Here is a 55,980-nt window from a genome sequence, read left to right on the forward strand (position 1 = left end):
AGGATGGTGCCGCTGCCCATCAGCTGCACGCGCAGCCCGCCCTTGCCGGCCTTGCCGCCGTCCTTGAGCAGGTACAGGCCCTTGAGAATGCCTTCCTCGGTGCTGGCGCCGGCGCCCGCTTCGGCCAGCCCCGGGTGCGTGTAGTTCTCGTTCATCAGGGTGATGTAGTAGTACACATCCTCCTGCTGCTCGTACATGCGGCGCATGCCCTCGCGCACGATGGTCACCACTTCATAGGCGAAGGTGGGGTCGTAGGAGACACAGTTCGGGATGGTGCCGGCGATGATGTGGCTATGGCCGTCCTCGTGCTGCAAGCCTTCCCCGTTGAGCGTCGTGCGCCCGGCGGTGCCGCCCAGCAAGAAGCCGCGCGCGCGGATATCGCCCGCCAGCCACGCCAGGTCGCCCACCCGCTGCAGCCCGAACATCGAGTAGTAGATGTAGAACGGGATCATCGGCACGTTGCTCGTGCTGTACGAGGTCGCGGCCACGATCCAGCTGGACATCGCGCCGCCCTCGTTGATCCCTTCCTGCAGCACCTGGCCGTCCTTGGACTCGCGGTAGTACATCAGCTGGTCGGCATCCTGCGGCTTGTAGAGCTGGCCGACCGACGAATAGATGCCCAGCTGGCGGAACATGCCTTCCATGCCGAAGGTGCGCGATTCGTCAGGCACGATGGGCACCACGTGCTTGCCAATGGCCTTGTCCCTGACCAGCGTGCCCAACATCTGCACGAAGGCCATGGTGGTGGAGATCTCGCGCTCGCCGGTGCTGTCCAGCAGGCGCTGGAAGTTGGACAGCGGCGGGATCTCCAGCGAGGTCGACTTGCTGCGGCGTGCCGGCAGGTAGCCGCCCAGCGCCGCGCGCCGGGCGCGCAGGTACTGCATCTCCGAGCTGTCCTCGGCCGGCTTGATAAAGGGCACGTCGGCCAGTTGCTCGTCGCTGACCGGAATCTGGAAGCGGTCGCGGAAGCCGCGCAGGGCGTCCTGCGTCATCTTCTTGGCCTGGTGGGCGATCATCTGGCCTTCGCCGGATTCGCCCATGCCATAGCCCTTGACCGTCTTGGCCAGGATCAGCGTCGGCTCGCCGGTGTGCTTCACGGCCGCCGCGTAGGCGGCAAACACCTTCTCGGGATCGTGGCCGCCGCGCGTGAGGCCCCAGATTTCCTCATCGCTCATGTCGGCGACCAATGCCTTGAGTTCCTCGTATTTGCCAAAGAAGTGCTCGCGCACATAAGCGCCGCTCTTGCTCTTGAAATCCTGGTACTCGCCGTCGACGCATTCCTCCATGCGCTTTAGCAGCAGGCCGCTCTTGTCCTTGGCCAGCAGCTTGTCCCAGCCGCCGCCCCAGACCACCTTGATCACGTTCCAGCCGGCGCCGCGGAAGACCGATTCGAGCTCCTGGATGATCTTGCCGTTGCCCCGCACCGGGCCGTCCAGCCGCTGCAGGTTGCAGTTGATGACGAAGATCAGGTTGTCCAGCCGCTCGCGGCCGGCCAGCGAGATCGCGCCCAGCGATTCGGGCTCGTCCATCTCGCCGTCGCCCATGAAGGCCCAGACCTTGCGCGCCGCCGTGTCCGCCAGGCCACGGCCTTGCAGGTACTTGAGGAAGCGCGCCTGGTAGATCGACATCAGCGGCCCCAGGCCCATCGACACGGTGGGGAACTGCCAGAAATCCGGCATCAGCCAGGGGTGCGGGTAGGAGGACAGCCCGGTGCCCCCGGTCTCTTGCCGGTAGCCCAGCAACTGCTGCTCGGTGAGCCGCCCTTCGACAAAGGCGCGGGCATAGATGCCGGGCGCGCTGTGGCCCTGGATGTAGAGCAGGTCGCCGCCGTGGGTGTCGGTGGGCGCATGCCAGAAGTGGCCAAAGCCGATGTCGTAGAGCGTGGCGGCCGACTGGAAGCTGGCGATGTGGCCACCCAGCTCCGACGATTCCTTGTTGGCGCGCAGGATGATCGCCATGGCGTTCCAGCGGATGATCGAGCGCAGGCGATGCTCGATGGCGCGGTCGCCGGTCGATTGCGCTTCGTCCTTGGGGGCGATGGTGTTGCGGTAGCCCGTGGTCAGGGAGCGCGGCACATAGAGGCCATCGCGCCGCGCCTCGTCCACCAGCGTATTGACCAGCTGGTTAGCGCGCTCGGCTCCGCGATGTTGCGTCACCGCTTGCAAGGACTCCAGCCATTCCGCGGTCTCGATAGGATCGAGATCGCCCGCTTCTCGTGCGCTCATAGTGTCTCCACGTGTTCTGTTTTGGTTGTGTCGGGTGCTGCAGTGGCAGATCTGTTCAGCAAGAGACATGCCACTGCAAACGCAGTCATGCGGGTTGTGCAAGTCATTGATTGGAAAGGAAACCCGCCCTGGCCGGCCGGCTGCCCGGTCGGGAATCCATATTCAGGCGGGGTCATCGTTATGAGTTTTCATGCGAGGCCGTCAGGGAATACCCGCGCCTAGCCGGCCCGGGGTTGTTGCGACGGCGCTTGCGCAATGTCCTCGGACTCCAGGGCAGCCACGGTATCGGGGTCCTGCGTGGCGCCAAGCTCGCCTTCCCATTTGGCAACGACGGCCGTGGCGATGCTGTTGCCGATGACGTTGGTGGCGGTGCGGCCCATGTCGAGGAACTGGTCGATGCCCAGGATCAGCAGCAGGCCAGCTTCCGGCAGGTTGAACATCGGCAGGGTTGCCGCCACTACCACGATGGAGGCACGGGGCACGCCGGCGATGCCTTTGCTGGTGACCATCAGCACCAGCAGCATGGTGATCTGCTGGGTCAGGCTCATCTCGATGTTGTAGGCCTGGGCGATGAACAGCGCGGCAAATGCCTGGTACATCATCGAGCCGTCGAGGTTGAACGAGTAGCCCAGCGGCAGCACGAAGCCGGTCACCTTGTTGGGCACCCCGAACTTCTCCATCTGCTCCATGGTCTTGGGGTAGGCCGCCTCGCTGCTGGCGGTGGAGAACGCCAGGATCGTCGGCTCGCGGATCAGCTTGAGCAGCGTAAACACCCGCCCACCCAGGAACAGGTAGCCCGCCGCGGTCAGCACCAGCCACAGCACCAGCAAGCCCAGGTAGAAGCCGCCGATGAACTTGCCGTAGGTAAACAGCACGCCAATGCCCTGCACCGTGATGGCGGCGGCTACGGCGGCAAACACGCCGAGCGGCGCGAAGCGCATCACAAAGTCGGTGACGCGCAGCATGATCGCCACCAGTTCCTCGATCGACGCCACCAGGTGATGGCCCACCTTGCCCTTGAACGACGCAATGGCAAAGCCAAAGAACAGCGAGAACACCAGGATCTGCAGGATCTCGTTCTGCGCCATCGCCTCGAACACGCTCTTGGGGAAGACGTGCGTGATGAAGTCCTTCAGGTTCAGCGTGGAGGTCTTGAGGTTGGTGGCCGTGCCGATTTCGGGCAGTGGCAGGTTCAGTGCATGCCCGGGCTGCAGCAGGTCCACGAAGAACATGCCGAGCAGCAGCGATATCAGCGACGCGGTGATGAACCAGCCGAGCGCCTTGATGCCGATGCGGCCCACGGCGCTGGCGTCTTTCATGCCCGCGATGCCCGCCACCAGCGTGCCGAACACCAGCGGCGCGATGATCATCTTGATCAGCCGCAGGAAGACGTCAGTGACAATGGAGAAGTAGCCGGCGATCTCCTTGGCCATTGCCGCATCGGGCACGAAGCGGTTGCAGAGGTAGCCGGTGACGATGCCCAGGACCATGGCGATCATGATCCGGGTTGTGAGCTTGTTTGCCTTCATGATGCGTTGTCTCCAGGGGTTGCGGCCAGATCCTGGTCTGACCGTCGGTATCGGGGCAGGGCGGGGCCGGTGGCGCCGTGCCTGGCGCCGGACGCGCCTTGCCCCCCGGATCAGCGTGCGCGGGGCGCCAAGCTCAGCGGGGTTGGCTGCGTCAGCACTTCCGGGCGCAGGATCTGGTCCAGTTCCTCCCGGGTCAGCAAGCCCTTTTGCAGCACGATCTCGTACACGCTGCCGCCGGTGGCATGAGCCTCCTGCGCCACGGCGGTGGCGTTGGCATAGCCGATGTACGGGTTCAGGGCCGTCACGATGCCGATGGAGTTCTCGACCGTGGCCCGCAGGCGCTCTTCGTTGGCGGTGATGCCGTTGACGCAGCGCTCGGCCAGCGTCAGGCAGCCGTTGCGCAGATGGCTCACGCTCTTGAACAGGCTGTGCGCGATGATCGGCTCGAAGGCATTGAGTTGCAGCTGGCCGGCTTCGGCCGCGAAGCTGACCGTGATGTCGTTGCCGATGACCTCGAACGCGATCTGGTTGACCACCTCCGGGATGACGGGATTCACCTTGCCGGGCATGATGCTGGACCCTGCCTGCATGGCCGGCAGGTTGATCTCGCCCAGCCCGGCGCGCGGGCCGCTGGACAGCAGCCGCAGGTCGTTGCAGGTCTTGGAGAGCTTGACCGCCACGCGCTTGAGCACGCCGGAGAGCTGCACAAAGGCGCCGCAATCCTGCGTGGCCTCGATCAGGTTCGGCGCGGTCATCAGCGGAATGCCGGTGATCTCCTTGAGCCGCTTGAGGATCAGCGGCGCGTAGTCCGGGTGCGCGGTGATGCCGGTGCCGATGGCGGTGGCGCCCATGTTGATCTCGCAGATCAGCAGGGCGGCCTCGCGCAGCCGCTCCTCGTCCTCGCCGAGCATCACGGCGTAGGTGCTGAACTCCTGGCCCAGCGTCATGGGCACGGCGTCCTGCAACTGGGTGCGGCCCATCTTCAGGACATGCCTGAACTCTTCGGCCTTGCGCTCGAAGGCGCGCCGCAGCACGCCCATGGCATCCACCAGGCCCAGGATGCCGAACCAGGTGGCGATCTTGAGGGCGGACGGGTAGACGTCGTTGGTGCTCTGGCCAATGTTGACCTGCTCGTTCGGGTGCAGGTACTGGTACTCGCCCTTGTTGTGCCCCATCAGTTCGAGCGCGCGGTTGGCGATGACCTCGTTGGCGTTCATGTTGGTCGAGGTGCCGGCGCCGCCCTGGATCACGTCGACGACAAACTGATCGTGCAGCTTGCCGCCAAGCAGTTCCGCGCAGGCGGCGACGATGGCGTCGCAGCGGGGCTCGTCGAGCAGGCCCAGTTCGTGGTTGGCCAGCGCGGCTGCCTGCTTGATGTACGCCAGGGCCCTGATGAGCTCAGGGTAGATGGAGATGGGGGTGCCGGTGATCGGGAAGTTCTCTACCGCGCGCAGGGTGTGCACACCGTAGTAGACATCGGCCGGGACCTCGCGATCGCCCAGGAGGTCATGTTCGGTTCTAAAGGTGCCAGCGGTCATTGCATTGCTCCTCGCAAATTGTCATCAGGGAGGAGTTGACTCTAGGTAATCCGCCGGCAGGTAGCGACCATGATGCGAATTTCTCATGGCGCGGCGCGAAATACTCATGCGGCACCGGCGCTATCGGCAAGGCGCCAGGGGCGGCTGGAGCGCGGCGGGCGCAGGCCTCGCGGGGTGATGATTTTTCCGCATACTTCGCCGCGAATTTTGCATCGCCCTATCAGGGCTTATACGGATACGGGCGCTTTTTGGTTGCCGTATCATCGCCCGCTCATCACCTGTCATCACCATTTGGCGGGCACTTACCCAGCGCCTGATATCCAACGCATGGAGAACACCATGAAGCGTTTTGCACGTCTTAATACCCTCAGCGCCTTGCTGCTTGCCGCCAGCCTGACCACCGGCGTTGCCCATGCCCAGCTTGCTCCCTCCGCCCCTGCCGCCGGCGCGCCGACACAGGCCAGCGAAGCCCGCAAGGCCAATATCGTGATCATCGGCACCGGTGGCACCATTGCCGGCGCGGGCGCCGCCGCCACCAATACCGCCGCCTACCAGTCGGCCGTGGTGCCGGTGGACAAGATCATCGCCTCGGTGCCGGAGATCTCCAAGATCGCCAACGTCAAGGGCGAGCAGGTTTTCCAGATCGGCTCGGAGAGCTTCAACAACGAGCGCCTGCTCAAGCTTGGCAAGCGCGTCTCGGAACTGCTCAAGCAGCCGGACGTGGACGGCATCGTGATCACCCACGGCACCGACACCATCGAGGAAACCACCTACTTCCTCAACCTCACGCTCAAGAGCGACAAGCCGGTCGTGGTGGTGGGATCGATGCGTCCGGGCACGGCGCTGGGCGCGGACGGCGCGCTTAACCTGTACGACGCGGTGCTGGTGGCGTCCAGCCCGGAGTCCAGAGGCAAGGGCACGCTGGCGGTGCTGAACGACGAGATCCACACTGGGCGCGACGTCACCAAGTCCAACACCTTCAAGATCGAGACCTTCCGCTCGCCGTTTGGCCCGCTGGGCTACGTGGTGGAGGGCCGCACGCTGTACTACCGCCTGCCGGCGCGCCCGCATACCCTGCAAACCGAATGGGACATCGACAAGATCGACAAGCTGCCTGAAGTGGCCGTGGTGTACGCCTACGGCAACGTCAATCCGGCCAGCATCGATGCCGCGGTGAAGAACGGCGCCAAGGCGATCGTCTACGCCGCCACCGGCAATGGCAGCGTGGGCGACTACATGGTCGAGCCGCTCAAGGCCGCCCGCGCCAAGGGCGTGCAGATCGTGCGTGCCTCGCGCACCGGCAGCGGCGTGGTGGTCCGCAACGCCGAGCAGCCAGACGACAAGTACGACTGGCTGGTGACCGACGACCAGCTGCCGCAGAAGGCCCGCATCCTGATGGCGCTGGCACTGACCAAGACCAACGACACCAAGGAACTGCAGAAGATCTTCTGGAAGTACTGAGCGAGCACTGAGCGAGCACCAGTCGAGTACTCGGCGCCTTGCGCTTGTCCGCGCGAGGCCGGGGAGGGATGTTGCAATTTCGGAATAATGTGGCGCAAAATTTGCATGGTGCTATCGGGCTTCCACCGATTTGTGCAGCACCGCGCTGCCGTATGATGTGCCATAGACAGCGCGTCCCCCCCTGATGTTGAGTACATTCCATTATGGAAACCAAGTGGCTTGAAGACTTCCTGTGCTTGGCTGAAACGCGCAGTTTTTCGCGCGCGGCTGCCGACCGGCATATCACCCAGTCGGCGTTCAGCCGGCGCATCATGGCCCTTGAGGAGTGGCTTGGCGTCAGCCTGGTTGACCGCAGCGTGCATCCGGCAACGCTGACCACGGCAGGCTGGCTGTTCCGCCGGCTGGCCGCCGACCTGTTGCGTGACGCTTACGCCGCACGCGCGCTGCTGAGCAGCCGCCAGCCCCTTGCCGAGAGCGACAAGGTCATCCGCTTCTCGGTGGCGCACACCCTGGTCTTTACCTTCTTCCCGTCCTGGCTCAAGTACCTGCACGGGCGTTTCGGCTCGTTGAGCGCCTGCGTGCATGCGGTGAATGTGCCGGAGGGCGTGCAGCAACTGGTGGATGACGATTGCGACATCCTGCTGGGCTACCATCATCAGCAACTGCCGATCCTGCTTGACCCGAACGGCTTCCCGTTCCTGATGCTGGGCGTCGAGCGGATCCTGCCGTTCTCGGCGCCGGACAAGCACGGGCAGCCGATCTTCCGGCTGCCGGGCACGAGCGCCAAGCCCTTGCCCTTCATGGCCTATTCATCCGGCGCGTTCCTTGGCAACGTGGTCGAGATGATCCTGCTCAATGCGCCGGAGCCCTACGGGCTGCAGCGCTGCTTCGAGACCCATATGTCGGAGGCCCTGAAGGCCATGGTCGTGGCCGGGCACGGGGTGGGCTGGTTGCCGGAGAGCTGCGTCAGCGACGAGCTGAAAGAGGGCAAGCTGGTGGTGGCGGGGCCGGCCTCGTGGGCAACCAGCCTCGATATCCGCCTGTACCGCTCGGCGGCCAGCCCGAAGCCGCTGGTCGATGAGCTGTGGTCCTTTATCAGCCATGTGCGGGACCCGCAATTGATGCTGATGGGCAAGGCCGCTGAATCGAGCGACTGCGGGATGCTGTAAGGCTGGGTCCCGGGCCGCGGTGGTTGGCGGCCCGGGCGGATACGTTGGCGATTGGCCGGGGGATCTATCGTCGGTCGATCAGCCAGCCGATCAGCACGCCGACAGCAGCGGCCACGCCGATGGCCGTCCACGGGCTTTCATGCACATAGTCGTCCGCGACGCGCGCCGTGTGGCGGCTCTTTTCCACGACGACGTATTGCACATCGGCGATTTTCTTCTTTGCCTTCTTCAGGCGTTCCTGCACCTTGCCCGGCGCATCCGCGGCCGGCGTGCCGGGGGCATGGGTGGCATTGGTGGCAGGCACCAACAGGCTATCGACTTCGCGCAGGGCGCTACCGGTATTCGACATTTCCTTCTCCTCGTTGAATGGCTAACGCAATGAAAGACCTGATGGCGTAAATAGGTCCGGCTCATTGGGTTTAGCTAGCATAAGGAACATCCGGTGCGTAAATAAGAGCCAATCAGGATTAGTTGATGGAACCGCCTCCCGGCGGTCCACGCAGGCCTGTGCGCTGCTCGCGCCCGTAGATCAGCCGAGATCCAGGCAGAGGTATTTCATCTCCAGGTACTCGTCGATGCCGTAGCTGGAGCCTTCGCGGCCGAGGCCGGATTGCTTGACGCCGCCGAACGGCGCCACCTCATTGGAGATCAGCCCCGTATTGATGCCGACCATGCCGTACTCCAGCGCCTCGGCCACGCGCCACACACGGGCCATGTCTTTGGAGAAGAAGTAAGCGGCAAGACCGGACTCGGTGTCGTTGGCCATGGCGATGACTTCCTGGTCGTCCTTGAAGCGGAACAACGGTGCCAACGGGCCGAACGTTTCCTCGCGCGCGACGCGCATGGCAGCGGTGACGTCAGCCACCACCGTGGGCTCGAAGAAGGTGCCGCCAAGCGCATGGCGCTTGCCGCCGGCCAGCACCCGTGCGCCTTGGGCGAGCGCATCGGCGATATGGCTTTCCACCTTGGCGACGGCGTCGGCGTCGATCAGCGGCCCTTGCGTGACGCCGCTGTCGATGCCGTGCCCGGGACGCAGGGCGCTCACCGCGCGCACCAGCCGGCTGGCCATCTCGTCGTACACGGCGTCGTGCACATAGATGCGGTTGGCGCAGACGCAGGTCTGGCCGCTGTTGCGGAATTTCGAAGCCAGGATGCCGTCCACGGCGCGGTCGAGATCGGCGTCCTCGAACACGATCAGCGGCGCATTGCCGCCGAGTTCGAGCGAGAGCTTCTTGACCGTGCCGGCGCATTGCGCCATCAGCAGTTTGCCGATGGCGGTGGAGCCGGTGAAACTCAGCTTGCGCACCACCGGGCTCTCGCACAAAACGCCGCCGATCTGGACCGGGTCGCCGGTGACGACCTGCAGCACGCCACGGGGCACGCCGGCTTCTTCGGCCAGCGCGGCCAGCGCCAGCGCGGTCAGCGGGGTTTGTTCGGCGGGCTTCACGATCATGGTGCAGCCCGCGGCCAGCGCCGGGCCGGCCTTGCGCGTGATCATGGCGGCGGGGAAGTTCCACGGCGTGATCGCCGCGCACACACCCACCGGCTGGCGCAGCACCAGCATCTTCTGGCCGGCGCGCGGGCTGGACAGTACGTCGCCGTCCACCCGCTTGGCTTCTTCGCCGAACCATTCGAGGAAGGAGGCCGCGTAGGCGACTTCGCCACGTGCTTCGGCCAGCGGCTTGCCTTGCTCGGCGGTCATCAGTTGCGCCAGGTCTTCCTGGTGCGCCAGCATCAGGTCGGCCCAGCGGCGCAGTACCGCGGCGCGGGCCTTGCCGGTCAGGTCGCGCCAGGCCGGCAGCGCGCGCGCGGCGGCCTCCACGGCTTGCCGGGTTTCGGCGGCGCCGCAGCCCGGGACGGTGCCGACCACGTCGTGGGTGGCCGGGTTGTGCACCACCAATACGGCGCCGCTGGCGGCGCCGGTCCATTCGCCATCGATCAGGCAGGCGCTGCGCAGCAACTCGGGTCGTTGCAATGTCAAGGTGTCTCCCATGGTGTCTGCCTTTATGCGGCGATGCCGGCCAGCACCTTCGTCAGCACCACCAGTGCGGCGTCGAACTGGGCTTGCGGGATGGTCAGGGGGTAGAGAAAGCGGATGGTGTTGCCGTACGTGCCGCAGGTCAGCAGGATCAGCCCGGCCTCCATGGCGCGCAGCTGCACCCGCTTGGCCAGTTCAGCGCTGGGCTGCCCGCTGGCCGGGTCGTGGAACTCCACCGCGACCATGGAGCCAAGCCCGCGGATGTCGGCGATGCCCGGGCAGGTCTGGCTGGCTTCCTGCAACGCGGCCTTCAGTTGCTCGCCAAGCGTGGTGGCGCGCTCGCAAAGGCGCTCTTGCTCGATGGTCTCGATCACCGCGTGGGCGGCGGCCACCGCCAGCGGGTTGCCGGCGTAGGTGCCACCCAGGCCGCCGGGCAGCGGCGCGTCCATGATGCTGGCGCGGCCGCAAACGGCCGACAGCGGCATGCCGCCCGCCAGGCTCTTGGCCATGGTGATGAGGTCGGGCGCCACCGGGTAGTGCGACATGGCAAAGAGCTTGCCGGTGCGGCCGAAACCGGTCTGCACCTCATCGGCGATCAGCAGGATGCCGTGCTTGTCGCACAGTGCGCGCAGCGTTTGCATGAAGTCCACCGGCGCCGGGTGGAAGCCGCCTTCGCCCTGGACCGGCTCGATGATGATGGCCGCCACGCGCTGCGGGTCGATATCTGTCTTGAACAGCGACTCCAGCGCCTGGATGGATTGCTCGGTGCTCACGCCATGCAGCTCGCACGGGAACGGTGCGTGATAGATGTCGGACGGGAACGGCCCGAACCCGACCTTGTAAGGCGCCACCTTGCCGGTCAGTGCCATGCCAAGCAGGGTGCGGCCATGAAAGCCGCCCGAGAACGCAATGACGCCAGGGCGCCCGGTATGCGCGCGGGCGATCTTGACCGCGTTTTCCACGGCCTCGGCGCCGGTGGTGAACAGGGCGGTCTTCTTCAGGCCATCGATCGGCACCAGGGCGTTGATGCGCTCGGCCAGCGCCACGTAGCTCTCGTAGGGCACGATCTGGTACGCGGTATGCGTGAAGCGCTCGAGCTGCGCGATTACTGCCTGCATCACGCGCGGATGGCAGTGACCGGTATTGAGCACGGCAATGCCGCAGGCAAAGTCGGTGTACTGGCGGCCTTCCACATCCCAGAGCGTGGCGTTTTCCGCGCGGTCTGCATAGAAGTCGCACATCACGCCGACACCGCGGGGGGTGGCAAGGGCGCGGCGCTGATTCAGTTCGAGGTTCTTCATGGGCTCTCCGTGGTGCTTGATATGGCCTGGGCGGCGCTTGCCGGCCGGACTCGGTTTTCGCGGGTTGTCGCTGGCTGTCGATCGATCGCGATCGCAACGATGCAGTGCATTTCAACTTCCTTTGGCACTACAATCCAGTACCGCATTCACATATCTGATGGTGCCAATTGAGATCGATCTGTGGCGACCTGCTGCTTCAGCGCCTGGGTCCGGACGGTCCCGCAGCCCTTGCGAAACCGTTGAACCGCAGTCTTTACGAGTGCATCCGCGGCGCCATCCTCGATGGCAGCCTGGGGCCCCAGACCCGTCTGCCGCCATCGCGTGACCTTGCATCCGAGCTGGGCATGTCGAGAAATACCGTGATGTTTGCGTACGAGCAGTTGCTGGCCGAGGGCTATGTGCACGCCCGTACCGGCAGCGGCACCTTCGTGGCGGCCACCGCGCCGGAGGCCTATCTCAATGCCAAGGCCAGTCAGGCCAGCAGCGCGCAGGACCGGGCCATGCCAGGCTTGTCGCCGCGCGGCGTGGAACTGCTGGCCAATGCCTCGGCGTCGCCATCGCAGTGGGGCGCCTTCATGCCGGGCGTGCCGGATGTGACGCGTTTCCCGCACCGGCGCTATGCGCAGATCGCTGCCCGCCTGTGGTGCAATCCGCCGCCCGAGCGGCTCAGCTATTGCCATGGCGGTGGCTTGCCCGCCTTGCGTGAAGCCGTGGCGGCGCACTTGCGGGTGGCGCGATCGGTGCAATGCGACGCCGCCCAGGTGCTGATCACCGAAGGCATTCACCAGGGCATCGACCTGCTGGTCCGGATGCTTGGCATGTCCGGCGAGCACGCCTGGGTGGAGGAACCCAGCTACTGGGGGATTCGCGGCTTGCTGCAGATGAACGGCATCCACATGATGCCGATCCCGGTCGATGAGGAGGGGCTGACGATACCGGCGGGGAAGGACGCGGGCCTGCCGCCGCGCTTTATCTTTGTCACGCCATCGCACCAGTATCCGCTCGGCGCCGTCATGAGCCTGACGCGGCGGCGCGCGCTGCTCGAATACGCCCGGCGCCAGGGCAGCTGGATCGTCGAGGACGACTACGACAGCGAGTTCCGCTTCTCCGGCCAGCCAATCCCGTCGCTGCAAGGCATGGAACCGGACGCGCCGGTGATCTATATCGGCACATTCAGCAAGACGCTGTTCCCCGGGCTGCGCATGGGCTACATGGTCTTGCCGCGCGCGCTGGCCGGCGCCTTCCAGACCGCGCATTCCGAGCTGTACCGCGCCGGCCACCTGATGACGCAAGCCACCGTGGCCGAGTTCATGCAGGCGGGCGACTATGCCGCGCATATCCGCCGCATGCGGCTGCTGTACGGCCGCCGCCGCGCCATCCTGGCAGGATTGATCGAGCGTTATCTGGGACCCGAAGCGCTGCACCGGTACGGCAGCAATGCCGGCTTGCACTTGGTACTCTGCCTGCCGGACAGCGCGGATGATGTGGCCATTGCGGACGAAGCCGGGCGCCGGGGCATCCTGGTGCGGCCGCTGTCGCGGTATTTTCTGGGCGGTGCGGTGCAGAGGGGGCTGTTGCTCGGGTATGCGTGCGTACCGGAGGAGCAGATAGGGCCGGCGTTCGAGGTATTGCTGGGTTGCTTGCGGGACGTGCGGCTGCTGGCGCACTGAGCGAGACGAGGAGGCTGGCCCCCGGTTCGGTCCCTGATGTCACGGCTTGCGCCGCTGGCCGACGGACGCCGTTTTTTGAGCAGGAAGACCTTTGCGCAAGGTATCATTCGTTCCCGGTTAGCCTCCGGTTAGCATCTGGCTCACGCGCTGGCGTAGCGCAAGTACGGCGCACGCCACTCCCCGAGCCAAGGATGTTCCGGTTGCGTCTCGTCAGGATTTTTTTGTGATCCCGGCGCGGTTTCAACGATACGGCCTGTTCAGCGGTTGCCTGGTTGCCTGGTGGCCGGGTTCGCCGCCAGGCCGCACGGATGTGGCCACCACCGGGTTTTGCCGCCCATACAAAGTGACGGAGCGCCGGCCACCGCCGAAGGCCGCTCCGCTCGACGCGCGGCGCATGAAGGCTTCCTGCATGCGCCGCAATTCATAGCCTGCTTGTCGCCAGAACTGGCGCCCGCCGGTTCGCATGCTTGCGAACCACCAGATGAAAGTTTCCTGATGTTTGGATTTCTCCGTAGCTACTTCTCCAACGATCTCGCGATCGACCTCGGCACCGCCAACACCCTGATCTACATGCGCGACAAGGGCATCGTCCTCGATGAGCCCTCGGTGGTCGCGATTCGCCAGCAGGGCGGCCCCAATCCCAGGAAGACCATCGAGGCGGTGGGCAAGGAAGCCAAGCAGATGCTGGGCAAGGTGCCTGGAAACATCGAGGCCATCCGCCCGATGAAAGATGGCGTGATCGCCGACTTCCGGGTCACCGAGCAGATGCTCAAGCAGTTCATCAAGATGGTGCACGACACCAAGCTGCTGCGGCCGTCACCCCGCATGATCATCTGCGTGCCGTGCGGCTCGACCCAGGTCGAGCGCCGCGCCATCCGCGAATCCGCGCTGGCCGCCGGCGCCAGCCAGGTCTACCTGATCGAGGAGCCCATGGCGGCCGCGCTCGGCGCGGGGCTGCCGGTGTCGGAGCCGTCCGGCTCGATGGTGGTGGATGTCGGCGGCGGCACCACCGAGGTCGGCGTGATCTCGCTGGGCGGCATGGTCTACAAGGGTTCCATCCGCGTGGGCGGGGACAGGTTCGACGAGGCCATCGTCAACTACATCCGGCGCAACTACGGCATGTTGATTGGCGAGCAGACCGCCGAGGCCATCAAGAAGACCATCGGCTCGGCGTTCCCGGGCTCCGAAGTCCGCGAAATGGAAGTCAAGGGCCGCAACCTGTCCGAAGGCATCCCGCGCGCGTTCACGGTGTCGTCCAACGAAATCCTGGAAGCGCTGACCGAGCCACTCAATCAGATCGTGTCGGCGGTCAAGATCGCGCTGGAGCAGACCCCGCCGGAACTTGGCGCCGATATTGCCGAGCGCGGCATGATGCTCACCGGTGGCGGCGCGCTGCTGAGCGACCTGGATCGCCTGCTGGCCGAGGAAACCGGCTTGCCGGTCCTGGTGGCCGATGACCCGCTGACCTGCGTGGTGCGGGGCGCGGGCATGGCGCTCGAACGCATGGACAAGCTCGGCAGCTTCTTCTCCTACGAGTAACGGCTCGCAGGTCGCAACGAAGAAGGCTGCTGACAAACCTGAAGCACCAGCCGAAGCCGCGGAGCGGGCCAAAGCCGCGCGCCATGACGACGGCTGTCTCTCCCTCGCCCCTCAGGGGGAGAGGGCCGGGGAGAGGGGTGGCTTAGCTAGGAGCCACTAGAAGCGAAGCCCGTGGTGTTTTCCAGCACGCAGGCGTAATGGGCGCCCGCCCTCTCCCCCAACCGCTCTCCCGCAGGCGGGGGAGGGGAGCACGGCAACGCAGTCCCGGCGCTTCGAACGTGCCGATAGCACTAGCACCCGCGCCATTGCGCAACCGCGCTCAATCTCCCAATGCCACTCCCTCGCGGCGCGGGTCGGCGCCGCCGGCCCAGGCCCACGTGCCATCGGGGCGCTGGCGGCGCATGATGGCCTGCGTGCCGCTGGTCATCTCGATCTGCGCGACCTCATGCCCACGGTCTTTCAGGCCTTGCACCAGGGCCGGGCTGACCAGGCCGGCTTCCAGTTCCGTTGGCCCGTTGCGGCTGCCGAAGTTGGGCATGTTGATGGCCGCCTGCACGTCCATGTTCCAGTCCAGCAGGCCCACCAGCGTCTTGGACACGTACTCGATGATCTGCGAGCCGCCGGGCGAACCCACGGTTGCGACCAGCTTGCCGCTGTCGCGCTCGAACACCAGCGTGGGCGCCATCGACGAGCGCGGGCGCTTGCCGGGCTGCACGCGGTTGGCGACGGGCTTGCCGTTCTCGCTCGGCACGAAGGAGAAGTCGGTGAGCTGGTTGTTCAGCACGAAGCCGCGCACCATCAGGTGCGAGCCGAAATAGCTCTCGACGGTGGTGGTCATGGAAATCGCGCCGCCGGTGTCATCCACCGCGACGATCTGCGAGGTGGACACGCGCGGTGGCGAGCGGTCCGGCGCCAGCGCGACGGTGACTCCGGGTGGCACGCCGGCCTCCGCCTTGTCCATGCTTTCCTCGCCGATCAGGCTAGCGCGGCTTGCCAGGTAGTCACGGCTCAGCAGCCCCGCCACATTGACTGGCACGAAATCCGAGTCTGCCACATAGAGGCCGCGGTCCGCATAGGCCAGGCGCCCGGCCTCGGAAATGGCGTGCACGGCGTCGATGCCCGGCTCGACACCGGCAGGCGTTGCGACCTGTTTCGGCTTGAGCGCGGCGAGCGCGTATTTCGGGTTCCTGGCTTCCAGCGCTTGCAAGGAGCCGAGCATCTGCGCGATCGCGATGCCGCCTGACGAAGGCGGCGGCATGCCGCAGATTTTCCAGCGCTTGTAGTCGCTGCAAATGGGCGCGCGCTCCTTGGCGCGGTAGTCCTTCAGGTCAGCCAGCGAGAGCGAGCCCGGGTTGGCGCTGCCGTTGACCTGCTTGACGATCTCGCTGGCAATCGGGCCGGTATAGAGCACGTTTGGCCCGCGGTGCGCGATCTCGCGCAGCGTCTTGGCCAGCGCCGGATTCTTCAGCATGGTGCCGACCGGCCTGGGCTTGCCGTCCGGCGTCAGGAAGTAGGCTGCCATCTCGGGCGAGGCCGGGAGGAACTTGTCGGCGGCGATCTGCGTATAAAGGCGCGGCGAAATCGGGAACCCCTGCTCTGCCAGCGCGATGGCCGGCTCGAACAGCTTGGCCCAGGGCAGCTTGCCATGCTGGCGGTGCGCCAGTTCCAGCGCGCGCAGCACGCCGGGGGTGCCCACCGAGCGCCCGCCGATCTGCCCTTCGCTGAAGCTCATGGGTTTGCCGTCGGGGCGCATGAAGAGATTCTCGCCGGCGCCGGCGGGCGCGGTCTCGCGGCCGTCATAAGCCTGCACGCGCTTGCCGTCCCAGTACATGATGAAGGCGCCGCCGCCGATGCCGGTGGCCTGCGGCTCAACCAGCGTCAGCACAGCCTGCATGGCAACGGCCGCATCGATGGCCGTGCCGCCCGCGCGCAGGATCTTGCGGCCGGCTTCGGTGGCCAGGGGATTGGCGGCCGCGGCCATGTGCTTGTCGGCGTAAGTGGTCGTCATGCCCGGCCGGTAGCCGGACGAGACTTCCGGTGCCGCGGGCAGGGCAGTTGACGTGGGAGCGGTTGTGGCCGGCGGTGTCGAGGACACCCCGGTCTGCGTCGAGCATGCGCTTAGCAGGGCGAGCGCCAACGCCAGCGGGCTGCCCCGGCGTATCAATGAAAACTGCTGAGTGGTCATTTCATTATTCTCCTGAAAGGAAAGGCATTCTAGAAATCGATGCTTGCCCCCTCGGGGGTGGCAGAGCTGCGTATGGCCTCGATGGCTTCGAGCCGGCGCCTTGCCTCCTCCGGGAAGCGGGCAATGAGGGCGGCAATCAAGGTCTCGCATTGCGCCAGCGCGGGTACCTTGGTATCGAACGGCGAGCCGGTCTGCACAAAGCTGCTTAGCGTGGCTGTGGCGAAGCCGGCAATCGGCGACTTCCACTCGTCGGTAAACAGGATGATTCTGGCGCCCTGGCGATGCGCCGCGGCGGCAAAGTCGATGACGCTTTTCTGATAGCGGCGGTAGTCGAAAACGACCAGCGCATCGTTTGGCCCGATGTCGACCAGTACCTCGTTCGCCCGCTCCAGGGCAGGCTCGACGAGACGGACCTTGGGCCGGATATGCGTCAGGTGCGACGCGAGCCGCGAGGCCAGGAACAAGCTCGATCGTCCGCCGGTGCAGAACACGGCGGACCGCGCATTGCCAAGCAACTCGACGGCGGTGTTGAAGTCCTCCGGCGAAGCGTGCTGCGCCACGCGCTCGACCGACATCGCCAGGCTTGCCAGCGAACCCTTCTGGAAGTCTTCTCCGAGTGCTGTGTCGCCCAGCGCGCCGAGCCGGGAGAGCGGCGAATTCATTGCCTCGTCAACCTCTGCCAGGAGTGCTCGCTGAAATGACGGGTAACCGTCGAATCCCAGCTTCACGACCAGCCGGTACACCGTCGGATCGCTGACCCCGGCTTGCCCCGCGAGGTTCGAGATGGAGGTCAGCGCGGCACTTGGGTAGCTGGCGAGCAGCGTTTCCACTACCTTCAGCTCTGACGTGGTGAAGCCGGCGGCCTGGTCTGTCAGCATCTCCCTGATTGATAACCTGGCCAAGCCGCTCTCCGAAAAGGGACTGCCCGGTCACTATGCGGTGCGGCAGTATGACGTAATGAACATTACATAACGTGAAACAAATCGGAGAATATCATTTGGGTCGCTCGGCAAAAACCGCGTAGAAACCCTCGGTTTCTCCCGACGGACGCGGCGTGTATTGTTTGTCAGTGAAGCACCCGGCTCAGCCCTTAGGTTTTTTTGTAGCGTATGTTACAAAGAGCCGAACGCATCATGATGTCAGTAGCCAAGAGTCGGGGCTCAACGAGCAGAGGGAGCGAAGACTTTGAAAGAGACGCCACTGATCGACTGGCTTCTCGGGCGCAGTCACTGGGCGCAACCCGACCGATCGGGCCTCCCCTTGAACCGGCAGTTGTTCGACGACATCCGCGGTGCGATCCTTGCTGGCCAGTTGTCGGCCGGTACGCGCCTGCCGCCGACCCGCGAGGTTGCCAAAGGCCTGAGCATCGCCCGCAACACGGTCCTGTATGCGTATGAGCGCCTCACCGAAGAGGGCTATACGCTGACACAGGGCGGCAGTGGCACCTACGTCGGCAAGGCACCGCCCGATCCCGCGCTGCGCGAGCGCGTGCTCGACTTGAGCCAGGCGAGTGAGATCGCGCCGCCGCGCGAGGCATCGCGCCTGTCCGCAAGAGCCCGCGAGCTGCTCGATGGCGCCGGCGCATCGGACCGGCAGGTGGGCTCGTTCGTGCTAGGCATTCCGGATGTCAGGCAGTTTCCGCGCGCGACATGGCAGCGCCTGATCACCCAGGTCTGGAAAACCGCCTGCCAGGAACAACTGGGCTATGGGACGCGGCATGGCTGTCCGCCGCTCAAGCGCGCGCTGGCGCAATACCTGGCGCTCGCACGCGGCGTCGACTGCTCGCCCGAGCAGATCGTGGTGACGCAGGGCAGCCACCAGGCCATCGATCTGTGCGCCCGCTTGCTCGCCGATCCGGGCGATGTGGTGTGGGTGGAAGACCCGGGCTACTGGGGCGCGCGCAGCGTGTTTCGCGCCGCAGGCCTGAAGGTCGAGGCGGTGCCGGTCGACGCGCAGGGCATGCAGCCCCCCGTTGCGCCGCAGACCGCGCCCAAGCTCATCTTCGTCACCCCGTCGCACCAGTACCCCAGCGGCGTGGTAATGAGCCTGGCACGCCGACGTTTGCTCACGGAGCTGGCGCATCGCTACGGCGCCTGGATCATCGAGGACGACTACGACAGCGAGTTCCGCTACCACGGCGCGCCCCAGCCGTCGCTGCAGGGCCTCGATCCCCATCGCAACACCATCTACGTGGGCAGCTTTTCCAAGGTGCTGTACCCCGGCCTGCGGCTCGGCTTCCTGATCCTGCCGCCGTCACTGGTGGATGCCTTCGCCGTAGCGCACTCCGAGTTGTATCGCGGCGGGCAGTTGCAGATCCAGACCGCGCTGGCGCTGTTTATCGCGGACGGGCACTACGCCGCCCATATCCGGCGCATGCGCAAGATCTATGGCGAGCGCCAGGCGCTTCTCACCCAGGCATTGCAGCGCCGGCTTGACGGCGAGATCGATATCGTCGGCACCGATACCGGGCTGCATCTGACCGTCCTGCTGCGCCGCGCGGACGATCACCGGGTATCGCGCGCCGCGCTTGCCCACGGGATCGTGGCGCGCCCGCTGTCGTCCTACTACGCGGATCCCCGGCGCTCGCGCAACGGCCTGGTGCTGGGCTACGGCGGGGTCAGCGAGGAGGAGATCGGGCCTGCGGTGGCCAAGCTGGCGTTGGCCATCGAGTCGGTCAGCAGCGCCTGATGCAGGCGTCAGGAGAGTCTGCCCGGAATGGGGAAGGCGCCGGCCTGAACGTCACCTCATTCCACCCAGGCTGGGAAGTATCCCAGTGACGTCTGTACCGGCCCATCGTGCGCCGGAACCACGACAATATCCGGATGCCTGCCCGCCAGCGCGCGAATCTGATCCACGGCATCCTGGGTTTGTTCAATGTCGCCATCCACCAACCAACGTGCTGCCCAGAACTTCGGGCTGCCAAGCTTCAATGCCTTCGCATTCCAGACTGCATCGCCCACCAGGAAGTACTGTGCACCGGAGTCGACAGAGATGAACATGCCGATCGAACCGGGGGTATGACCGAGAAGAGGAACGAGCACGACCGTGCCGTCTCCATAGAGATCCCGGCTGTTCGCGAACCCTTTGTATGACACCGGTTCGAATGCCAAGCTTTTCCATTTGATCGATTGCGCGCTGACTTGCGAGGGCCAGCTGCCGCCGACGCCAGCGGAAGGGCGCCTGATCACCGACAGCTCCGCGGGATGCACCAGCACCGTGGCATTCGGGAAGTCGCTAATGCCGCTGGCATGATCCCAGTGACTGTGGCTCAGGATAATCGTTTGAACGGGTTCCATGCCGGCGCGCAATAGCTGGTCGATCACCGGGGTCACCGGATTCTCGTACTTGAAAAACAGGCTTTGCCACCAAGGCATATCTTGCCGATATTGATCGGCCACCTTCGAGCCCAGCCCTGCGTCGAACAGCAGCGTGTCAGTGCCGTGTTTCACCAGGAACGCGGAGAAGTTACTGCTCACCTTGCGCGTGAAGCTCCCGCCGGAGTAGACCAAGGCCTCGGTAACGGATAGCTCCGCGGTTCTGATGATCGCAAAAGCTACCTTGGGTTGGCCCGAAGTCGATGGGCTGCCTGGTGCCGAGCCATTGTCGGCGATGGCGGGCATGGCAATAGCAGACAGCAGTAGAAGAACAAGCATACGAAACATGGCGTCACCTTTGTCGATGGTTCCGGGATCCTGTGGAGTGCATCCCACGCGCACCTTAAACCTTGGTGTAGACTCCAAGGTCAAGACAAATCAGGGACGTCGCGTTTGACGGGGGCCACAGGTGAACATCAGCGAGTTGGCGAAGGCAGTTGGCACGACTACAGATACCCTGCGTCACTACGAAAAGGTGGGACTGTTGGCGCCGCCCGCTCGGCTGGGCAATGGCTATCGTTCATACGACACCCAGGCCGTTCGGCACATTCAATTCATCCGTAGCGCGCAAACGCTCGGGTTCTCGCTTGCCGAGATTCGGGAAATCATCCCGCAATTGATTGGCGGCAGGTTTGGCCGGGCCGAGATAGAGCAACGCTTGAGCGCCAAGATCGGACAAATCGATGCCCATATCAAGGCGCTTCAGTCCTTGAGAAAGGAGTTGGTCGCAACGGCCAACTCCTTATCTTGTCCTCCGGGGGCTCCGGTCACCATGGCATCCGCGACTAAAGTTCCCGTGATCCATAAGGACAAGTTGCATACGGAGAAGAGAATCTCACCGCGCCCCGGCAAGCGATGACACCGTCGGACAAGGCGCGTTCTCCTTGACTCTCGCGATGAACTTCTCGATGGTTCTCATGTTCCGACCACACGACCCACCATCAGCGGTCGCGGTAGTGGTCGTGGTGTTGAGGGCAAGGAAGTGCACGCGCGTTGCCGGGTGCTGCAGGCCGGCCGGGACGTCAATATCCGGCGTGGCTTCAGCGTGCCAGCGCACGCTGGCGGATGTCCTCGAAATCCGCCGGCGGGGCGTGCCGCGTCAAGCGCGGGCCGGCCTGCGATACCTGCGCGGGCAGATCGCGCCGGAGCAGCTGGCGCAGGGTGGCGGCAGCGCCGAGCAAGCCGGGCAGGTCCATGCCCGTGTCATAGCCCATGCAGTCGAACAGATGCACCATGTCCTCGGTGGCGACGTTGCCGGTGGCGCCGGGCGCGTAGGGGCAGCCGCCGATGCCGCCAAGCGACGTGTCGAAGCGGCGGATGCCGGCTTGCACGGCAGCCACCGCATTGACCAGCCCCATGCCGCGCGTGTTGTGGAAATGGGCGGTGAATTCGAGCTTGGGAAAGCGTGCCTGCACGGCCTCGCACAGGGCCTGCACCTGGTTGGGGTACGCCATGCCGGTGGTGTCGCACAGCGTGATGCCGTGCACGCCCAGCCCGGCAAAGCGGGCGACCCATCCAAGGACAGCTTCCGCCGCGATCTCGCCTTCCATCGGGCAGCCGAATACGCAGGACAGCGAGACGTTCACCCGCACGCCGCGTTGCATGCCGAGCGCGATCACGTCCTGCAACTGGCCCAACGATTGCTCTTGCGTCATGCGCAGGTTGGCCAGGTTGTGGGTCGCGCTCACCGACATGACGAGGTTGAACTCCTCGGTGGCGGACTCCAGCGCGCGCTGCGCGCCGCGCACGTTCGGCACCAGCGCGGTGTACACCACGCCGGGCGCGCGCCGGATACGGTGCATGACCGCCTCGGCATCCTTGAGCGCCGGGATGGCCTTGGGCGACGTGAACGACGTGACTTCGATCTTGGCGAAGCCCAGCCCGCTCAGCGCATCGAGCAGGGCGACCTTGTCATCCGTCTCGATGAAATCGCACTCCATCTGGAAACCGTCGCGGGTCGCCACTTCATTGAACTCCAGGCGGATGCCTTGGCCGTGATGCATGCTTGCGCTCCTTTTGCGGGTTGCGGATGACGCGCCGGGCAGCCACCGGCGGCTTGATCCTGGTTGTGTTTGCCAAGCCGTGGTGCCGCCGTCACGGGTCGGGCCGTCCCCGCCACTCTATGGGCGCGGCGCCGTCGGCGGAATTGCGATCTCCACAATCCGGCTTCGCAAAACGCGAAGGACCCGCGCTAGAATGCGCCAATGACCTGGCCCCTCAATCCCGCCCGAGTAGATTTCGTGACGCTGCGCTTGTTCTGCGCGGTCGTGCAGACCGGCAGCATCACGCAAGGCGCGGCTGCCTGCCACCTGGCCTTGTCGGCGGCTAGCCGGCGCTTGTCGGATTTCGAGGAAACCACGGGCTTCCAGTTGCTGGAGCGTACGTCCAAGGGGGTGACGCTCACGCCCGTGGGCCATATGGCCATGCAGCATGCCATGCGCCTGTTCCAGGGTTTCGAGCGCTTCAGCGCGGAGCTGCAGGACCATTCACGCGGCTTGCTGGGCCATGTGCGGCTGTGGGCCAACATGTCCGCCCTGACGGAGTTCCTGCCCGCCAGGCTCGCCACCTTCCTGGCGCAGCATGCGGGGGTTCATGTGGAAGTCGAGGAACAACTCAGCGGCGATATCGCCCGCGCGCTGGTGGACGGCCTGGCGGATATCGGCGTGTTCTCGGAAGGCACGCCCACGGATGGCCTGGACATCAGCGATTTCCAGACCGACACGCTGGTGCTGCTGTGCTCGCGCCGCCATCCCCTTGCGCGCAAGCGGCGCGTCGATTTTGCGAGCTGCCTGGAGTACGACATGGTCGGGCTCAATCGCGGCAGTGCGTTGCTGGAGTTGACCTCGCGCGCGGCGGAGCAGGCCGGGCGGCCGCTTCGGCTTCGTATCCAGGTCCGCAGCTTCGACGCGATGTGCCAGATGATTGCGGCCGACCTTGGCGTAGGCGTCCTGCCGCAAGCCGTGTGCCGCGCCCAGGCCAAGGCGCTGGGGCTGCATATGGTCGGCTTGTCGGACGCTTGGGCCAGCCGGCGGCTTCTGCTGGCAACGCGCTCGGGCGTGCCCTTATCAACCGCCGCGCGGCTTCTCGGGGAGCATCTGCGGCAGGCTGGTCTGCCCTGACCGGATCCCCGCCGGGCAGGCCTATTCCACCTTGGCGCCAGACTCCTTGATGATCTGGCCCCAGCGCGTGGCCTCGCTCTTCATGTAGGCCGTGTATTGCTGGGGCGTGCCGCCAAGAATGTCGGATCCCTGGGCGATCAGCTTGGCGCGCACCGCCTCATCTTTCAATGTCCTGTCGGTCGCCTCCCGCAGTTGCTTGACGATGGGCTCCGGCGTTCCTTTGGGCACCAGGATGCCCTGCCACGCGCCCATTTCCAGCGAGCTCATGCCGCTCGCTTCCTTGATCGTCGGGATCTCCGGCAGCAGCGTCGAGCGCTTGGCGCTGGTGATGGCCAGGGCTTTCAGCTTGCCGCCCTTGATCAGCGGCTGGGCGTCGCTCAGCGGCAGGAACATGAACTGCGTCGAGCCCGCGATCAGGTCGGTGATCGCCGGCGCGCTGCCCTTGTAGGCGACATGGGTCACCTGGATGCCGGTTTCCTTGGCAAAGAGCGCGCCGCCGAGATGGAGCAAGGCGCCAGCACCGGATGACGCGTAGTTCAGCTTGCCGGGGTTTGCCTTGGCGTAGGCCACCAGTTCATGCACGTTCTTCACCGGCAGGCCTGGCGTGGTGACCAGGACCAGCGGCACGATGGCGGTGAGCGAGACCGGCACGAAATCCGCGAACGTATCGAATTGCACGTTCTGGTACAGCGCCGGGGCCAGCACCACGGCGGAGGTGCTGTAGAAGATGGTGTAGCCATCGGCCGTGGCGCGCTTGGCCTCCGTTGCCGCGATGTTGCCGCCGGCGCCGGGCTTGTTGTCCGGCACGACGGACGTGGACAGCTGCTTGCCGAGGCCCTGCGCGACGATGCGCGCGTTGATGTCGGCCGAGCCCCCGGGCGGGAAGCCCACGATCATCCGGATCGGCTTGCCGGGATAGGTGTCCGAGGCCAGCGCGGGCGTGGCCGCGATGGCGGGCAAAACAATGGCTGCCGCCAGCAATGCATGGGCGAGTTTGTGCATGGTGTCTCCTTTTTATTTTGAAAGCGGATTCGGGCGAAGCGAGGAGGCTGGCTATGGCTGGTTGGACAGCAGCCAGCCAAGCGCGTCCTGGATCGTGGGGTTGTCCTGGATGGGATGCGCATCCAGCGCCGCGGCCGTGGCCTTGAAGCGCGCTTCGACACCGGGCAGGACCAGTGAGGGAAGCCCGGCGCGTGCAAGTTCCTTTTGCGCTTCCAGCACCTCGTGCGTGCGGCGCTTGGCATGGATGGTGTGGGTGCGGACCAGCATGTCGATAAAGCCGGCCAGCGGTGCTTCATCGATGTCGCGCAGCACGCCATAGAGCTTGTCGCGCACGCCTTGCTTCTCGGCGGCCATCAGCAGCTCCACGGACAGGGCTTCCATGCCCTTGGTGAAGACGCTGCGCAGGATCTTCAGCGAGATCGCATCACCGGCCACGCCGCCTTCCACGGCTTCGGCCTTGCCGCCGGCCGCGTTGACCAGCTTGCAGAATTCGGCTGCGGATGCGCCGGCGCACAGCAGCGGGGTGCGATGCAGCGACAGCGAGATGGCGCCCATCACGGCCACGTCGACATACGCGAGCCCGGCTGCGGATGCCGCGGCGGTGGCCTCGCGTTTGTCCTCGGGGCTGGCGGTCGTCAGGTCCGCGTAGCTTGCGCCTGCTTTCATGTGCGCATGGCAGTTGCCCGCCACGGCCAGCGCAGCCGATCCGAATACGCAGGACAAGACCCAGTCGGCCGAGGCGAGCCAGGGGCCGATTGCCGCATGGACGGGAAGGCCCCGGGCGGTGGCGAGTGCCTTGCCCGCGGGGGAGAGGTGGGTGTCGCAGAGGTGGAGCTGCACGCCCGGCAGGCTTGCCAGGGCGGTGGCGTAGCAACGGCCGACTTCCCCCAGGCCAATGATTGCGATGTTCAAGACTATCTCCTGGCTGATTTCGGCCAAGAGTACATAAAAAAAACAGTCTCAACAATCTGAAATAACTAACCTGCGGGTATACCTCTAAATTCTTGACCTATCTTGCGACTTTTTCGCGGGGTCACGTCAGATTTGTACTCAATTTGTTTTGTCGGCGGCTTCGTCGCCGGCGTCGGCATCGTGCTGCAACCCCGCCGGCGCCGAGTCCAGGCGGCGACTCATGAAGCGCTGGTTGGAGATATGGAGGTGGACCGACATAAGCTGCGCGGCCAGCTCGCCGTTGTGCAGCTCCATCGCCAGCACGATGTCCTGGTGATGATGCAGGCTGCGCCTGAGGTCATCGAGTTCATAGAGGAAGAACGAGCGGACGATGACCGGCATGTCGATCATCGTCTCCAGCATGGACTTCAGGCGGTTGGAGCCGGATGCCTCCAGCAGCAGGCGGTGAAAGGCGCTGTTCGCCGCCTGTATTTCCGCGATGGCGTCATCCCCTTTGGCGCCGGCTTCGATCACGGCCGCCATGCGCGCGTTGCAAGCCTTGAGCGCGGTGATGGTCTGCGCATCCGCCCGCTCGGCGGCAAGCCTGGCCGCGTACGGCTCCAGCAGCGAGCGCAGGCTGAACATCTCCTCGATGTCCCAGCGCGTCCAGCCCGCGACAAACACGCCGCGGCCGGTCTGCGCCACGGCCAGCCCGTCGTCGATCAGGCGCTTGAGCGCGGCCCGCACGGGCGTCCTGCTGACGCCCATTTCCTCGGCGATGTGTTCTTCCTTCAGCTGTGTGCCCGCCGTGTAGTGACCTGCCACGATGCGCTTTTTCAGCTGCTCGTAGGTCTGTTCGCTTCCTTTTTTCATAGCTGGCTTTGTTCTTTCCGGGGCGTGCCCATGCCGGGCGGCGCGCGATGTCCTCGGCGCGACGGGGATGCAATTTGCGCGCAAGCGTGCACACCATGCGCGGCGGCAATCGTATCAGACCGCATGTCGGTGCCGGAAAACGCCCTTGGAGGAGGCGGGCAGGAATGGCCGTCGTTTTGGTGAGGCGGTTGACGCACCTTTTGTTGCTTTATGTATTCAATTTGTATCCATCCTTGCTGCGCGCGGAGCGGATTCTGATTTTTTTGGCTGTATTTTCTTTGTCCAATCCTTTCCTTGCATATTATTGTACTTTTTTTGTATTATTCGGAGATCGCAAGCGCGCTGCAGGCGCGAGCGGGCAAGCAGGCGGCCGCAAGAGCCCCTCTACTTCAAGACACCAAAGGAAACGAAAGGAAAGCCATGATCATCTCCCCGGAACAGATCACGCGCCTGAAGGCGCTCGGCGCGGCCACGATTCACGAGGCGCAAGGGCAGAAGGGCGCGGTCGACGTTGGCCTCAAGCCGCTGGACCCCACCTTGCGCATGGCCGGGCCGGCTGTGACGGTGGACCTGCGTCCCAGCGACAACCTGATGATTCACTACGCGCTGACCAAGACCAGGCCGGGCGACGTGCTGGTGGTCGATGCCAAGGGCTTTCTCGAAGCCGGCCCATGGGGCGACCTGCTGACGCTCGCCGCGCAGAAGCTCGGCCTGGCCGGGCTTGTGGTCAACGGTTCGGTACGCGACGGCAACGCCATCATCGAGATGGGCTTCCCGGTTTTCTGCCGGGGGCTGTCGATCAAAGGCACCAACAAGCATCAGCCAGGCCGCGTGAACGTGCCGGTGAGCCTTGGCGACGTGCTGGTGAATCCCGGCGACATCATCGTGGGCGACCGCGACGGCCTGGTGGTGGTCGATGCAAACGAGGTAGACAGCGTGATTGCCAGGAGCGCCGACCGGGAGCTGAAGGAAGCGAAGATCCGCGAAGAGCTGGAGAAGGGCAAGACGATGGTCGAGCTGCTCGGGCTGGGGGATACGTTGCAGCGCTACGGGCTGGTTTGACGGCAGGTAGTGCCGCACGGCGGCAAGTATGCGGCAGCAACCCGGGGCAGCAAAGCGTCCCGGACAGGGGCACAGTTGTGCCCCTTTTTGCGATTCAAGGCGCTAGCAGCAGGCGCTCGATGCAGGCCCTGCGCTCTTCCTTCTGCGCCGCGGTACCCTGGTGGGAAAGGAGGGACTCCGACAATTCATAACTGTATAGTGCGAACGCCCTGGCGCGCGCCTCGGGGATGTCGAACCCGAGTGCGCTGAAGCACTGCGAGATATAGGACAGGCGCTTGGCATCCACCTCGTCGAGCACCTGGCGTACCCGCTCTTCCCGGCGGGCCCAGGCGCGGATGGCAAGCTCGGTTGACGCCGCTTCCTGCGCGGCGGTACCCCGGAACGGCAACGCGAGCAGATCCCGGACCAGCTCCCGGGGCGGCAGCCCGCGGCGCTCGAAGCGGTAGATGATCTGCTCGGTGGCCTCATCGCGCCATGCGGTCAGCATGCGCTGCAGCAGGTCTTCACGATCCTTGAAGTGCCAGTAAAAGCTGCCGCGCGTGACTTCCAGTTCCTTGGCCAGCACTTCGACGCGCACTGCGTCTACGCTGCGGCTGACCAGCAGATTGCGGGCAGCCATGATCCAGTCTTCCGGCGTAAGTTGGTTGCGAGGGGCTGCGGAACTTGTCCCCGTGCCTTTTGGCATAGTGCCTCCAATAAATATGGTGAGGATTGTACTTCCCTCCTTCAATGCAGTTATGTACGGTAAGGTTCTCGGCATCTCCGGGGGTAAACACCGATGAATTCGCCGGAATACTCGCTTGACCGGATCCATTTCACTTCCTACCATACACATACGTATGTGTATGGAGAAATTGAGATGAGTCAGCATGAAGGCGTCGGCTTGACCTTGACCGCCGCGGAACACCAAACCAACTACTTTGACCAGGGCACGGGCAAGCCGCTGTTCCTGCTGCATGGCTCGGGGCCGGGCGTGTCCGGCTGGTCGAACTGGAAGGGCGTAATGGGCGAACTTGCCAAGACCTTCCGCGTCATCGTTCCGGACATCGCCGGCTTCGGCTTTACCGAATTCAAGGAAGGCACGAAGTACGACATCAAGCTGTGGGTGCGGCATCTGGTCGGCATCATGGACGCACTGGATATCGAGAAGGCTTCGTTTGTCGGCAACTCCTTTGGCGGCGCGCTCTCCGTGGGCCTGGCCGTGTTCGATCCGAAGCGCGTCGAGCGCCTGGTGCTGCTGGGCACGCCGGCAGGGGAGTTCGAGCAGACGCCGGGCCTGCGCTCGGCATGGGAGTACGAGCCGTCGCCGGAGAACATGGAAAAGACAATGCGCCTGTTCCCTTTCGACCAGTCGATCATCACCCCGGAGATGGTGCAGTCCCGCTACGAGGCCAGCGCCCGTCCCGGCGCGCAGGACGCGTTGCGCAAGCTGCTGCCCAAGCCGAATGCGCAAGGCCCGACCCTCGTCAAGGGCTTCCCGCCAGCTGCCATCGCCAAGATCGAGGCGCCTACGCTGGTGCTGCACGGACGCGAAGACCGCGTGGTGCCGCCGGCATGCGGCCAGTTGCTGGCAAGCACGATCCCGCAGGCGGACCTGCACCTGTTCGGGCAATGCGGGCACTGGGTCCAGACCGAGCGGCGCGCCGATTTCCTGAGCCTGGTCGGCAACTTCTGCGCATAAGACCATGAGCCGCAATGTCCTCGAAAAGGTCCTGTACCAGCTCACGGTGGATCGCTCGGCCAAGCAGCGCTTTCGCGACGATGCCGATGCCTACCTGCGGCGCTTTGCCCTCAGCGAGGCCCAGCGGGCCATGTTGATGCAGTTCGATGTGCTTGGCCTGCAGCAAGCGGGTGTCAACCCGATGCTGACCATGGGCTTCTGGCAGGAGCTGTCCCCGGAGCGCGACATGCGCGCCTACATGAAGAAGCTGCGCCCGGTCGGCTCGGCCGAGACGTTGCACAGCGCCGCCTTGAAGCGCTAGGAACAGGAACAGGAACAGGAACAAAGATGGGAAAGATCGTAGGTGGCTTCCTGGTGCCCCATGACCCGGTGATGTTCGTCGCGCCCGAGGCGCCGGCACCCGCGGTGCGCGAGCGCATGTGGAACGCCTTCAAGACTTGCGCGGCGCGGCTGGCCGGGCTGGCGCCCACCAGCGTGGTGATCGTGGGCGCGGACCACTACATGCTGTTTGGCACGGGTTGCCTGCCCAGCTACCTGATCGGCACGGGCGATGTCGATGGCCCGCTCGACGCCATGCCGGGCCTCAAGCGTGGCGTGATACCGAACAGCGAAGCGCTGGCGGCGCATATCGCTGCCGAAGGCCACGCGAACGGGTTCGACTGGGCGGTGGCGCGCGCGCTGACGGTGGACCACGCCATCGGCATTCCAAACCAGCTGATGGTGCAGCCGATGCGGGAAGCGGGCCACGCCGTGGGCACCATCCCGGTGTACCTCGCCGCCGGCGTCGACCCTTATATCCGGATGGCGCGCGCCATCCAGGTCGGCCACCAGATCCGCGATGCGGTCAGCGCTTATCCGGAGGATGAACGGGTTGTGGTGATCGGCAGCGGCGGCATCAGCCACTGGGTCGGCACGGCGGAGATGGGGCGGGTCAACGAGGCTTTCGATCGCGAGATCCTGGCTTATGCCGAACGCAACGATCTGCAGGCGCTTGCTGCGCTCAGCGACGAGTACATCCTCGCCAACGGTGGCAACGGCGGCATGGAGATTCGGAACTGGGCCTGCGCCATGGGCGCGCTGGAAGGCGCGCGCGGCGAGACCATCGCCTACGAAGCCGTCCCGGAATGGGTGACCGGCCTGGGATTTGTCCAGCTGCACCTGCAGTGACGCAATATCCGGCGCTTGCGCCGGGCAAGAAGGAATGACAGCGATGAGCAATAAAGTTTTCCTGATCCAGCGTGAAGCGCTGGCGCCGGGCCAGGTGTGCAAGGTCGAGACATCGGGCTGCCCGCTGGCTGTCTACAACATCGACGGCGAGTACTTCGCCACCAGCGATGTTTGCACGCATGCCACGGCATCCCTGTCCGAAGGCGAGATCGTCGATGGCGACCTGATCGCCTGCCCGGTCCACGACGGCCAGTTCCATATCCCGACCGGACAGGCCGTCGGGTTCCCGTGCACCGTCGACCTGCGCACTTACAAGGTCATCGTCGAGGCTGACCAGATCTACGCCGATCTCGACGAAGAGTCCGAAGCGGCGTCGTCGGCTATCTGAAGCCATTGAGAGAGTGAACATGACACACGACTGCAGCGGCAACTGCGAACGCTTGCGCAAGGATCCCGCCAGCGCGCCCCTGCGCGACCTGGATCGCCTGTTGGACCTGAACGCTGGCAGGCTGTCGCGCCGCGTCTACTGGGACCAGCGCATCTACGAGCAGGAACTGGAAAAGATCTTCGCGCGCAGCTGGCTCTTTCTCGCGCATGAATCGCAGATTCCCAAGGCGGGCGACTACGTCACCACGTATATGGCGGAAGACAACGTGATCGTGGTGCGGCAAAAGGACGCTTCCATCCGTGCCTTCCTGAACACCTGCCCGCATCGCGGCAACAAGCTGAACTTCACCGACGCGGGCAACGCGCGCAGCTTTGTCTGCAACTACCATGGCTGGAGCTTTGGCATCGATGGCGCCTTGCGTGGCATGGCGGGGCAGGAGCTGTTCGAGGCCAGCGGCATGGACCGCTCGGAACACGGCTTGCACCCGGTTGCCAAGGTAGCGAGCTACAAGGGGCTGGTGTTCGGCAACATGGATCCGGATGCGCCCTCGCTGGAGGACTTCCTGGGCGACTTCCGCTATTACCTCGACGTCATGCTGGACATGGACGGCGAGGGCACGGAGTTTGTCGGCAGCTGCGTCAAGTCGGTGATCAACTGCAACTGGAAAGTCCCGGTCGAGAACTTCATCGGTGATATCTACCACGCGCTGTGGACCCATGACTCCGCCGCGCGCGCCATGCTTGGCGGCCCGGTGGCAGAGGTCTTCAAGGATCCGGATTCGTACCATGTCAATGTCAACGGGCACGGCTGGGAATTCAACCTGGACGTCGTCGGCAATGCCGCGACCCTGGGCGACAAGGAGATCCGGAAATACCTGTACGGGATCCAGCCCAAGGTGGCCGAGCGGCTTGGCGAGTTCCGCTCGAAGATGATCGGCTCGATTTCCTCGGTCAGCGTCTTCCCGAACCTTTCCTTCCTGCCGGGGCAGAACACCTTCCGCGTCTGGCATCCGCGCGGCCCGGGCAAGATCGAGCTGCACACCTGGACCATCGTCAACAAGAGCGCGCCGCAGGACATCAAGGATCGCTGGCTAAAGGGCACCATGCTGACGTTCTCGCCCTCCGGCGTGTTCGAGATGGACGATGGCGAGAATTTCGAGTTCTCTACCCGCACCAATGCCGGCTTCGTCACGCGCCAGCAAGACCTGTACATGGGCCTGGGCCTCGACTCCCGGCTGGAGGGCAGCGAGCTGCCTGGCAATGTCTATCGCAACCAGGTGAACGAAGCCAACCACCGCGCGTTCTACCAGCGCTGGCTGGACCTGATGCAGGCGCGCGCCTGGGATGAAGTCCCGGTGCGCGACAAGCCAAGCTTGCCTGAGAGCGCGTTCGTCAACGACAGCCTGAAGGAGGTCGCATGAGCGCGCTCCCTCAACAATTGCCGCAGGCCCTGGCGCTGCAGGCGGTGGACCTTGCCACTGCGCATCGGGTGCAGCAGTTCCTCTATCGCGAGGCGCGCCTGCTCGACAGCGAGGCGTGGAGCGACTGGCTGGCGCTGATGACGGACGACATCCACTACTGGATGCCGGCCATCGAGAACCGCCGCCGCGCGGACAAGCTGGGTGCCTACGGCGTGGGGCGTGGCGCGTATTTCGACGACAACCACTTCGACCTGGAACGCCGCGTGGCCCGCTTCAAGCAACCCTCCGCATGGGCGGAGGATCCGCCGACCCGCCATGTGCACGTCATCAGCAATATCGAAGCGTACGCGGGCGCGGCCGATGACGAGTTCATCGTGCATTCGGTCTTCGTCAACTACCGCAGCCGGGGCGAGGCGGACAACGATCTGTTGCTTGGCCGGCGCGAGGACGTGCTGCGCGCCCATGGCGAGGATTTCCGGATCGCCCGGCGCAAGATCGTCATCACGCAGTCCCTGCTGATGTCCAAGAACCTCAATACTTTCTTCTGACCATGGGCTGGCTCGATAACGATGTGGCATTGGTGACCGGCGCCAACTCGGGCATTGGCCTGGCGGTCACCCGCAGATTCCTGGCGGAGGGCGCAGCCGGCGTCGGCGTGCTGGTGCGCAATGCACAGAGCGCTGACGCCATGCGCGCAGAGTTTGGCGACCGCGTGGCGATCACCGTGGGCGACGTGCGCTCGGAAGACGCCAACGCGCAGGCGGTGCAGGCCACCGTCAAGGCCTTCGGCAAGCTCGACACCCTGGTTGGCAACGCTGGAGTATGGGACCACTTCGCCACGCTGCGCAAGCTGGAGCCGGGTGTGGTCAGCGCGACCTTTCGCGAGGTGTTCGACGTCAACGTGCTGGGCTACCTGCTGGCCGCTCATGCCGCCGCGCCCGCACTGCGTGAGAGCCGCGGCAGCATGATCTTCACGCTGTCGAACGCCAGTTTTTATGCCGGCGGCGGAGGCCCGGTCTACGTGGCCTCCAAGCACGCCTGCGTGGGCCTGATCCGGCAGCTTGCTTACGAACTGGCGCCGGACATCCGCGTGAACGGCGTGGCACCCGGCGGCACGGTGACCCCGTTGAAGGGCCCGGAAGCCCTTGGCAAGCAGGAGGCCCGACTGTCGGAGATTCCCGGCTTCTCGGACGCCGTGGCCAACGCAATGCCGCTGGGCTTTATCGCCCAGCCGGAGGACCACACCGGGCACTACGTGCTGCTGGCCTCGCGCACCAATTCCCCGGCAACCACGGCCGCCATCCTGCAAAGCGACTGCGGCTGGGAAGTCCGCGGGCGGCCAGGGCGGCGCTAGCCGATCAGCATGAGACAAGAACGAGACAAGATGAACGCCCCCAACGCATCGCCCAACACATCAGCCTGCGCCTCGCACGCTGCCGTGCGCAACGTCTTCGCCCGCGCGCGTCTGCCGGTCATGGGCGCGCCCATGTTCCTGGTCTCCGGCCCGGAACTGGTGGCCGCCAGCCTGAAGGCCGGCATCGTCGGCACCTACGCCGCCCCGAACGCGCGCAACCTGGCCGCGCTCGATGCGGCGCTGGCGCAGATCGCAGCCGAGGCCGCCCATCACCCGCAAGTGCCCTGGGCACTGAACATGATCGTCCACAGCAGCTATGACCGCTTCGAGGCGGAAATGGCACTGGTGGAACGGTATCGCCCAGGCATCGTGACCACGGCGCTGGGCAGCCCCCGGCGCGTGCTCGAGCGCGTGCACGGCTACGGCGGGCTGGTGATGGCGGATGTCATCTCGCCGGCACTGGCCCGCAAGGCGATCGACGCCGGAGTCGATGGCCTGGTGCTGGTCACCAGCGGTGCCGGCGGCCACACCGGCACCTATCACCCCTTCGCCTTCCTGGCGGAAGTGCGCCGCTTCTGGGACGGCCCGGTTGGGTTGGCGGGCGCCATATCCAGCGGTGCGCAGATACGGGCCGCGCAGTTGCTGGGCGCCGATTTCGTGGTGGTCGGCACCCGCCTGATCGCAACGCGGGAGAGCATGGCGGCGCCCGCTTACCGCGACATGCTGGTGGCCAGCAATATGGAGGACCTGGTGCAGTCCACCGCCGTTTCGGGCGTGATGGCGAACTGGCTCAAGCCGACGGTTGCGGCGGCGGGATTCACCCCCGACAAGCTCAAGGAGGAGAAGAAGATCGATTTCTCCGGCGACATTGCCTCGGCGCCGAAGGCATGGCGGGACGTGTGGTCGGCAGGCCATGGTGTCGGCGCGATCGATGCGGTCGGCTCGGTCGAGGACGTGGTCACGGCGCTGGCTGACAGCTATGCCGCCTGCCTGGCGGGAGAAGCTGAGCAGATCCTGCAGTTGCTGCCGAGATATCGCGCAGCCCAGGCCGCCGCCGTGGAGCGGTTCGCCGCCGCCTGACCTGGCGGACAAGCAGGCAAAGACCAGACAACAAGCATCACGAGGTAGACGACGATGAAAGATACCCCCATCCAGCAGGCGGCCGAGGCTCTGTACCAGGCCCGCCGCGAGCGCAGCCCCATCGCCAGGGTCTCGGAGACCTTCGGCATCGACGGACTCGAGGCGGCCTATGCCGTTGCCGCCGCCAACACGGGACGCGCGCTGCGCGAAGGCCGCGTCATCAGCGGCAAGAAGATCGGCCTGACATCGAAGGCCGTGCAGGCGCAACTCGGCGTCGACCAGCCGGATTTCGGCGTGTTGTTCGCGGACATGGAGTTCCTGTCCGGCGCGGCCATTCCCTCGGGCTCACTGATCCAGCCGAAGGCGGAAGGGGAGGTCGCCTTCGTCATTGGCCGCGATCTTGATGACGAGGCAATGACCTGGGGGCGTTTCCTCCGTGCCATCGAATTCGCATTGCCCGCCATCGAGATCGTCGACAGCGCCATCCAGGACTGGAAGATCACGCTGGTCGATACGGTGGCGGACAACGCGTCCTGCGGTCTCTACGTGCTCGGCACCGATCCGAAGCGCTTGACCGACCTGGCGCTGGCCGATTGCGCGATGCGTTTCACGCGCAATGCCGAACCGGCGTCGGAGGGCAACGGCGCCGCCTGCCTGGGCCACCCGCTGCATGCCGCCTGGTGGCTGGCACGCACCATGACCGTGATGGGCGAGCCGCTGCGGGCTGGCGACGTCGTGCTCTCTGGCGCGCTTGGGCCCATGTTCAAGATCGGCAGTGGCGACGCGCTGCATCTGGAGATCGAAGGGCTGGGGCAGGTGCGCTGCCAGGTGGATTGACGCTAACGCCCGTCGCAAGAACGGGCGATTCGGAGACAACAATGGGAATCAAATACGCTGCCGCAATTGCGGCGGGGATCATGGTGTCCGCGTGGGCCGCTACGGGCTGCATTCTCGCCAAGCTGGAGGAGGGCGCATGGACGCAAACCAATTGACTCGCGCGTCCGCCGTCGGCCGCCGCGCCGCCGGACCAGATGCTGGCCTGCGGCTGGCAGAGCCCAGCATCCTGCGCACCGACCTGCCCGATGGCAGCTTTGTCTTACGCTCCTCGGTACCGCTGGCAGATTTCGATCGCTGCATCGGCGAATGGCTCGCACGATGGGCGGCCAAGGCGCCTGCGCGCGTCTTCCTGGCGGAGCGCCGAGGTTCGGGCTGGCATACCGTCAGCTACGGCGAGGCCCATGCCACGGTCCGCAATATCGGCCAGGCGTTGCTGGATCTCGATATTGCGCCGGAAGATCCCGTGGTCGCGCTGTCGGACAACAGCGTGAACCTGGCACTGCTGTCGCTGGCGGCCATGCACGTGGGACTGCGCATCGCGGTGGTGTCGTCAGCCTATACCAGGATGAGCAGCGATCACGCCAAGCTGCACGCCATCCTCGCCAGCTTGCATCCCGGCCTCGTCTATGCGGAGGACGCCGCCTTGTACGCAGCGGCGATACGGCGCGCCGGGCTCTCGTGCCCCGTGGTCTATGCGCAGGGCGCGGCCGGCGGCGAGTTGCCGTTCTCCGCGCTTTGCGCGGCCAGTGCCGGGCCCGGCGTGGATGAGGCGCTGCGCAGCATCACGGGCGCCACCATAGCCCGCATCCTGCTGACTTCCGGCTCCACTGGGGCCCCCAAGCTGGTGCCGAATACGCACGAGATGCTGTGCGCCAACCAGCAGATGATCGCGCAGTGCTGGCCGTTCGTCGACGAAACGCATCCCGTGGTGCTGGACTGGCTGCCGTGGAGCCATACCTTCGGCGCCAACCACAATTTCAACCTGGTGCTGCGCAATGGCGGCGCCCTGTACATCGACGACGGCCGCCCCGCGCCGGGCCTGATCGAGCGGACCATCGAGGGCATCCGCCAGGTTCGCCCGACGCTGTTCTTCAATGTGCCCAAGGGCTATGACGCGTTGCTGCCCTACCTGGAGGCGGATGAAGCCCTGGCCACGGCGCTGTTCGAACGGCTGGACATGCTGTTCTTCGCGGCCGCGGCCCTGCCGCAGAGGACTGCGGAGCGCCTGCGCGCGGTGGCGCGCGGCGCCCGGCATCGATCGTTGTTCTTCACGACGGAGTGGGGTTCGACGGAGACTTCGCCAGTGGTGACCAGCGCGCATTTCTCGTCCTCGGACCCGCGCAATATCGGCGTGCCTGTTCCCGGCGTCGAGCTGAAGTTCGTGCCGTGCCAGGGCAAGCACGAACTGCGGGTGCGCGGGCCGTCTATCTTCGCTGGCTATCTCGGCGACGAGGAGAAGACGCGCGCCGCGTTCGACGAGCAAGGCTTCTACTGCATGGGCGATGCGGGCCGGCTCGCCGATCCGGCCGACCCGAACAGCGGCGTCATCTTCGATGGCCGGGTGTCCGAAGACTTCAAGCTGACGACGGGCACCTGGGTATCGGTCGGCTCGCTGCGCGTGCGCGCGGTCTCGGCGATGTCGCCCTATGCGCTGGATATCGTCGTCACCGGGCACGATCGCGATGAAGTCGGCTTGCTGGTGTTTCCCAGCGCGAAGCTGCGTGCGCTTGCCAACGACCAGGACGGCACGCTTTGCGGTAAGTCGCTGGGGCTGGTGCCGGCCGTGCGGCGAGCGCTTGGCGCGGTGCTGGCCGACCTTGGCAGGGGTGCCGGGTCTTCCCAGCGGCCGGCGCGCGCGGTGCTGCTATCCGCCGCGCCGGCGATCGAGCAGGGCGAAATCACCGACAAGGGCTACATCAACCAGCGCGCGGTACTGACGCTGCGCGCCAGCGATGTGGATCGCCTGTATTCGGACTGCCAGTCCGTGATCTATCCAAACAACATCTCCCAGGGCTAACGGAAGCAATCATGACCCAGACACTGAAGGCCGCGATCGTCGGCTCCGGCAATATCGGCACGGATCTGATGATCAAGATCCTGCGCCATGGCCAACACCTCGAAATGGGCGTCATGGTCGGCATCGACCCCGCCTCGGACGGTCTTGCGCGCGCCGCCCGGCTTGGGGTTGCCACGTGCGCGACGGGCGTGGCTGGCCTGGTCGACATGCCGGCGTTCGCCGATATCGACATTGTGTTCGATGCCACCTCGGCCGGCGCCCATATCGAGAACGACAAGCTGTTGCGCACACGCAAGCCGGGCATTCGCGTGGTCGACCTTACGCCGGCCGCCATCGGCCCGTATTGCGTCCCCGTGGTCAACCTCGATGCCAACCTCGATGGCCGCAACGTCAACATGGTCACCTGCGGCGGGCAGGCCACCATTCCCATCGTCGCGGCCGTTGCCTCGGTGGCACAGGTTCACTACGCGGAGATCGTGGCTTCGATCTCCAGCAAGTCGGCCGGACCGGGCACGCGCGCCAATATCGACGAGTTCACGGAAACCACCTCCCGTGCGCTGGAAGTGGTAGGTGGCGCCCGCAAGGGCAAGGCCATCATCGTGCTCAATCCGGCGGAGCCGCCGCTGTTGATGCGTGACACGGTGTACACGCTGTCGGATATGGCGGACACCACGCGCATCGAGGCAGCGGTGGCGGCCATGGTGGCTCGCGTCAACGCCTACGTGCCCGGCTACCGGCTCAAGCAACGGGTGCAGTTCGAGCGATTCGACGAAAGCCAGCCGCTGAACATCCCGGGTGTCGGGCGCATGAGCGGGCTGAAGACCTCGGTCTTCCTCGAAGTGGAGGGCGCCGCTCACTATCTGCCCGCCTATGCCGGCAACCTGGACATCATGACTTCGGCAGCGCTGGCCACCGCCGAGCAGCTCGCGCGGCGCGAGCTTGCCGCGCGCGAGGCCGCGGTAGCGTGAAGAACCCAAGCCCAGGACAAAGCCCAGGACGAAAGATGGAAACCAAGCTCTATATCTCCGATGTGACCCTGCGGGACGGCTCGCACGCCATCCGCCACCAGTACAGCATTGCGCAGGTCAAGGCCATTGCGCGCGCGCTGGATGAGGCCAACGTCGATTCAATCGAAGTCGCGCATGGCGACGGCCTGCAAGGCTCCTCATTCAACTACGGCTTCGGCGCGCACAGCGACGTGGCGTGGATCGCAGCCGCCGCCGAATCTGTCACCCGCGCCAAGATCGCCACCTTGCTGCTGCCGGGAATCGGCACCACGCATGACCTGCGCGCCGCCTATGACGCCGGGGCTCGCGTGGTCCGGGTGGCAACGCATAGCACCGAGGCGGACATTTCCCGCCAGCATATCGAGTACGCGCGCGAACTCGGCATGGATACCGTGGGCTTCCTGATGATGAGCCACATGACAACGCCGCAGGCTCTCGCCCAGCAAGCCAAGCTGATGGAAAGCTACGGCGCCACCTGCGTCTATGTGGTGGACTCCGGCGGTGCACTGACCATGAACGACGTGCGCGACCGCTTCCGCGCCTTCAAGGACGTGCTGGATCCCGCCACGCACACCGGCATGCACGCGCACCACAACCTCAGCCTGGGCGTGGCCAACTCCATCGTCGCGGTCGAGGAAGGCTGCAACCGGATCGACGCCAGCCTGGCCGGGATGGGCGCCGGCGCGGGCAATGCGCCGCTGGAAGTGTTCATCGCTGCGGCCGAGCGCCAGGGCTGGTCGCATGGCTGCGACCTCTACAAGCTGATGGACGCCGCTGACGACCTGGTGCGCCCGCTGCAGGACCGTCCGGTGCGGGTCGACCGCGAGACGCTCGCCCTGGGCTACGCGGGCGTGTATTCGAGCTTCCTGCGGCACGCGGAAACGGCGGCTGCCCAGCATGACCTGAAAACGGTCGACATCCTGGTTGAACTCGGCAAGCGCCGCATGGTGGGAGGGCAGGAAGACATGATCGTGGACGTCGCCCTGGATCTGAAGGCACGGCAACTGGAAGCGCAAGATGGCGCCCGACACTGAAGCGCAGCTGGCGCGGCCAGCGGACCAGGCCGAGCCGGGGGTGACACTGACCTTCGCGCCGGCGGGTGTCCAGTTGCGGTGTGCGCCCGGCGCGTCGCTGCTGGATACTGCCGTGTCGCAAGGCTTCTTCCCGAAACACAGTTGCCGCCGGGGCGAATGCAATGCATGCGAGGCACGGGTGATCGCCGGGGAGGTCGCATACCCTGCCGGCTTCATCCCGGAAGGGGTGCGGCCGGGGCATTGCCTGACCTGCGTGGCGCGGCCGGTGACCGATGTCATCATCGAAGCGCCGGAAGTCTGCGCCATTCCCGGCCGCCGGGTGGTGCAAGCGCCCGCGCGGGTGGCGCAGGTGCGCCGGGTGAGCCCGGACGTGGCCATCGTGTCGTTGCACGTGCAGGGAGGGACGGATTTCTCGTTTTCCCCCGGCCAGTATATGGACGTGATCCTGCGCGACGGCACGCGGCGCAGCTATTCCATGGCAAACTCACCGGATGCGCAGGGCACGATCGAATGGCATGTCCGCGCAATGCCCGGCGGGCGGTTCTCGCCGCATGTGTATGAGAAGCTGAAGCAGAGGGACGTGCTGCGGCTGGAAGGGCCCTTCGGGGCGTTCACCCTGCAGGATTCCGATGCCCCGGTCATCCTGCTGGCATCCGGCACGGGCTACGCGCCAATTGCCTCGTTCATGCGTAGCCACCACGAGGCGCTTGCAAGACGAGGTGCCACGCTTTATTGGGGTGGCCGGCGCAAGGAAGACCTCTACGCGTGGGACGACGCGGCGCACTGGGCTGCTTCCAGCGAACGCTTGCATTTCGTTCCCGTGCTGTCCGAGCCGGATGGCCCATGGACAGGGCGCACGGGCTTTGTGCACGAGGCGGTCGCTTGCGACTTCCCGGATCTCTCGGCGTTTGAGGTGTACGCCTGTGGCAATCCGCTGATGGTGGATGCAGCCAGCCACGTGCTGACGCGCGACAACGGGCTGCTTGCGGGCCGGTTCCATAGCGACGCGTTCATCACGGCAATCAAGCCGGCAAGATAGACGCCACGCCTTTCGTCGGGAAAGCGCGGTCGGGCCTGGATCAAGACATATCAAGGTATATCAAGACATAGCTAGCCGCAGCGCAGGAGGATCGTGAAAATCTCCGCGCAAACGGCATCTGGAGGAGACACAATGGCGCGCCAGGCCGCCCCCGCCTGGCGCCATCCTCAGTGCAGCCGCGTGCCCGCCGCCAGCAAACGCTCCAGGCCCTGGGCCAGCGTCATGCCCAGCGCGCGTCCCCAGCCGTGGATGGCGAGCACATGCCGGCGGTAGACGGCATGGTGGAGCAGGGCGGCAAACCTGCCTTCGATATGCCAGCCGCTCTCCTTGCCCGGCGCGGCCAGGCTGGCGATGGCGTTGCTTCCCGCCAGGCAGACCAGCGAGCCATAGTCGCGATACCGGAACCCCTCGGTGTGTTTGCCCGCCAATCGCCGTGGCAACGCTTGCGCAAGATACAGCGCTTGCTGATAGGCAACCTGCGCGCGCGTCGGGAGCTCCGCATCGAGGTCCTGGGGCCGGCAGCTGGCGCAGTCGCCGATCGCGTAGATATGTTCGTCCTCGACGCTCTGCAGCGTGGGCAGCACGCGGATCTGCCCTTTGGCATTGACCGGCAGCCCGAAGCTGGCCAGCATGCCCGGCGCGGCTATGCCGGCCGCCCACACCACGACATCCGCCTGCATGGGTGCCTGGCCGGCCATGGTCAGGCCGCTCTCGCTGACGGACGTCACGCGGGCGCCGCACTGGACGCGGATGTTCAGCCGCGCGAGCTGTTCGCCGGTGCGATCCGCGATCCGGGCGCCGAGGCCGGGGAGCACCCCGGGGGAGGCTTCTATCAGGCAGATGTCCACGTCCTTCACCGGGTCGAGCCGGTGGATGCCGTAACGGTTCAGCACGCTGGACGTGCGGCGCAACTGGGCCGCGAGCTGCACGCCGGTGGCGCCCGCGCCGACGATGGCGACGCGGACTGTGCCGGTGGGCGCTTGCGGCTGTGCCGCGGCCTGCGCGGTCTTGCGGCGCAAGGCGGTGAACACGCGGTCACGCACCTGCTCCGCGCTGCTCACGCTGTCCAGCGTCAGGGCGTGCTCACGCGCGCCGGGCACGCCGAAGTACTGCGTGACACCGCCAACGGCAAGCACCAGCTTGTCGTAGCCGATGGACTGGATCTCTGCGCCCTCGCCATGGCCGGTGCCGGCGATAGCCACGGAGATGGTGCGGTTGATGCGATCCACCGCCTGCAGGTCGCCCTGCACGTAGCGGAAGCGATGGCGCTCGGCCTGCAGCGCGAAGGACGTATGGTGAACCACGGGCTCGAGCCTGCCCGCGGCCACTTCATGCAGCAGCGGCTTCCACAGGTGCGTGGGGCTGCGGTCGACCAGCACGATTTCGGCGAGCCCTGGCTTGCCTAGCCGCCTGGCGAGGCGGGTGGCGACCTGCAGCCCGGCGGCGCCGCCGCCGACGATCACGATGGTGTTCATGGGAAACTCCGTGATTGCGGTCTTGTTGCTGCGAGTGGCTCCGGCCGCCGCTTGCCGTCCACGCTGCACTCCAGCGCGTGGAAGTCCGGCCAGAGCGCATCCGGCGATCCTGAAAGCACAACGGATCCCTCTGCCTGGCGCGGCGCATCGTCATACGCCGGCTGAACACTGGCTGTGTGCATGCCGACGGCTTGCGCGGCGCGCAGGCTGCTCGGCGTGGCGCCAACCAGCAAGGCGCGGTGCGCGGGCACGTCGGCGGTGCGCAGGATCAGCCGGTAAAGCTCGATCTCGGTTTCCCGGGGCAGCAGCGCGTCCGCCGTGGCGACGACGGTAAAGCGGCCCATCCAGTCTGGCCCGATGGCGCCATCGAGCAGCACGCGCAGCCCACGCGATGCGACCGGCGCGGCAAGCGCCAGCCGCGCGCCGCCCAGCTCCGCGCTGCGCATGAGCTGCATGGCCTGGGCACGGATTTCGATCGACTGGCCGGCACGCGCGCCGGTGCAAGCATCCTCATGCCAGCGCAGCAGGGCGTCGCGTTCTCGCGGTGCTGCGCCGAAGCCGGACTGGCGCAGGTCGTCCGCGCGGATGAGTACATCGTCCAGGGTAAGCACCAGCAATTCCAGCGACATTTTTCGTCTCCCTATGCACTACGTTTCGATACGCGGACGCGATTGCGTTTCCGGTCAGGGCACTATAAGGTAGCCGCTTCATATTGAAAAATTGGTTTATAAAACCGACCAATAGGTTTTCTACTATGAATCGCACCACCACCTTCCGGCAGCTCAATGCCATCGATGCCATTGCCCGCCTGGGCGGTGTTTCCCGCGCGGCGGAGGAATTGCACATCACGCAGCCAACGGTGTCGCTGCAGCTCAAGCTGCTCGAGGAAGCGATCGGGGCGCCGCTGCTGCAGCGCGCGGGCCGGGGCACGCAGCTCACGCCCGCCGGTGAGGTGATGGCGGGCTACGCCGGTCAGATCCTGCGGCTGTGGCGCGAAGCCACCGAGGAGGTGGCGGCGCTCAAGGGCAACCTGGCCGGCACGCTGCGGGTCGGCGCCATCACGACGGCGGAGTACCTGCTGCCCTCGATGCTGGTGGCATTCACCGCGGACCAGCCCGACGTCAAGATCAAGCTCCATGTGGGCAACCGCGAGGAGATCGTGCGGATGCTGGCCATGCATGAGATCGACCTTGCCATCATTGGCCGGCCGCCCACGGACATCCGCACGCAGGCGACGCCGTTCGCCAAGCACCCCATGGCATTCATCGCGGCGCCGGACCACCCTTTGATGGCGCGCCGCAATCTCACGCTGCAGGACCTGGTGGCGGAGAACCTGCTGGTGCGCGAGCGCGGCTCCGGCACGCGCAATACCGTGGAGCGGCTGTTCAGGGAGGCCGGCCTGCGGCTGCCCCTGGGGTCCGAGCTGTCCAGCAACGCGGCGATCAAGCGGATGGTGTCGGCAGGGTTGGGGCTTGCATTTCTCTCCCTGCACGCCTGCACCCTGGAATTCCAGGCCGGGCTGATCGGGCTGTTGCCGCTGCAAGGCAATCCCATCGAGCGCGACTGGTACGTACTGAACCTGCCGGGCGTGCGCCTGCCGCGCGTGGCGGTTGCCTTCCGTGGCTACCTGGTGGAGCAAGGCCAGGCGGAAATCAACCGGCAGCTGGAGTCCTTTGACGTGATACTGCGCCGCCTGCACGCGCGCGCCCGGCGCCAGCGCAAGGCAACGGCTGCGCAAGGGGAGCGATCATGAGGCCCGGCATGCCGATGCGCCGTGCCATGGCGGCGCTTGCGCTCGGGCTGGCATGCACGGCGGCGCAGGCCCGCGGGCCGGAGGTGCCGTACAATCCGCCTCCCATTCAGGATCTGGCGCAGATACAGCAGGCTGCGGCGGCGTTCGTGGCTGCGCAGAACCAGCAAGCGGGCACCCGCTGGGTAGCGGGCGAGCCGAACAACAAGGTGCTGGCGCCCCGCTGCGCCAAGGCCTTGGGTGTGCAATGGGCGCCGAAAAGCCAGGGGCTGTCCAGCCAGAGCGTAGCGGTGCGCTGCCCGCGTACCGCAGGCGGCTGGACCCAGCGCTGGGAGGTCTTTGTCCCGGTGAGGCAGGCCGCACGTTGACGCGCCGGCGCGTTGGCCAGTTGGTCCGTTGGCCCGCTGGCGAATGGGAAACCCCTTGGTTTGGGCAATCACTTAACAATACATGAAGAAAAAGTCTCTTCTAATTGCTGCCGCGGCAATCGCCGTCCTGGCTTACCCCGCGTATCTCTACTGTTATTACGGCGTGGCCTATGGCGGCAAGGCGTACAGCCCCAACGGGGCCTTCTACTATCAGAAATACAAGCTGGCCAGCTGGCGTAGCTGGGTGCCGATCATGGCCTTTCCGGGACAAGGCTCGGACAAGCTCTACTATGTGAACGGCTATGTGCGGGTGTACACCGCCGACGGGAAGCAGATCGGCCAGGCATCGGCGTCCGGCGTGCCGTTGGCGGAGGTGTTCTGGGCTGGCGATGCGCTGGTGGTGATGGACGGCAGCTCCGATCAGGATGGCCCCATCATGCTGCCGGGGCGCTCGGACTGACCGGCGCAAGGCATTCAAGTTTGCGGATGGCTCGCCGTTAGGAGGGGCACCCGTTGAATTCGAATGTAGACCTTGCGCCCCGCCACTGAATACGACCGCCCCGCCAGCAGGCTGCTGCCGGCCGAGATTGACGCCGGCGGGCAGCATCCCGAGCCGTCCGTCACCGACTGGCTGCTGCACGATGACCAGGTGATCCGCGAGTGCTTTCGCCATGCCGCCGCGATCCTGAAGAATGCGACGGGTGCCGCCATGACGGCGGTCACGCTGCTCGACGAGGAGCACCAGCACTATCGGGCCGCGGCGGGCATGCCGCTTTCGCCTATCTCGCGCAAGCATTCGCTTTGCGACCATGTGGCGCGGCACGGTGACCTGTTCGTGCTCGAGGACGCGCTGGCCGATCCACGCTTTGGCGAATGCATGCTGGTCAGATGCTTCCCCTTCGTGCGTTTCTACGCAGCGATCCCGATCAAGGCGCCCTGTGGCACGGTCGTCGGTGCGCTCTGCGCGATGGATTCGGCGCCGCACCGCATCACCCTGGCGCAGTGCGAGGTCTTCAGGCACCTGCGTGCCATGGTCGAGAACGATCTGAAGCTGCGCACTGCCACCGCGATCGATCCGCTCACGCAACTGTTCAACCGGCGCGCCATGCTGGAGAGCGTTCGCCGCAGATGGCATGAAACGGCCGACGGAGAAGAAATCGGCGCGGTCATGGTCGACGTCGACTGGTTCAAGCGATACAACGACGCCTACGGGCATCCGGCGGGCGACACCTGCTTGCGCGAGGTCGCATCGGTGCTGCAATCGATTGCGGATGCGCATCGCATGATCGCCGGGCGCCTGGGCGGGGAAGAGTTCGGGCTGCTTCTGTGCGGCGCGCCACGGCCAGCGCTGGAGACGGCGCTGGAAGACCTGCGCCTGAGCGTGGAGCGCTTGAAGATAGAGCACCGCGGCTCGCCGTTCGGCAGCGTGACGCTGAGCATCGGCGCATCGCTGGCGCGCAAGAAGGGCGCCGTCGAGCCCGGGTCTCGCGAGGGGTTCGCGCTTGCGGACCGCGCGCTCTATATGGCCAAGGCCGACGGCAGGAACAAGGTGGTCATCATCTAGATGGGCAACTCGCTGGCTGGCTAACTCGCTAGCAGGCCGCCGTGCCTGCGGCGGCCTGCGCCCATTGCACGAACCCGGCATGGCGCGCCAGCAGGCGGCGTGCCGTGTTGTAGTCCGGCGAATCGATGCGCGGGCCCTGCGCGAGCTTGCCGTCGCGCACCGCCTCATACCTGCCAACCCTGTCTTGCGCCTGCGCGACCTGCTGCGCCGATGGCGTCAGCGCGGCGTGTATCGCGGCGACCTGATGCGGGAACACCGTGCATTTCGCCTTCAGCCCGATCCGCCGGGCCCAGGCGAGGTCCTCAGCCAGCGCCGTAGCATCCTGGTAGTTGAACGGACAGTCGATCGGCACGCAGCCCGCGGCAATGCAGTCCACGAGGAAGCGCGAGCGCACATGATGCAGCTCGACGCCGTCCGGGCCGCGCACCGCATCGAGATCCGCGCTCAGGTCTTCCGCCGCCAGCAGGCAGGCACTGACGCGCGGGCTGGCCGACAGGATGGCTGGCGCGGCAACGATGCCCCGCGCGGATTCCAGCGTCGGCACGATCTCGGTGTGGCCTTGCGGCAAGCCAAGCTCGCGCTCAAGGCCGGTGATCAGCTGGTCGAGCGCCAGGATCTGCGCGCCCGACTCGGTGTGCGGCAGCAGGATCGCCGCGGGCGCGCCCGGCAGCACGCCGCGCAGGTCTTCCAGCCCATCGCCATCCAGCTTGTTGACGCGCACGGCGCCGACAATGCCGCGCGCCCGGCATTCGCCCATCAGGGCGGCGATCCGCGCGCGCGCCGCGGGACGGTCCGCGGGGCTGGTGAATTCCTCCAGGTCGGCGACCACCACATCCGGGCCGCTCTCCAGGGCCGCGTGCTGGCGGACGGGGTCCAGGCCGGGCACGAACAGCCAGCTGCGCCGCAGTCCAGGCGGCCGTCTTGTTGCTTGGGTGCTCATGGCGTTTCTCTCGTAGCGGGCGCGTGGCCATCGCCCTGGAACAGCACGGCACTGGCCGGCTCACCCGCCTGCAGGCGGGCCAGGATCGTCGGCTCGGCTTCATCGGAAGCCAGCGCCTGGTTGATGATGCCGGCGGCGACATCCGGCGCCAGGAACAGCACGCCGTTGTCATCCGCCAGCACGATGTCTCCCGGGTTGACGGTGACGCCGCCGCAGATCACCGGCTCATTGACGGCGCTGCCGCCGTCGTCGATGCGCTTGGTGGTCAGGACGCTGGTGCCGCGCGCGAACACCGGCATCCCCATGGCGCGCAGCTCCAGGATGTCCGTCACCACGCCGTCCACGATGATGCCCCTGGCGCCGGCGCACAAGGCTGCGGTGCCGGTGACGGCGCCAACGGGGGCATGCGCATGGTCGCCGCAGGCGTCGATCACCAGCACATCGCCGGGCGCGAGGCTGGCCAGCGCCCGGTTCACGGCAATGGCGTTGGGCGTGGCCAGGCGCAGCGTGACGGCACGGCCAACGACCTTCACGTTGGGCGCGAGCGCGCGGATCTCGTGGCTGGCAAAACCGTCTTCAAGGAAGTGCCCGAGCGTGGGGAAGCTCACCCGTTCAAGCTGGCGCAGCAGTGCCGTGTCAAGTTTGGCTTGCATGGCGCTCACTCAGGACAGCGAGGTGGTGGCGTCCACCCCGGTGGCCGCTGCCGGGGCATGCCTGCTGAGCGTCTCGGCCAGCAGCAGCAGGGCGGCGGCGGAAATCAGCGCGGAGCCGATCATGTACCACGCAACGGAAGAGCCGCGGCCCGTGGCGGACAGCAGCGCGGTGGTGATGATCGGCGTGGCGGCGCTCCCCAGCAGCCCGGACAGCATGTAGCTGATCGACAGGCCCGAGTAACGCACCTTGGTGCCGAACAGCTCCGCCAGGAACGTGGCGATCGGGCCGTAGTTGGCCGCGAAGGCGCTCATCATCAGCAGGTAGCCGAGCAGGGCGAACGAGAACACCTTGGTGTCCAGCAGCCAGAACAGCGGGAAGGCTAGCAGCGCCTCGGCGATGATGCCGCCGATGATCACCGGCTTGCGGCCCACCTTGTCCGACAGCAGGCCAAACAGCGGCAGCAGCACGATGCACAGCGCGCACGAGATCAGCGCGATGGTGAGCATCTGGTTGCGGGAGAAGCCAAGCGTCTGCGTGCCGTACGTCAGCCCGAACGCCACGATCAGGTTGAAGGCCGTGCCGGTCGACATCGTCGCGATGCCGCCCAGCAGGACCTGCTTCCACGATTTCGTCAGCACTTCCGCCAGCGGGATCTTCACCTGCGCGGCGGTGGCCTTGACCTTGCTGAACGACGGCGTTTCCGACGTGTTCAGGCGGATGTACATGCCCACGCCCACCAGCAAGACGCTGGCCAGGAACGGAATGCGCCAGCCCCAGGACAACAGCGCCTCATTCGACAGCACGGCATTGCAGAGCAGGAACGCCAGGTTGGCGATCAGCGTGCCGGCGGGCACACCGATCTGCACCCACGATCCGTACAGGCCGCGCTTGTCGGCCGGGGCGTGTTCCACCGCCATCAGCACCGCGCCGCCCCACTCGCCGCCCAGGGCCAGGCCCTGTATCACGCGCAAGGTGAGCAGCAGGATGGGCGCCCAGATACCGATCGAGCGGTAGTCCGGCAGCAGGCCGATGGCAAAGGTGGCCGAGCCCATCATGATGAGCGAGATCAGCAGCATGGACTTGCGGCCGACCTTGTCGCCGAAGTGGCCGAACAGCGCGGCGCCGAGGATGCGGGCCAGATAGGCCGATGCGAAGGTGCCAAAGGCGAGTAACGTGCCGGTGAGCGGGTCAAAGGCCGGGAAGAAGACCTTGTTGAAGACCAGGGCCGAGGCCGTGGCGAAGATAAACAGGTCGTACCACTCGACCGTGGTGCCGATGACGCTGGCCGCGGCAATTTTCTTCATGTTGCGGGGCGCTCGCCCGGCTTCGGGCTGGTGGGTGGGGGCGTGGTCGGGGTTCATGAGGCTTTCCAGTAATGCGGGCAGGCTTGGGCACGCGTGAGGTAAGGGGGCCGGTGCGGGGTGATGCTTTGGATGTTTTTGTTCGGGTGGTCAGGCCAATATAGCGTAGATGACCGAGAAATTAAGCGTAATAGGTAGTTGTTCTAGGTCAGGTGGGCGGGTGGTCCGGCCTGTTGGGGCGAATTTCACCACTTCGGCTTCGTTAACGCAAGCCACGTGCCAGCAACAAAAGTGACGACATGGCACTTTTCGCTAAAGTCTGCGCGTGGAATTGGTGCGAAAGTGGGCGGCGGGAGGCGCTGGGTTGGGCCTGGCTTGCACCAGCGGTGTGCGCCCGGACCCGGATTGCCCGGGCCCGGCAAAGGGTCTGTCTGGCCTACTCGGCGATGTCTTCGGACAAGCGCGACACAATCGCCAGCAGATGGAACGACATGGCGTGGCGCGCCCGGATGGGGTCCCGCGCCACAATCGCGCTGACGATGCGGTCGTGCTCGCCAACCGCCGCGCGCCAGGCAGATGCATCCACAAAGTGCTTGTCGAGCCGCTTATACAAGGGGCTGGCCTCGCACAGATCCCATACATGGGTGACCACCGATGCCAGCGCCGCATTGCCGCAAGCATCGGCGATGGCCTGGTGGAAGGCTCGGTCATGTGCGAAGTCGCCAGCTTCCGGCGACTGATCGGGGTTCATCTTCCGGTGCGCCTCTTCGATGGCGGCGATCTGCTCGGGGGTGCCTTGCTGGGCTGCCAGCGCCGCGCATTCCGGTTCGAACAGCGTGCGCGTCTCGATCAGCTCGAACGGGCTGGCTTCCAGTGCCGCGCCCAGGCGGGCATCGATCTCGGCAGCCGGATCGGACTCGGTGCCGTTGGTGGCGGCCTGCCCGTTCTCCTTGGGTTCCAGCACGAATACTCCGCTGCCGACGCGCACCTCGATATAGCCGCCGATCTCGAGCGCGATCAACGCTTCGCGCAACGTCGAGCGCGCGACGTTGAGCTGCTCGGCCAGCTCGCGCTCCGCGGGCAGGCGCTCGCCGGGGGCGAACTCGCCTGCGCTGATTTTCTTGGCAATCTGGTCGGCGATCAGCCGGTAAAGGCGCTGCGCTGAAACCGCTTGAAGTAAGGACATGAAGGCAAGGCCGCTGCAAATTGACTGATGGTCTGATCAATACAGCAAAACCCGGTGTCTGTTCAAGGGGCAGGGTGGGTTTCTCCCGGCTTTCCGGGGCGCGAGCGGGAGTGGTCCGGCCAATATGGCCTCGGATTGGCAGCAAGCCGGGCATGCGCTCCGGGTGCTATCGGTCATCTTTCCGGCACATCGCTGCGCGTGTACTGGGCAAAACGTGAAGCAATCGCCTTCAATTGGACTGACCACCCTGTCAAAAAATCAAAAGATTTGGCAATTTTCCTGCGAAAGCCATAGAATTGGTCCGGCCACCGGTTGAGTTACAAGCCAGGCGACACAGAAAGCGGCTTTAACGTCATCCGGCGGGTCGCGCTGGTCTGACCCGAAGCGCTTTCCCCCGATTTCCCGGCCGGCCCCTCACGGCGCCGGCCGTCCAGATCCAGACAAGACAGCAGGACACCAATGCAATGGAGCATGCAATGAAGAACGCAGACCTGGTACGCCGCAAAGATGCCGCCACGCCCCGTGGCGTTGGTGTGATGTGCAACTTCTATGCCGAGCGCGCCGAGAACTCGGAACTGTGGGATGTCGAAGGCAACCGCTACATCGACTTCGCGGCTGGCATCGCCGTGCTCAATACCGGTCACCGCCATCCGCGCCTGGTGCAAGCCATGCAGGCACAGATGGAGCGCTTCACGCACACCGCCTACCAGATCGTGCCCTATGCCAGCTATATCGAGCTGGCCGAGAGGATCAACGCCCGCGCGCCGGGCGCGTTCGCCAAGAAAACCGCGTTTTTCACCACCGGCGCCGAGGCTGTGGAGAACGCCATCAAGATCGCCCGCGCCGCGACTGGCCGCCCGGGCGTGATCGCCTTCTCCGGCGGCTTCCACGGCCGCACCATGATGGGCATGGCGCTGACCGGCAAGGTCGTGCCGTACAAGGTGGGGTTTGGCCCGTTCCCGGGCGACGTGTTCCACGCACCGTACCCGTACGGGTTGCATGGCGTGAGCGTGCAGGATTCGATCAACGCGCTGCACCAGTTGTTCAAGGCGGATGTGGACCCGAAGCGGGTCGCGGCCATCATCTTCGAGCCGGTCCAGGGCGAGGGTGGTTTCAACGTGGCGCCCGCCGAGTTCGTGCGCGCGCTGCGCGGCATCTGCGACGAGCACGGCATCCTGCTGGTGGCCGATGAAGTGCAGACCGGCTTCGGCCGCACCGGCAAGCTCTTTGCCATGGAGCACTACGACGTCACGCCCGACCTGACCACCATGGCCAAGAGCCTGGCCGGCGGCATGCCTTTGTCGGCCGTTTGCGGCAGGGCCGAGATCATGGACGCGCCGGCCCCCGGCGGGCTGGGCGGCACCTACGCCGGCAACCCGTTGGCGGTGGCTTCGGCGCTGGCGGTGCTGGACGTGCTGGAGAGCGAGAAGCTGATCGAGCGCGGCGCCGCGCTCGGCCAGCGGCTGCAGGACAAGCTGGCTGGCCTGAAGTCGCGCGTGCCGGAGATCGGCGAGGTCCGCGGCGTGGGCGCCATGATTGCCGTGGAGTTCCGCAAGGCCGACGGCCGCCCCAATCCCGAATTCACGCGGCAAGTGCAAGACCGCGCCCTGGAGCGCGGCCTGCTGCTGCTCTCCTGCGGTGTCTACGGCAACGTGGTGCGCTTCCTGTTCCCGCTGACCATCCCCGACGCCGTGATGGACGAAGGGCTGGGCATCCTGGAGGCCGCGCTCCTGCAGTAACCGCCTGCGCGCAAGCTCAGGCTCGCAAACATCGTATTCAAGACTTCGAAGGATCGCCGCACCCAAGCTGAAGCGGGCGGCGATCGCAAAAACGGAATTCACGACCATGAACAAGCAATCGCCGCAAGCATTGCCGGCGCGCGCAGAGCGCAACGGTGGCCAGATCCTCATCGACCAACTGATTATCCAGGGCGTGAAGCGCGTCTTCCTGGTGCCGGGAGAAAGCTACCTGCCTTGCATCGATGCGCTGTACGACCATCAGGACAAGATCCAGCCCATCGTCTGCCGGCAGGAAAGCGGGGCGGGCTATATGGCGGAGGCCCAAGGCAAGCTGACCGGCGAGCCCGGCATCTGCTTTGTCACGCGCGGCCCCGGCGCCACCAACGCCAGCATCGCCGTGCACACCGCCTACCAGGATTCGACCCCCATGATCCTGTTCGTTGGCCAGGTCGGCAACGATTTCTACGAGCGCGAAGCGTTCCAGGAGGTCGACTACCGCCGCATGTTTGGCCAGATGACCAAATGGGTGGCGCAGATCGACCGCACCGACCGCATTCCCGAGTTCATCGCGCGCGCCTTCGCGGTGGCCACCAGCGGACGGCCCGGCCCGGTCGTGCTGGCGCTGCCGGAAGACACGTTGTGGGGCAAGGCCACGGTGGCCGACGTGCCACGTTACCGCCGTGCCCATAGTGCGCCGACGCCTGGCGCCATGGCATCGCTGGCCGAACTGATCGAGCAGGCGGAGCGTCCGTTCCTGCTGCTAGGCGGATCGGGCTGGACGCCGGAGGCCTCGCGGCAGATGGAAGGGTTTGCCGAGCGCTTCGCGCTGCCGGTCGGGGTGGCCTGGCGCCGCCTGGAGTGCTTCGACAACCATCATCCGAACTTTGCCGGGCACGTGGGCTGGGCCATGCCCGAATCGCTGCGCAAGCGCGTACAGGAAAGCGACCTGCTGATCGCCGTGGGCACGCGCATGGGCGAGGCTACCAGCGAGGGCTATACGGTGGTGGAGAGCCCGCTGCCGAAGCAGAGACTGGTCCATGTGTACCCCGACGCCAATGAGCTTGGCCGCGTGTTTCATCCCACGCTGCCGATTGCCGCGGACGTGGTTTCGTTTGCCGCCGCGGTGAGCGAACTCTCCCCATCGCGTTGCCTGGGGGCGCGCAACGCCGGGCACGACGCCCACCAGGTCTACCTGGCCGAGCAGGAACCCAAGGCCGCGCCGGGCGCCCTCAACCTCAACGTGGCCGCCTGCCACGTCCGCGACAACGTGCCGGAGGACACCTGCATTACCGTTGGCGCGGGCAACTACGCCTTGTACCCGCATGCCTACTACCGCTTCAAGGGCGTTGGCACCAGCCTGGCGCCGACCGTGGGATCGATGGGCTACGGCCTGCCGGCGGCCATTGCCGCCAAGCTCGAGAACCCCGATCGCACCGTGATCTGCTATGCGGGCGATGGTTGCTTCCAGATGAACCTGCAGGAACTCGGCGTCGCCATGCAGTACCGGGTCGGCATCGTCGTACTGGTCTTCAACAACGGTATCTGGGGCACCATCCGCGCGCACCAGGAGCGCGAGTTCCCGGGCCGCACCGTGGCGCTTGGCTTCGACAATCCGGAGTTCAGCGAACTGATCCGCGCCTATCGCGGGTATGGTGAGATTGTCGCCAGTGATGAAGCGTTCGGTCCCGCTTTTGCGCGTGCCCTTGCGTTCGCCAACACCCAGCAGCTGCCTGCCTTGCTGGAGCTGCGCTATGACGCGGACGGCATCGCGCCGGGCATGACCTTGTCGCAGATCCGCTCGGACGCACTCGCCCGGCAAGCGCACGCGAAGTAATGGCCACGACGGCAAGGAGAGAGAACATGAGCATGCTGGCAATCAACGGCGAGCGCCTGTGGCAGTCGCTGATGGACCTCGCCGCGATCGGCGCCACGCCCAAGGGCGGCAATGCGCGCCTGGCGCTGACGGCGCTGGATGGGCAGGGGCGCGACCTGGTGACCGGTTGGATGCGCGCAGCCGGACTGAGCGTGACGGTCGACCAGGTCGGCAATATCTTTGCCCGCCGGGCAGGGCGCAACAACGCGCTGGCCCCGGTCATGACCGGCAGCCATATCGACACGCAGCCCACCGGCGGCAAGTTCGACGGCTGCTATGGCGTGCTGGCCGGCCTGGAAGTCATGCGCACCCTGAACGACCACGGCATCACCACCGAGGCTCCGCTCGAAGTGGCCATCTGGACCAATGAAGAAGGCTCGCGTTTTGTCCCGGTGATGATGGGTTCCGGCGTGTTTGCCGGCGTCTTTCCGCTGGAGACCGCGCTGTCGGCCACCGATGTCGCGGGCAAGCGGGTGGCGGATGAACTGGCGGCCATTGGCTATGCCGGCGACGCGGAAGTTGGCCGCAAGGTTGGCGCCTACTTCGAAGCCCATATCGAACAGGGGCCGGTGCTCGAGGCCGAGGACAACGTGATCGGCGTGGTGACCGGATCGCTGGGCCTGCGCTGGTACGACGTCACCGTGACCGGCATGGAGGCGCACGCCGGCCCCACGCCGATGCCGCTGCGCAAGGACGCGCTCTATGCCGCCACGTTCCTGATGCAGGAAGTGATCCGCATCGCCAACGACTTCGCGCCGCACGGGCGCGGCACGGTGGGCGTGGTCAAGGTCCATCCGTCGTCGCGCAATGTCATTCCCGGGGCGGTGACGTTCACGGTCGACCTGCGCCACCTCGACCCGGTGCGGCTTGCCGGGATGGATGCGCGCTTTCGCGCGGCTTGCGCCGCCGTCGCGGATGGCACCACCACCGGCGCGGCCCTGGATGTGGTTGTGGAAGACGTGCAGTATTTCGCGCCCACGCCGTTCGCGCCCGAGCTGATCCGCCACGTGCGCCAGGAAGCCGCCGCGCGGGGCTACAGCCATCAGGACATCGTCACTGGCGCAGGCCATGACGCGGTCTACATCGCCGGCGTGGCGCCCACCGCGATGATCTTCGTGCCGTGCAAGGACGGCATCAGCCACAACGAAATCGAAGACGCCAAGCCGGAGCATCTGGAAGCCGGGGCCAATGTGCTGCTCGGCGCCATGGTGGCGCAGGCGAACGCGAACGCCTAAGCGGGCCGAAACCCCAATGCATGCCAGGAATCCACGATGAGTGACTTGAGAGATCTCGCCTATTGGCGCAAGCAGGCTGCAACGGTATCGATCCGTTCGCAAGCCTATATCGATGGCCGCTGGGCCGACGCCGCCGACGGCGCCACCTTCGAGACCATCAACCCCGCCACCGGCAAGGCGCTGGCCAGCGTCGCGGCCTGCGGTGCGCAGGACGTCGACCGCGCGGTAGCCGCGGCGCGCAAGGCGTTTCAGTCCGGCGTCTGGTCGGACATGCCGCGCAGCGCCAGGAAGGCCACGCTGCTAAGGCTGTCGCACCTGATCGACACGCATCGCGAAGAGCTCGCGTTGCTGGAAACGCTCGACATGGGCAAGCCCATTGCCGAGACGCTGCAATACGACATCCCCGAAGCCGGCCGCACTTATGCCTGGTACGCCGAAGCCATCGACAAGATCTATGATGAGATCGCGCCGACGGGCCCCGACGTGCTGGCCACCATCACGCGCGAGCCGCTAGGCGTGGTGGCGGCGGTCGTGCCCTGGAACTACCCGCTGCTGATGGCCAGCTGGAAGGTGGCGCCCGCGCTGGCCGCCGGCAACAGCGTGGTGCTCAAGCCCGCGGAACAGTCCCCGCTCACCGCGCTGCGGCTGGCGGAACTCGCCGAAGAAGCGGGCATCCCGGCGGGCGTCTTCAATGTGGTGCCAGGTCTTGGCGCCGCCGCCGGGCAGGCACTTGGCCGCCATCCCGACGTGGACTGCATTGCCTTTACCGGCTCCACCGCCACCGGCAAGCGTTTCATGGAGTATTCCGGCCAGTCCAACCTCAAGCGCGTCTGGCTCGAGTGCGGCGGCAAGTCTCCGCATATCGTCTTTGACGACTGCCCCGACCTGGACCGCGCCGCGCAGGCCGCCGCCATCGGCATCTTCAGCAACCAGGGCGAGATCTGCATCGCCGGCTCGCGCCTCTATGTGCAAAGCGGCATCTACGACGCGTTCATGGAGAAGCTGGAAGCACACGCGGCGCGCATGCAGCCGGGCGACCCGCTCGATCCCGCCACCGCCATGGGCGCCATCGTCGACGGCGCGCAACTGCAGCGGGTGATGTCCTATGTGAAGAGCGGCGAGGACGAAGGCGCCCGCCTGCGCGCAGGCGGCAAGCGCGCGCACACGGACAGTGGCGGCTTCTACATGCAGCCCACCATCTTCGAGTGCCCCACGCAGTCGCTCACCATCGTGCGCGAAGAGATCTTTGGTCCGGTGCTGGCAGTGACCCGCTTCGAGTCCGAGGAAGAGGCCATCCGCATGGCCAACGATTCGCCCTACGGGCTGGGCTCGGGACTCTGGACCTCCAACCTGTCCCGCGCCCACCGCGTTTCGCGCAAGCTGCAGGCGGGGCTGGTGTGGGTCAACTGCTATATGGACAGCGACGTGACGGTGCCATTTGGCGGCGTGAAGCAGTCGGGCTCGGGACGGGACAAGTCACTGCATGCGCTGGACAAGTACACGGACCTGAAGACCACGTGGATCAGCCTGGCGTGACCAGGCAACGCGTTGGCCGGCCAGCGCCGGTCAATGCCGATCAACGCCGGTCAGCCGCTCAGAGCAGTTCCATCTGCCGGACGGTGGGGGCGTGGCGGTGTGCCAGCGTCAACGCCGGCACGCCGCCAACCGGCCACGCCAGGCTAAAGCCCTGTTGCCGTGCCTTGTAGGCGGCCTCTTCCTTGCCAGCCACCTGGAGCTGCCTGTACATGGCGCGGGCATGCGTCTTGACCGTCGGCGCCGAGATATTCAGCAGGCGGCCTACGGTCTTGACCGCATGCCCTCGGGAGAGCAGTACCAGCACGTCATACTGGCGTTGCGTCAGTCCCAGTTGCGTTGCTTCTCGTGTCAACCGCTGGCTCCCGGCGGCGGGCCGCGGTGCCAGCGCAGCCGAGGGCAAGGCGGGCAAGGCGGGGAAC

General features: G+C 65.8%; 50 protein-coding genes (2 of these 50 running past the window's edge). 29 read left to right on the plus strand and 21 right to left on the minus strand.

Annotated features, from left to right (window positions below; genetic code table 11):
• From aceE to aspA, 3 genes are all read right to left on the minus strand, one after another.
• Nucleotides 1-2,225 carry the 5' portion of a pyruvate dehydrogenase (acetyl-transferring), homodimeric type gene (aceE, locus tag AC1RQK_RS31380; protein WP_492813247.1) on the minus strand. It extends 469 nt beyond the left edge of the window, so the window shows 2,225 of its 2,694 coding nt (coding positions 1-2,225); its start codon is at nucleotides 2,223-2,225; the stop codon falls past the left edge of the window.
• Nucleotides 2,226-2,443: 218 nt separating this feature from the next.
• Nucleotides 2,444-3,754, minus strand: a complete 1,311-nt coding sequence (locus AC1RQK_RS31385; protein WP_492374535.1) for a dicarboxylate/amino acid:cation symporter — start codon at nucleotides 3,752-3,754, stop codon at nucleotides 2,444-2,446.
• Nucleotides 3,755-3,864: 110 nt separating this feature from the next.
• Nucleotides 3,865-5,292 (minus strand): aspartate ammonia-lyase, encoded by a 1,428-nt coding sequence (gene aspA / locus AC1RQK_RS31390; protein WP_492374536.1) that lies wholly within the window; start codon nucleotides 5,290-5,292, stop codon nucleotides 3,865-3,867.
• A 339-nt stretch (nucleotides 5,293-5,631) separates the two neighbouring features.
• Here aspA and AC1RQK_RS31395 point away from each other — a divergent pair, with 339 nt between their 5' ends.
• Together AC1RQK_RS31395 and AC1RQK_RS31400 are read left to right on the plus strand one after the other, a co-directional pair.
• Nucleotides 5,632-6,753, plus strand: coding sequence for an asparaginase (locus AC1RQK_RS31395; RefSeq protein WP_492374537.1), 1,122 nt, complete (start codon nucleotides 5,632-5,634; stop codon nucleotides 6,751-6,753).
• A 203-nt stretch (nucleotides 6,754-6,956) separates the two neighbouring features.
• A complete protein-coding gene (locus AC1RQK_RS31400) occupies nucleotides 6,957-7,922 on the plus strand; it encodes a LysR substrate-binding domain-containing protein (RefSeq protein ID WP_492374538.1) in 966 nt (321 codons plus the stop codon).
• Between the two features lie 64 nt (nucleotides 7,923-7,986).
• On the opposite strand, the gene AC1RQK_RS31405 is transcribed toward AC1RQK_RS31400, so the two are convergent.
• The 3 genes from AC1RQK_RS31405 to AC1RQK_RS31415 all read right to left on the minus strand — a co-directional run bounded on the left by AC1RQK_RS31405 (nucleotide 7,987) and on the right by AC1RQK_RS31415 (nucleotide 11,201).
• Entirely contained in the window at nucleotides 7,987-8,271 is a 285-nt protein-coding gene (locus AC1RQK_RS31405; protein WP_492374539.1) for an ElaB/YgaM/YqjD family protein, read from the minus strand.
• 180 nt (nucleotides 8,272-8,451) lie between these two features.
• Entirely contained in the window at nucleotides 8,452-9,915 is a 1,464-nt protein-coding gene (locus AC1RQK_RS31410; RefSeq protein WP_492374540.1) for an NAD-dependent succinate-semialdehyde dehydrogenase, read from the minus strand.
• 11 nt (nucleotides 9,916-9,926) lie between these two features.
• Nucleotides 9,927-11,201 carry a 4-aminobutyrate--2-oxoglutarate transaminase gene (locus tag AC1RQK_RS31415; RefSeq protein WP_492374541.1) on the minus strand — a complete coding sequence of 425 codons (1,275 nt, stop codon included), beginning with the start codon at nucleotides 11,199-11,201 and terminating at the stop codon, nucleotides 9,927-9,929.
• A 167-nt stretch (nucleotides 11,202-11,368) separates the two neighbouring features.
• On the opposite strand from AC1RQK_RS31415, the gene pdxR (AC1RQK_RS31420) reads away from it, so the two are divergent.
• Entirely contained in the window at nucleotides 11,369-12,871 is a 1,503-nt protein-coding gene (gene pdxR / locus AC1RQK_RS31420; protein WP_492374542.1) for a MocR-like pyridoxine biosynthesis transcription factor PdxR, read from the plus strand.
• A 495-nt stretch (nucleotides 12,872-13,366) separates the two neighbouring features.
• Complete coding sequence (locus AC1RQK_RS31425; protein ID WP_492374543.1) at nucleotides 13,367-14,410, plus strand: rod shape-determining protein; 1,044 nt, start codon at nucleotides 13,367-13,369, stop codon at nucleotides 14,408-14,410.
• A gap of 319 nt (nucleotides 14,411-14,729) precedes the next feature.
• Here AC1RQK_RS31425 and ggt read toward each other — a convergent pair whose 3' ends face one another.
• Together ggt and AC1RQK_RS31435 are read right to left on the minus strand one after the other, a co-directional pair.
• Nucleotides 14,730-16,595 (minus strand): gamma-glutamyltransferase, encoded by a 1,866-nt coding sequence (gene ggt, locus AC1RQK_RS31430; RefSeq protein WP_492813253.1) that lies wholly within the window; start codon nucleotides 16,593-16,595, stop codon nucleotides 14,730-14,732.
• Between the two features lie 29 nt (nucleotides 16,596-16,624).
• A complete protein-coding gene (locus AC1RQK_RS31435) occupies nucleotides 16,625-17,473 on the minus strand; it encodes a MurR/RpiR family transcriptional regulator (protein WP_492813255.1) in 849 nt (282 codons plus the stop codon).
• A 307-nt stretch (nucleotides 17,474-17,780) separates the two neighbouring features.
• On the opposite strand from AC1RQK_RS31435, the gene pdxR (AC1RQK_RS31440) reads away from it, so the two are divergent.
• Complete coding sequence (gene pdxR / locus AC1RQK_RS31440; RefSeq protein ID WP_492813257.1) at nucleotides 17,781-19,283, plus strand: MocR-like pyridoxine biosynthesis transcription factor PdxR; 1,503 nt, start codon at nucleotides 17,781-17,783, stop codon at nucleotides 19,281-19,283.
• A gap of 56 nt (nucleotides 19,284-19,339) precedes the next feature.
• On the opposite strand, the gene AC1RQK_RS31445 is transcribed toward pdxR (AC1RQK_RS31440), so the two are convergent.
• The gene (locus tag AC1RQK_RS31445; RefSeq protein ID WP_492813259.1) at nucleotides 19,340-20,257 is read right to left on the minus strand and encodes an MBL fold metallo-hydrolase; all 918 of its coding nucleotides are present in this window, start codon (nucleotides 20,255-20,257) and stop codon (nucleotides 19,340-19,342) included.
• Between the two features lie 121 nt (nucleotides 20,258-20,378).
• Between AC1RQK_RS31445 and AC1RQK_RS31450 the strand changes: the two genes are divergently transcribed.
• A complete protein-coding gene (locus AC1RQK_RS31450; protein WP_492375169.1) occupies nucleotides 20,379-20,828 on the plus strand; it encodes a heavy metal-responsive transcriptional regulator in 450 nt (149 codons plus the stop codon).
• A gap of 181 nt (nucleotides 20,829-21,009) precedes the next feature.
• Here AC1RQK_RS31450 and AC1RQK_RS31455 read toward each other — a convergent pair whose 3' ends face one another.
• On the minus strand, nucleotides 21,010-21,972 hold the full coding sequence (locus AC1RQK_RS31455) for a hydroxymethylglutaryl-CoA lyase (RefSeq protein WP_492813261.1): 963 nt from the start codon (nucleotides 21,970-21,972) through the stop codon (nucleotides 21,010-21,012).
• Between the two features lie 201 nt (nucleotides 21,973-22,173).
• Between AC1RQK_RS31455 and AC1RQK_RS31460 the strand changes: the two genes are divergently transcribed.
• Nucleotides 22,174-23,088, plus strand: a complete 915-nt coding sequence (locus AC1RQK_RS31460; RefSeq protein ID WP_492813263.1) for a LysR family transcriptional regulator — start codon at nucleotides 22,174-22,176, stop codon at nucleotides 23,086-23,088.
• Between the two features lie 21 nt (nucleotides 23,089-23,109).
• Here the strand turns inward: AC1RQK_RS31460 and AC1RQK_RS31465 are convergent, their stop codons facing one another.
• The 3 genes from AC1RQK_RS31465 to AC1RQK_RS31475 form a co-directional block, all read right to left on the minus strand.
• Nucleotides 23,110-24,090, minus strand: coding sequence for a Bug family tripartite tricarboxylate transporter substrate binding protein (locus AC1RQK_RS31465; RefSeq protein WP_492375166.1), 981 nt, complete (start codon nucleotides 24,088-24,090; stop codon nucleotides 23,110-23,112).
• A 51-nt stretch (nucleotides 24,091-24,141) separates the two neighbouring features.
• Nucleotides 24,142-25,002: an NAD(P)-dependent oxidoreductase gene (locus AC1RQK_RS31470; RefSeq protein WP_492813265.1), complete on the minus strand. Its 861-nt coding sequence runs from the start codon at nucleotides 25,000-25,002 to the stop codon at nucleotides 24,142-24,144.
• Nucleotides 25,003-25,140: 138 nt separating this feature from the next.
• Entirely contained in the window at nucleotides 25,141-25,854 is a 714-nt protein-coding gene (locus AC1RQK_RS31475; RefSeq protein WP_174425346.1) for a GntR family transcriptional regulator, read from the minus strand.
• 420 nt (nucleotides 25,855-26,274) lie between these two features.
• Here AC1RQK_RS31475 and AC1RQK_RS31480 point away from each other — a divergent pair, with 420 nt between their 5' ends.
• On the plus strand, nucleotides 26,275-26,916 hold the full coding sequence (locus tag AC1RQK_RS31480) for a 4-carboxy-4-hydroxy-2-oxoadipate aldolase/oxaloacetate decarboxylase (RefSeq protein WP_492813267.1): 642 nt from the start codon (nucleotides 26,275-26,277) through the stop codon (nucleotides 26,914-26,916).
• A gap of 94 nt (nucleotides 26,917-27,010) precedes the next feature.
• On the opposite strand, the gene AC1RQK_RS31485 is transcribed toward AC1RQK_RS31480, so the two are convergent.
• Nucleotides 27,011-27,535 (minus strand): TetR/AcrR family transcriptional regulator, encoded by a 525-nt coding sequence (locus AC1RQK_RS31485; RefSeq protein ID WP_492375162.1) that lies wholly within the window; start codon nucleotides 27,533-27,535, stop codon nucleotides 27,011-27,013.
• A 240-nt stretch (nucleotides 27,536-27,775) separates the two neighbouring features.
• On the opposite strand from AC1RQK_RS31485, the gene AC1RQK_RS31490 reads away from it, so the two are divergent.
• From AC1RQK_RS31490 to AC1RQK_RS31550, 13 genes are all read left to right on the plus strand, one after another.
• Nucleotides 27,776-28,597, plus strand: a complete 822-nt coding sequence (locus AC1RQK_RS31490) for an alpha/beta fold hydrolase (protein ID WP_492813269.1) — start codon at nucleotides 27,776-27,778, stop codon at nucleotides 28,595-28,597.
• 4 nt (nucleotides 28,598-28,601) lie between these two features.
• Nucleotides 28,602-28,898: a hypothetical protein gene (locus AC1RQK_RS31495; RefSeq protein WP_492813271.1), complete on the plus strand. Its 297-nt coding sequence runs from the start codon at nucleotides 28,602-28,604 to the stop codon at nucleotides 28,896-28,898.
• 26 nt (nucleotides 28,899-28,924) lie between these two features.
• Complete coding sequence (locus tag AC1RQK_RS31500) at nucleotides 28,925-29,764, plus strand: DODA-type extradiol aromatic ring-opening family dioxygenase (RefSeq protein WP_492375160.1); 840 nt, start codon at nucleotides 28,925-28,927, stop codon at nucleotides 29,762-29,764.
• A 43-nt stretch (nucleotides 29,765-29,807) separates the two neighbouring features.
• Nucleotides 29,808-30,152 carry a non-heme iron oxygenase ferredoxin subunit gene (locus AC1RQK_RS31505; RefSeq protein ID WP_416051952.1) on the plus strand — a complete coding sequence of 115 codons (345 nt, stop codon included), beginning with the start codon at nucleotides 29,808-29,810 and terminating at the stop codon, nucleotides 30,150-30,152.
• Between the two features lie 19 nt (nucleotides 30,153-30,171).
• Entirely contained in the window at nucleotides 30,172-31,572 is a 1,401-nt protein-coding gene (locus tag AC1RQK_RS31510) for an aromatic ring-hydroxylating dioxygenase subunit alpha (RefSeq protein ID WP_492375159.1), read from the plus strand.
• Nucleotides 31,569-32,120, plus strand: a complete 552-nt coding sequence (locus tag AC1RQK_RS31515) for a 3-phenylpropionate/cinnamic acid dioxygenase subunit beta (RefSeq protein ID WP_492813274.1) — start codon at nucleotides 31,569-31,571, stop codon at nucleotides 32,118-32,120. Before AC1RQK_RS31510 ends, AC1RQK_RS31515 begins: the two co-directional genes overlap by 4 nt.
• A gap of 2 nt (nucleotides 32,121-32,122) precedes the next feature.
• A complete protein-coding gene (gene hcaB, locus AC1RQK_RS31520; protein WP_492813276.1) occupies nucleotides 32,123-32,926 on the plus strand; it encodes a 3-(cis-5,6-dihydroxycyclohexa-1,3-dien-1-yl)propanoate dehydrogenase in 804 nt (267 codons plus the stop codon).
• Nucleotides 32,927-32,956: 30 nt separating this feature from the next.
• Complete coding sequence (locus AC1RQK_RS31525; protein ID WP_492813278.1) at nucleotides 32,957-34,006, plus strand: NAD(P)H-dependent flavin oxidoreductase; 1,050 nt, start codon at nucleotides 32,957-32,959, stop codon at nucleotides 34,004-34,006.
• A 54-nt stretch (nucleotides 34,007-34,060) separates the two neighbouring features.
• Nucleotides 34,061-34,843: a 2-keto-4-pentenoate hydratase gene (locus AC1RQK_RS31530; RefSeq protein WP_492375155.1), complete on the plus strand. Its 783-nt coding sequence runs from the start codon at nucleotides 34,061-34,063 to the stop codon at nucleotides 34,841-34,843.
• 136 nt (nucleotides 34,844-34,979) lie between these two features.
• Complete coding sequence (locus AC1RQK_RS31535; protein ID WP_492813279.1) at nucleotides 34,980-36,860, plus strand: feruloyl-CoA synthase; 1,881 nt, start codon at nucleotides 34,980-34,982, stop codon at nucleotides 36,858-36,860.
• Between the two features lie 11 nt (nucleotides 36,861-36,871).
• Nucleotides 36,872-37,828, plus strand: coding sequence for an acetaldehyde dehydrogenase (acetylating) (locus AC1RQK_RS31540; protein WP_492375153.1), 957 nt, complete (start codon nucleotides 36,872-36,874; stop codon nucleotides 37,826-37,828).
• 35 nt (nucleotides 37,829-37,863) lie between these two features.
• Nucleotides 37,864-38,901, plus strand: a complete 1,038-nt coding sequence (gene dmpG, locus AC1RQK_RS31545) for a 4-hydroxy-2-oxovalerate aldolase (protein ID WP_492813281.1) — start codon at nucleotides 37,864-37,866, stop codon at nucleotides 38,899-38,901.
• Nucleotides 38,885-39,940, plus strand: coding sequence for an FAD-binding oxidoreductase (locus tag AC1RQK_RS31550; RefSeq protein WP_492813283.1), 1,056 nt, complete (start codon nucleotides 38,885-38,887; stop codon nucleotides 39,938-39,940). Before dmpG ends, AC1RQK_RS31550 begins: the two co-directional genes overlap by 17 nt.
• 167 nt (nucleotides 39,941-40,107) lie before the next feature.
• Here the strand turns inward: AC1RQK_RS31550 and AC1RQK_RS31555 are convergent, their stop codons facing one another.
• A complete protein-coding gene (locus tag AC1RQK_RS31555; RefSeq protein ID WP_492813285.1) occupies nucleotides 40,108-41,415 on the minus strand; it encodes an NAD(P)/FAD-dependent oxidoreductase in 1,308 nt (435 codons plus the stop codon).
• Nucleotides 41,412-42,044 carry an HAD family hydrolase gene (locus AC1RQK_RS31560; RefSeq protein ID WP_492813287.1) on the minus strand — a complete coding sequence of 211 codons (633 nt, stop codon included), beginning with the start codon at nucleotides 42,042-42,044 and terminating at the stop codon, nucleotides 41,412-41,414. The genes AC1RQK_RS31555 and AC1RQK_RS31560 overlap by 4 nt, the downstream gene beginning before the upstream one ends.
• A 125-nt stretch (nucleotides 42,045-42,169) precedes the next feature.
• Between AC1RQK_RS31560 and AC1RQK_RS31565 the strand changes: the two genes are divergently transcribed.
• From AC1RQK_RS31565 to AC1RQK_RS31580, 4 genes are all read left to right on the plus strand, one after another.
• Complete coding sequence (locus tag AC1RQK_RS31565; protein WP_492375148.1) at nucleotides 42,170-43,168, plus strand: LysR family transcriptional regulator; 999 nt, start codon at nucleotides 42,170-42,172, stop codon at nucleotides 43,166-43,168.
• Between the two features lie 8 nt (nucleotides 43,169-43,176).
• Complete coding sequence (locus AC1RQK_RS31570) at nucleotides 43,177-43,533, plus strand: hypothetical protein (RefSeq protein ID WP_492813289.1); 357 nt, start codon at nucleotides 43,177-43,179, stop codon at nucleotides 43,531-43,533.
• Nucleotides 43,534-43,615: 82 nt separating this feature from the next.
• Nucleotides 43,616-43,993 carry a hypothetical protein gene (locus AC1RQK_RS31575; protein ID WP_492375146.1) on the plus strand — a complete coding sequence of 126 codons (378 nt, stop codon included), beginning with the start codon at nucleotides 43,616-43,618 and terminating at the stop codon, nucleotides 43,991-43,993.
• Nucleotides 43,994-44,065: 72 nt separating this feature from the next.
• Complete coding sequence (locus tag AC1RQK_RS31580; protein ID WP_492375145.1) at nucleotides 44,066-45,097, plus strand: sensor domain-containing diguanylate cyclase; 1,032 nt, start codon at nucleotides 44,066-44,068, stop codon at nucleotides 45,095-45,097.
• Nucleotides 45,098-45,125: 28 nt separating this feature from the next.
• Here AC1RQK_RS31580 and AC1RQK_RS31585 read toward each other — a convergent pair whose 3' ends face one another.
• From AC1RQK_RS31585 to AC1RQK_RS31600, 4 genes are all read right to left on the minus strand, one after another.
• A complete protein-coding gene (locus AC1RQK_RS31585; protein WP_492813291.1) occupies nucleotides 45,126-46,037 on the minus strand; it encodes an HpcH/HpaI aldolase/citrate lyase family protein in 912 nt (303 codons plus the stop codon).
• On the minus strand, nucleotides 46,034-46,690 hold the full coding sequence (locus AC1RQK_RS31590; RefSeq protein ID WP_492813293.1) for an RraA family protein: 657 nt from the start codon (nucleotides 46,688-46,690) through the stop codon (nucleotides 46,034-46,036). The genes AC1RQK_RS31585 and AC1RQK_RS31590 overlap by 4 nt, the downstream gene beginning before the upstream one ends.
• A gap of 9 nt (nucleotides 46,691-46,699) precedes the next feature.
• On the minus strand, nucleotides 46,700-48,052 hold the full coding sequence (locus AC1RQK_RS31595) for an MFS transporter (protein WP_492387158.1): 1,353 nt from the start codon (nucleotides 48,050-48,052) through the stop codon (nucleotides 46,700-46,702).
• Nucleotides 48,053-48,428: 376 nt separating this feature from the next.
• Nucleotides 48,429-49,178: a FadR/GntR family transcriptional regulator gene (locus AC1RQK_RS31600; protein ID WP_492372277.1), complete on the minus strand. Its 750-nt coding sequence runs from the start codon at nucleotides 49,176-49,178 to the stop codon at nucleotides 48,429-48,431.
• A 476-nt stretch (nucleotides 49,179-49,654) separates the two neighbouring features.
• Between AC1RQK_RS31600 and gabT the strand changes: the two genes are divergently transcribed.
• The 4 genes from gabT to AC1RQK_RS31620 all read left to right on the plus strand — a co-directional run bounded on the left by gabT (nucleotide 49,655) and on the right by AC1RQK_RS31620 (nucleotide 55,561).
• Nucleotides 49,655-50,917 carry a 4-aminobutyrate--2-oxoglutarate transaminase gene (gabT, locus tag AC1RQK_RS31605; RefSeq protein WP_492813296.1) on the plus strand — a complete coding sequence of 421 codons (1,263 nt, stop codon included), beginning with the start codon at nucleotides 49,655-49,657 and terminating at the stop codon, nucleotides 50,915-50,917.
• A gap of 106 nt (nucleotides 50,918-51,023) precedes the next feature.
• Nucleotides 51,024-52,751, plus strand: a complete 1,728-nt coding sequence (locus tag AC1RQK_RS31610) for a thiamine pyrophosphate-binding protein (RefSeq protein ID WP_492813298.1) — start codon at nucleotides 51,024-51,026, stop codon at nucleotides 52,749-52,751.
• A gap of 26 nt (nucleotides 52,752-52,777) precedes the next feature.
• Nucleotides 52,778-54,025, plus strand: coding sequence for a Zn-dependent hydrolase (locus tag AC1RQK_RS31615; RefSeq protein ID WP_492813300.1), 1,248 nt, complete (start codon nucleotides 52,778-52,780; stop codon nucleotides 54,023-54,025).
• A gap of 36 nt (nucleotides 54,026-54,061) precedes the next feature.
• A complete protein-coding gene (locus AC1RQK_RS31620) occupies nucleotides 54,062-55,561 on the plus strand; it encodes an aldehyde dehydrogenase (RefSeq protein ID WP_492372274.1) in 1,500 nt (499 codons plus the stop codon).
• A 58-nt stretch (nucleotides 55,562-55,619) separates the two neighbouring features.
• On the opposite strand, the gene AC1RQK_RS31625 is transcribed toward AC1RQK_RS31620, so the two are convergent.
• Nucleotides 55,620-55,980, minus strand: partial view of a response regulator transcription factor gene (locus AC1RQK_RS31625; RefSeq protein ID WP_492813302.1) — the 3' end only. Its footprint extends 395 nt past the window's final position; the window shows 361 of its 756 coding nt (coding positions 396-756); the start codon falls outside the window, past its right edge; it ends in the stop codon at nucleotides 55,620-55,622.

It is taken from the genome of Cupriavidus sp. GW822-FHT02D05, from assembly GCF_058802485.1.

Excerpts from the sequence above, each read along its gene's own strand:
- AC1RQK_RS31395 (WP_492374537.1), top strand. The coding sequence starts at position 5,632 with ATGAAGCGTTTTGCACGTCTTAATACCCTCAGCGCCTTGCTGCTTGCC.
- AC1RQK_RS31530 (WP_492375155.1), top strand. The coding sequence starts at position 34,061 with ATGAAAGATACCCCCATCCAGCAGGCGGCCGAGGCTCTGTACCAGGCC.
- AC1RQK_RS31410 (WP_492374540.1), bottom strand. The coding sequence starts at position 9,915 with ATGGGAGACACCTTGACATTGCAACGACCCGAGTTGCTGCGCAGCGCC.
- AC1RQK_RS31465 (WP_492375166.1), bottom strand. The coding sequence starts at position 24,090 with ATGCACAAACTCGCCCATGCATTGCTGGCGGCAGCCATTGTTTTGCCC.
- AC1RQK_RS31535 (WP_492813279.1), top strand. The coding sequence starts at position 34,980 with ATGGACGCAAACCAATTGACTCGCGCGTCCGCCGTCGGCCGCCGCGCC.
- AC1RQK_RS31385 (WP_492374535.1), bottom strand. The coding sequence starts at position 3,754 with ATGAAGGCAAACAAGCTCACAACCCGGATCATGATCGCCATGGTCCTG.
- AC1RQK_RS31600 (WP_492372277.1), bottom strand. The coding sequence starts at position 49,178 with ATGTCCTTACTTCAAGCGGTTTCAGCGCAGCGCCTTTACCGGCTGATC.
- hcaB (WP_492813276.1), top strand. The coding sequence starts at position 32,123 with ATGGGCTGGCTCGATAACGATGTGGCATTGGTGACCGGCGCCAACTCG.
- AC1RQK_RS31510 (WP_492375159.1), top strand. The coding sequence starts at position 30,172 with ATGACACACGACTGCAGCGGCAACTGCGAACGCTTGCGCAAGGATCCC.
- AC1RQK_RS31480 (WP_492813267.1), top strand. The coding sequence starts at position 26,275 with ATGATCATCTCCCCGGAACAGATCACGCGCCTGAAGGCGCTCGGCGCG.
- AC1RQK_RS31400 (WP_492374538.1), top strand. The coding sequence starts at position 6,957 with ATGGAAACCAAGTGGCTTGAAGACTTCCTGTGCTTGGCTGAAACGCGC.
- AC1RQK_RS31435 (WP_492813255.1), bottom strand. The coding sequence starts at position 17,473 with ATGCTGACAGACCAGGCCGCCGGCTTCACCACGTCAGAGCTGAAGGTA.
- AC1RQK_RS31560 (WP_492813287.1), bottom strand. The coding sequence starts at position 42,044 with ATGTCGCTGGAATTGCTGGTGCTTACCCTGGACGATGTACTCATCCGC.
- AC1RQK_RS31555 (WP_492813285.1), bottom strand. The coding sequence starts at position 41,415 with ATGAACACCATCGTGATCGTCGGCGGCGGCGCCGCCGGGCTGCAGGTC.
- AC1RQK_RS31475 (WP_174425346.1), bottom strand. The coding sequence starts at position 25,854 with ATGAAAAAAGGAAGCGAACAGACCTACGAGCAGCTGAAAAAGCGCATC.
- AC1RQK_RS31590 (WP_492813293.1), bottom strand. The coding sequence starts at position 46,690 with ATGCAAGCCAAACTTGACACGGCACTGCTGCGCCAGCTTGAACGGGTG.
- AC1RQK_RS31505 (WP_416051952.1), top strand. The coding sequence starts at position 29,808 with ATGAGCAATAAAGTTTTCCTGATCCAGCGTGAAGCGCTGGCGCCGGGC.
- AC1RQK_RS31485 (WP_492375162.1), bottom strand. The coding sequence starts at position 27,535 with ATGGCTGCCCGCAATCTGCTGGTCAGCCGCAGCGTAGACGCAGTGCGC.
- AC1RQK_RS31495 (WP_492813271.1), top strand. The coding sequence starts at position 28,602 with ATGAGCCGCAATGTCCTCGAAAAGGTCCTGTACCAGCTCACGGTGGAT.
- AC1RQK_RS31455 (WP_492813261.1), bottom strand. The coding sequence starts at position 21,972 with ATGCATCACGGCCAAGGCATCCGCCTGGAGTTCAATGAAGTGGCGACC.
- gabT (WP_492813296.1), top strand. The coding sequence starts at position 49,655 with ATGAAGAACGCAGACCTGGTACGCCGCAAAGATGCCGCCACGCCCCGT.
- AC1RQK_RS31565 (WP_492375148.1), top strand. The coding sequence starts at position 42,170 with ATGAATCGCACCACCACCTTCCGGCAGCTCAATGCCATCGATGCCATT.
- AC1RQK_RS31610 (WP_492813298.1), top strand. The coding sequence starts at position 51,024 with ATGAACAAGCAATCGCCGCAAGCATTGCCGGCGCGCGCAGAGCGCAAC.
- AC1RQK_RS31525 (WP_492813278.1), top strand. The coding sequence starts at position 32,957 with ATGAACGCCCCCAACGCATCGCCCAACACATCAGCCTGCGCCTCGCAC.
- AC1RQK_RS31615 (WP_492813300.1), top strand. The coding sequence starts at position 52,778 with ATGAGCATGCTGGCAATCAACGGCGAGCGCCTGTGGCAGTCGCTGATG.
- AC1RQK_RS31550 (WP_492813283.1), top strand. The coding sequence starts at position 38,885 with ATGGCGCCCGACACTGAAGCGCAGCTGGCGCGGCCAGCGGACCAGGCC.
- AC1RQK_RS31595 (WP_492387158.1), bottom strand. The coding sequence starts at position 48,052 with ATGAACCCCGACCACGCCCCCACCCACCAGCCCGAAGCCGGGCGAGCG.
- AC1RQK_RS31575 (WP_492375146.1), top strand. The coding sequence starts at position 43,616 with ATGAAGAAAAAGTCTCTTCTAATTGCTGCCGCGGCAATCGCCGTCCTG.
- AC1RQK_RS31490 (WP_492813269.1), top strand. The coding sequence starts at position 27,776 with ATGAGTCAGCATGAAGGCGTCGGCTTGACCTTGACCGCCGCGGAACAC.
- AC1RQK_RS31445 (WP_492813259.1), bottom strand. The coding sequence starts at position 20,257 with ATGTTTCGTATGCTTGTTCTTCTACTGCTGTCTGCTATTGCCATGCCC.
- ggt (WP_492813253.1), bottom strand. The coding sequence starts at position 16,595 with ATGACCACTCAGCAGTTTTCATTGATACGCCGGGGCAGCCCGCTGGCG.
- dmpG (WP_492813281.1), top strand. The coding sequence starts at position 37,864 with ATGGAAACCAAGCTCTATATCTCCGATGTGACCCTGCGGGACGGCTCG.
- AC1RQK_RS31570 (WP_492813289.1), top strand. The coding sequence starts at position 43,177 with ATGCCGATGCGCCGTGCCATGGCGGCGCTTGCGCTCGGGCTGGCATGC.
- AC1RQK_RS31500 (WP_492375160.1), top strand. The coding sequence starts at position 28,925 with ATGGGAAAGATCGTAGGTGGCTTCCTGGTGCCCCATGACCCGGTGATG.
- AC1RQK_RS31425 (WP_492374543.1), top strand. The coding sequence starts at position 13,367 with ATGTTTGGATTTCTCCGTAGCTACTTCTCCAACGATCTCGCGATCGAC.
- AC1RQK_RS31540 (WP_492375153.1), top strand. The coding sequence starts at position 36,872 with ATGACCCAGACACTGAAGGCCGCGATCGTCGGCTCCGGCAATATCGGC.
- aspA (WP_492374536.1), bottom strand. The coding sequence starts at position 5,292 with ATGACCGCTGGCACCTTTAGAACCGAACATGACCTCCTGGGCGATCGC.
- AC1RQK_RS31620 (WP_492372274.1), top strand. The coding sequence starts at position 54,062 with ATGAGTGACTTGAGAGATCTCGCCTATTGGCGCAAGCAGGCTGCAACG.
- AC1RQK_RS31405 (WP_492374539.1), bottom strand. The coding sequence starts at position 8,271 with ATGTCGAATACCGGTAGCGCCCTGCGCGAAGTCGATAGCCTGTTGGTG.
- AC1RQK_RS31585 (WP_492813291.1), bottom strand. The coding sequence starts at position 46,037 with ATGAGCACCCAAGCAACAAGACGGCCGCCTGGACTGCGGCGCAGCTGG.
- AC1RQK_RS31515 (WP_492813274.1), top strand. The coding sequence starts at position 31,569 with ATGAGCGCGCTCCCTCAACAATTGCCGCAGGCCCTGGCGCTGCAGGCG.
- AC1RQK_RS31460 (WP_492813263.1), top strand. The coding sequence starts at position 22,174 with ATGACCTGGCCCCTCAATCCCGCCCGAGTAGATTTCGTGACGCTGCGC.
- AC1RQK_RS31415 (WP_492374541.1), bottom strand. The coding sequence starts at position 11,201 with ATGAAGAACCTCGAACTGAATCAGCGCCGCGCCCTTGCCACCCCCCGC.